General features: G+C 68.4%; 46 protein-coding genes (1 of these 46 running past the window's edge). 28 read left to right on the top strand and 18 right to left on the bottom strand.

All coding sequences use genetic code 11. The features are described from left to right. Positions 1–844: 13E12 repeat family protein (locus AC1DZQ_RS04720; protein WP_476962418.1), on the bottom strand; the 844-nt coding region annotated here is incomplete at its 3' end. Positions 845–1,047: 203 nt separating this feature from the next. Here AC1DZQ_RS04720 and AC1DZQ_RS04725 point away from each other — a divergent pair. The 3 genes from AC1DZQ_RS04725 to AC1DZQ_RS04735 all read left to right on the top strand — a co-directional run bounded on the left by AC1DZQ_RS04725 (position 1,048) and on the right by AC1DZQ_RS04735 (position 4,603). Further along, positions 1,048–1,767, top strand: coding sequence for a Maf family protein (locus tag AC1DZQ_RS04725; RefSeq protein ID WP_476962419.1), 720 nt, complete (start codon positions 1,048–1,050; stop codon positions 1,765–1,767). 202 nt (positions 1,768–1,969) lie between these two features. Next, the gene (locus AC1DZQ_RS04730) at positions 1,970–3,790 is read left to right on the top strand and encodes an acetyl/propionyl/methylcrotonyl-CoA carboxylase subunit alpha (RefSeq protein WP_476962606.1); all 1,821 of its coding nucleotides are present in this window, start codon (positions 1,970–1,972) and stop codon (positions 3,788–3,790) included. Between the two features lie 81 nt (positions 3,791–3,871). Next, complete coding sequence (locus AC1DZQ_RS04735; RefSeq protein WP_476962420.1) at positions 3,872–4,603, top strand: glutamine amidotransferase; 732 nt, start codon at positions 3,872–3,874, stop codon at positions 4,601–4,603. A gap of 87 nt (positions 4,604–4,690) precedes the next feature. Here AC1DZQ_RS04735 and AC1DZQ_RS04740 read toward each other — a convergent pair whose 3' ends face one another. Further along, positions 4,691–6,103 (bottom strand): MFS transporter, encoded by a 1,413-nt coding sequence (locus AC1DZQ_RS04740; RefSeq protein WP_476962421.1) that lies wholly within the window; start codon positions 6,101–6,103, stop codon positions 4,691–4,693. 317 nt (positions 6,104–6,420) lie between these two features. On the opposite strand from AC1DZQ_RS04740, the gene AC1DZQ_RS04745 reads away from it, so the two are divergent. The 3 genes from AC1DZQ_RS04745 to AC1DZQ_RS04755 are packed head-to-tail and all read left to right on the top strand — an operon-like array spanning position 6,421 to position 11,664. Continuing rightward, positions 6,421–7,809, top strand: a complete 1,389-nt coding sequence (locus AC1DZQ_RS04745) for an MFS transporter (RefSeq protein ID WP_476962607.1) — start codon at positions 6,421–6,423, stop codon at positions 7,807–7,809. Position 7,810: 1 nt separating this feature from the next. Continuing rightward, on the top strand, positions 7,811–10,108 hold the full coding sequence (locus tag AC1DZQ_RS04750; protein ID WP_476962422.1) for a molybdopterin oxidoreductase family protein: 2,298 nt from the start codon (positions 7,811–7,813) through the stop codon (positions 10,106–10,108). Beyond that, positions 10,105–11,664, top strand: a complete 1,560-nt coding sequence (locus AC1DZQ_RS04755) for an FAD-dependent oxidoreductase (protein WP_476962423.1) — start codon at positions 10,105–10,107, stop codon at positions 11,662–11,664. The genes AC1DZQ_RS04750 and AC1DZQ_RS04755 overlap by 4 nt, the downstream gene beginning before the upstream one ends. Positions 11,665–11,917: 253 nt before the next feature. Here the strand turns inward: AC1DZQ_RS04755 and AC1DZQ_RS04760 are convergent, their stop codons facing one another. Then, entirely contained in the window at positions 11,918–12,271 is a 354-nt protein-coding gene (locus AC1DZQ_RS04760) for a hypothetical protein (RefSeq protein WP_476962424.1), read from the bottom strand. A 924-nt stretch (positions 12,272–13,195) separates the two neighbouring features. On the opposite strand from AC1DZQ_RS04760, the gene AC1DZQ_RS04765 reads away from it, so the two are divergent. The 3 genes from AC1DZQ_RS04765 (at position 13,196) to AC1DZQ_RS04775 (ending at position 15,175) form a co-directional block, all read left to right on the top strand. Further along, entirely contained in the window at positions 13,196–13,417 is a 222-nt protein-coding gene (locus AC1DZQ_RS04765) for a hypothetical protein (RefSeq protein WP_476962425.1), read from the top strand. Positions 13,418–13,767: 350 nt separating this feature from the next. Next, positions 13,768–14,406, top strand: a complete 639-nt coding sequence (locus tag AC1DZQ_RS04770) for a hypothetical protein (RefSeq protein WP_476962426.1) — start codon at positions 13,768–13,770, stop codon at positions 14,404–14,406. Positions 14,407–14,482: 76 nt separating this feature from the next. Next, positions 14,483–15,175, top strand: coding sequence for a hypothetical protein (locus AC1DZQ_RS04775; protein WP_476962427.1), 693 nt, complete (start codon positions 14,483–14,485; stop codon positions 15,173–15,175). Between the two features lie 22 nt (positions 15,176–15,197). Here the strand turns inward: AC1DZQ_RS04775 and AC1DZQ_RS04780 are convergent, their stop codons facing one another. After that, positions 15,198–15,743, bottom strand: coding sequence for a flavodoxin domain-containing protein (locus AC1DZQ_RS04780; RefSeq protein ID WP_476962428.1), 546 nt, complete (start codon positions 15,741–15,743; stop codon positions 15,198–15,200). A 227-nt stretch (positions 15,744–15,970) separates the two neighbouring features. Here AC1DZQ_RS04780 and AC1DZQ_RS04785 point away from each other — a divergent pair, with 227 nt between their 5' ends. Then, positions 15,971–16,519 (top strand): hypothetical protein, encoded by a 549-nt coding sequence (locus AC1DZQ_RS04785; protein ID WP_476962429.1) that lies wholly within the window; start codon positions 15,971–15,973, stop codon positions 16,517–16,519. Between the two features lie 117 nt (positions 16,520–16,636). On the opposite strand, the gene AC1DZQ_RS04790 is transcribed toward AC1DZQ_RS04785, so the two are convergent. Continuing rightward, positions 16,637–17,329, bottom strand: coding sequence for a hypothetical protein (locus AC1DZQ_RS04790; protein ID WP_476962430.1), 693 nt, complete (start codon positions 17,327–17,329; stop codon positions 16,637–16,639). A 47-nt stretch (positions 17,330–17,376) separates the two neighbouring features. Beyond that, on the bottom strand, positions 17,377–18,792 hold the full coding sequence (locus AC1DZQ_RS04795; protein WP_476962431.1) for an NAD(P)H-quinone dehydrogenase: 1,416 nt from the start codon (positions 18,790–18,792) through the stop codon (positions 17,377–17,379). Between the two features lie 108 nt (positions 18,793–18,900). Here AC1DZQ_RS04795 and AC1DZQ_RS04800 point away from each other — a divergent pair, with 108 nt between their 5' ends. After that, positions 18,901–19,719, top strand: a complete 819-nt coding sequence (locus tag AC1DZQ_RS04800) for a purine-nucleoside phosphorylase (RefSeq protein WP_476962432.1) — start codon at positions 18,901–18,903, stop codon at positions 19,717–19,719. Between the two features lie 33 nt (positions 19,720–19,752). On the opposite strand, the gene AC1DZQ_RS04805 is transcribed toward AC1DZQ_RS04800, so the two are convergent. Beyond that, on the bottom strand, positions 19,753–20,232 hold the full coding sequence (locus AC1DZQ_RS04805; protein WP_476962433.1) for an RrF2 family transcriptional regulator: 480 nt from the start codon (positions 20,230–20,232) through the stop codon (positions 19,753–19,755). A gap of 128 nt (positions 20,233–20,360) precedes the next feature. Between AC1DZQ_RS04805 and AC1DZQ_RS04810 the strand changes: the two genes are divergently transcribed. Then, complete coding sequence (locus AC1DZQ_RS04810; protein ID WP_476962434.1) at positions 20,361–22,100, top strand: phospho-sugar mutase; 1,740 nt, start codon at positions 20,361–20,363, stop codon at positions 22,098–22,100. On the opposite strand, the gene nirD is transcribed toward AC1DZQ_RS04810, so the two are convergent. After that, entirely contained in the window at positions 22,097–22,501 is a 405-nt protein-coding gene (gene nirD / locus AC1DZQ_RS04815; RefSeq protein WP_476962435.1) for a nitrite reductase small subunit NirD, read from the bottom strand. The genes AC1DZQ_RS04810 and nirD overlap by 4 nt on opposite strands. 256 nt (positions 22,502–22,757) lie before the next feature. Between nirD and nirB the strand changes: the two genes are divergently transcribed. The 6 genes from nirB to AC1DZQ_RS04845 all read left to right on the top strand — a co-directional run bounded on the left by nirB (position 22,758) and on the right by AC1DZQ_RS04845 (position 29,943). After that, on the top strand, positions 22,758–25,439 hold the full coding sequence (gene nirB / locus AC1DZQ_RS04820; protein WP_476962436.1) for a nitrite reductase large subunit NirB: 2,682 nt from the start codon (positions 22,758–22,760) through the stop codon (positions 25,437–25,439). Between the two features lie 2 nt (positions 25,440–25,441). Continuing rightward, positions 25,442–26,476 (top strand): uroporphyrinogen-III C-methyltransferase, encoded by a 1,035-nt coding sequence (gene cobA, locus AC1DZQ_RS04825; RefSeq protein ID WP_476962437.1) that lies wholly within the window; start codon positions 25,442–25,444, stop codon positions 26,474–26,476. A 59-nt stretch (positions 26,477–26,535) separates the two neighbouring features. Next, the gene (locus tag AC1DZQ_RS04830) at positions 26,536–27,708 is read left to right on the top strand and encodes a uroporphyrinogen-III synthase (protein ID WP_476962608.1); all 1,173 of its coding nucleotides are present in this window, start codon (positions 26,536–26,538) and stop codon (positions 27,706–27,708) included. Between the two features lie 196 nt (positions 27,709–27,904). Beyond that, positions 27,905–28,804, top strand: a complete 900-nt coding sequence (locus AC1DZQ_RS04835; RefSeq protein ID WP_476962609.1) for an FAD-dependent oxidoreductase — start codon at positions 27,905–27,907, stop codon at positions 28,802–28,804. A gap of 160 nt (positions 28,805–28,964) precedes the next feature. Continuing rightward, on the top strand, positions 28,965–29,663 hold the full coding sequence (deoC, locus tag AC1DZQ_RS04840) for a deoxyribose-phosphate aldolase (protein WP_476962438.1): 699 nt from the start codon (positions 28,965–28,967) through the stop codon (positions 29,661–29,663). Between the two features lie 55 nt (positions 29,664–29,718). Then, positions 29,719–29,943, top strand: coding sequence for a hypothetical protein (locus AC1DZQ_RS04845; RefSeq protein ID WP_476962439.1), 225 nt, complete (start codon positions 29,719–29,721; stop codon positions 29,941–29,943). Positions 29,944–30,030: 87 nt separating this feature from the next. Here AC1DZQ_RS04845 and AC1DZQ_RS04850 read toward each other — a convergent pair whose 3' ends face one another. Beyond that, entirely contained in the window at positions 30,031–30,861 is an 831-nt protein-coding gene (locus AC1DZQ_RS04850) for a metal-dependent hydrolase (RefSeq protein WP_476962440.1), read from the bottom strand. Positions 30,862–30,865: 4 nt separating this feature from the next. Continuing rightward, positions 30,866–34,540, bottom strand: coding sequence for a transcription-repair coupling factor (gene mfd / locus AC1DZQ_RS04855; protein ID WP_476962441.1), 3,675 nt, complete (start codon positions 34,538–34,540; stop codon positions 30,866–30,868). Between the two features lie 258 nt (positions 34,541–34,798). Here mfd and AC1DZQ_RS04860 point away from each other — a divergent pair, with 258 nt between their 5' ends. From AC1DZQ_RS04860 to AC1DZQ_RS04885, 6 genes are all read left to right on the top strand, one after another. Beyond that, positions 34,799–36,364 (top strand): SDR family oxidoreductase, encoded by a 1,566-nt coding sequence (locus AC1DZQ_RS04860; RefSeq protein WP_476962442.1) that lies wholly within the window; start codon positions 34,799–34,801, stop codon positions 36,362–36,364. A 47-nt stretch (positions 36,365–36,411) separates the two neighbouring features. Then, positions 36,412–36,909 (top strand): DUF2505 domain-containing protein, encoded by a 498-nt coding sequence (locus AC1DZQ_RS04865; RefSeq protein ID WP_476962443.1) that lies wholly within the window; start codon positions 36,412–36,414, stop codon positions 36,907–36,909. A 4-nt stretch (positions 36,910–36,913) separates the two neighbouring features. Then, the gene (locus tag AC1DZQ_RS04870) at positions 36,914–37,135 is read left to right on the top strand and encodes an SCO4848 family membrane protein (RefSeq protein ID WP_476962444.1); all 222 of its coding nucleotides are present in this window, start codon (positions 36,914–36,916) and stop codon (positions 37,133–37,135) included. A gap of 147 nt (positions 37,136–37,282) precedes the next feature. Further along, positions 37,283–38,272 (top strand): acyltransferase family protein, encoded by a 990-nt coding sequence (locus AC1DZQ_RS04875; RefSeq protein ID WP_476962445.1) that lies wholly within the window; start codon positions 37,283–37,285, stop codon positions 38,270–38,272. Positions 38,273–38,284: 12 nt separating this feature from the next. After that, entirely contained in the window at positions 38,285–38,728 is a 444-nt protein-coding gene (locus AC1DZQ_RS04880) for a VanZ family protein (protein ID WP_476962446.1), read from the top strand. A 29-nt stretch (positions 38,729–38,757) separates the two neighbouring features. Next, on the top strand, positions 38,758–40,071 hold the full coding sequence (locus AC1DZQ_RS04885; RefSeq protein WP_476962447.1) for a UDP-glucose dehydrogenase family protein: 1,314 nt from the start codon (positions 38,758–38,760) through the stop codon (positions 40,069–40,071). A 10-nt stretch (positions 40,072–40,081) separates the two neighbouring features. Here the strand turns inward: AC1DZQ_RS04885 and sufU are convergent, their stop codons facing one another. From sufU to AC1DZQ_RS04910, 5 genes are all read right to left on the bottom strand, one after another. Then, the gene (sufU, locus tag AC1DZQ_RS04890; RefSeq protein ID WP_476962448.1) at positions 40,082–40,537 is read right to left on the bottom strand and encodes a Fe-S cluster assembly sulfur transfer protein SufU; all 456 of its coding nucleotides are present in this window, start codon (positions 40,535–40,537) and stop codon (positions 40,082–40,084) included. A gap of 11 nt (positions 40,538–40,548) precedes the next feature. Then, entirely contained in the window at positions 40,549–41,856 is a 1,308-nt protein-coding gene (locus tag AC1DZQ_RS04895; RefSeq protein ID WP_476962449.1) for an aminotransferase class V-fold PLP-dependent enzyme, read from the bottom strand. Between the two features lie 92 nt (positions 41,857–41,948). Beyond that, the gene (locus tag AC1DZQ_RS04900; protein WP_476962450.1) at positions 41,949–43,505 is read right to left on the bottom strand and encodes a glycerophosphodiester phosphodiesterase; all 1,557 of its coding nucleotides are present in this window, start codon (positions 43,503–43,505) and stop codon (positions 41,949–41,951) included. Continuing rightward, positions 43,502–44,812, bottom strand: coding sequence for a hypothetical protein (locus AC1DZQ_RS04905; protein ID WP_476962451.1), 1,311 nt, complete (start codon positions 44,810–44,812; stop codon positions 43,502–43,504). Before AC1DZQ_RS04905 ends, AC1DZQ_RS04900 begins: the two co-directional genes overlap by 4 nt. A gap of 122 nt (positions 44,813–44,934) precedes the next feature. Next, positions 44,935–46,458, bottom strand: a complete 1,524-nt coding sequence (locus AC1DZQ_RS04910; protein ID WP_476962452.1) for a tyrosine-protein kinase domain-containing protein — start codon at positions 46,456–46,458, stop codon at positions 44,935–44,937. 379 nt (positions 46,459–46,837) lie between these two features. On the opposite strand from AC1DZQ_RS04910, the gene AC1DZQ_RS04915 reads away from it, so the two are divergent. The 4 genes from AC1DZQ_RS04915 to AC1DZQ_RS04930 all read left to right on the top strand — a co-directional run bounded on the left by AC1DZQ_RS04915 (position 46,838) and on the right by AC1DZQ_RS04930 (position 52,015). After that, complete coding sequence (locus tag AC1DZQ_RS04915; protein WP_476962453.1) at positions 46,838–47,998, top strand: glycosyltransferase family 4 protein; 1,161 nt, start codon at positions 46,838–46,840, stop codon at positions 47,996–47,998. Beyond that, positions 47,995–49,509, top strand: a complete 1,515-nt coding sequence (locus tag AC1DZQ_RS04920) for a lipopolysaccharide biosynthesis protein (protein ID WP_476962454.1) — start codon at positions 47,995–47,997, stop codon at positions 49,507–49,509. The genes AC1DZQ_RS04915 and AC1DZQ_RS04920 overlap by 4 nt, the downstream gene beginning before the upstream one ends. After that, positions 49,502–50,548: a glycosyltransferase family 2 protein gene (locus tag AC1DZQ_RS04925; protein ID WP_476962455.1), complete on the top strand. Its 1,047-nt coding sequence runs from the start codon at positions 49,502–49,504 to the stop codon at positions 50,546–50,548. Before AC1DZQ_RS04920 ends, AC1DZQ_RS04925 begins: the two co-directional genes overlap by 8 nt. A gap of 414 nt (positions 50,549–50,962) precedes the next feature. Beyond that, positions 50,963–52,015 carry a right-handed parallel beta-helix repeat-containing protein gene (locus tag AC1DZQ_RS04930; RefSeq protein ID WP_476962456.1) on the top strand — a complete coding sequence of 351 codons (1,053 nt, stop codon included), beginning with the start codon at positions 50,963–50,965 and terminating at the stop codon, positions 52,013–52,015. Between the two features lie 60 nt (positions 52,016–52,075). Here AC1DZQ_RS04930 and AC1DZQ_RS04935 read toward each other — a convergent pair whose 3' ends face one another. From AC1DZQ_RS04935 to AC1DZQ_RS04945, 3 genes are all read right to left on the bottom strand, one after another. Continuing rightward, complete coding sequence (locus tag AC1DZQ_RS04935) at positions 52,076–53,722, bottom strand: hypothetical protein (RefSeq protein WP_476962457.1); 1,647 nt, start codon at positions 53,720–53,722, stop codon at positions 52,076–52,078. A gap of 188 nt (positions 53,723–53,910) precedes the next feature. Further along, positions 53,911–56,532, bottom strand: coding sequence for a PKD domain-containing protein (locus tag AC1DZQ_RS04940; protein WP_476962458.1), 2,622 nt, complete (start codon positions 56,530–56,532; stop codon positions 53,911–53,913). A gap of 84 nt (positions 56,533–56,616) precedes the next feature. Further along, positions 56,617–57,671 carry the end of a PKD domain-containing protein gene (locus AC1DZQ_RS04945; protein ID WP_476962459.1) on the bottom strand. 2,773 nt of this gene lie beyond the right edge of the window, so 1,055 of the gene's 3,828 nt are visible here — the last part of the coding sequence; its start codon lies off the right edge, out of view — the gene reads right to left on this strand; it ends in the stop codon at positions 56,617–56,619.

A 57,671-nucleotide genomic window follows, 5' to 3' on the forward strand; every position in this document is an offset into this window, starting at 1 on the left:
GGGTGCGGTGGGTGCGGTCGGTGATGACGAGCTGGATCTCGACCCCGCTGATCCCGCCCGGGGTGCCGGTGGTGCGTTCGACCAGCGTGTCGGCCATCAGCTGCCCGCGGGAGCGGGGGTCCCCGCTGTTCCTGAGGGTGTCGGCGTGCCGGGTCAGGGCGGTGTGCACGGCGACGCCGGCGGCCACGGGGAGCAGGGCGGTCAGGTGGCACATGGTGTCGGGGGCCGGGCGGAGGCTGACGTGCCGCTCGGTGGCGGCGTGCGCGGCACGGTCGGTGACGGTGCGGGGGTCACGCCGGTACGCGGCGGTCCGGGCCGCGGCGACCAGGGAACGGTCACCCACGCCGGCGAACGTCCCGGTGTCGGGTGCGAGTTCCGCGTCGACGGCGGCCCGGTCGGCGGCGGCCAGGCAGGCGGTTTCGCGCACGAGCAGGGTGGCGCGCCATTCGTTGAGCTGCCCGGTTTCCAGGGCGGTAAGGGTGTGCGGCATCTCGGTCACGAGGGCCTTGGCCAGGCCCAGGAGCCGGCCGCCCCTGGCCGGGGACTCGCGCCGGGCCAGGGCGATCTGCGCGCCGATCCCGGCGCCGAGCCGGTCCGCGGGGATCCCGGCGGCGGCCTGGTCGCGGCGCTGGAGCAGGTCGAAGTCCACGGCGAGCCGGGCCTGTTCCGCGGACGCGGCGGATTTCCAGTCTTCCAGTTCCCGGATCCGGTCAATGATCCCGGCACTTTCCGTGGCCAGGCGCACGGAACCCAGCGGTCCGGCGGCCGCACGGCTCCCGGCGCGGCTGAAGCCGCCGTCGCCGTGTCCTGCCGGAGCCACTTCGGGCCCGTGATTGCCGTCCATGAATCCAGTGTTTCAGGCACCCCTGACATTTAACAGAGAGCGAGGGCGACCAGTGTCGGTGACGATCCTGTCGGTGGCCGCACCTGACACCCCCGGCGACAAAGCCTTCAACGCCATCGTCCCCGGGGCCAGCCGGCTCGCGGCGCCACGAGTGAACCCAACGCAACGGTCCCCCTCCGGACCGCGTCAATTAGGCTGGAACGGTGACCCGCCTCATTCTTGCCTCCCAGTCCCCCGCCCGCACCAAGCTGCTGCACAACGCCGGCATCGCCCACGAGGTCCTCGTCTCGGACGTCGACGAGGACGCCGTCCAGGCCCGCTATGGCGTAACGGATCCGCATGACACCGCCCTGCTGCTTGCCCGGGCCAAGGCCGAGGCCGTCGCTTCCCTGCCCGAGGCGGACGGCGCAATCGTGATCGGCTGCGACTCGGTCTTCGAGTTCGACGGCGAGGCCCACGGCAAGCCCTACACGGCCGACGTCGCCCGGGAACGCATGCTGCGCATGAGCGGCGGCATGGGCGTCCTGCACACCGGCCACTGGCTCGTGGACTGCCGCGACACAGAGGGCGACACGGACGCAGAAGACGACGCCGACGGCGCCACCGACGGCGAAGGCGGCGTCACCGCGCGCGGCACCGGCGCCACCCTGGGCTCGGTGTCCTCGGCCGAGGTGCACTTCATGGAGATGAGCGCCGACGAAATCGAAACCTACATCGCCACCGGCGAGCCTCTCCAGTGCGCTGGCTCCTTCACAATCGACGGCTACGGCGGGGCGTTCATCCGCAAGGTCGACGGCGATCCCCACACCGTCGTCGGGCTCTCCATCTCCACCCTGCGCGCACTGCTCGGCCAGGCAAATGTGGGGATCACCGAGCTCTGGACCGGCGGGGCCGCGGACCCTGCGGACATCCGTTCGGAGTGAAGACCGAGGGAACACGGAGTAAGAGCGCGAGTGAGCGCGGAGTGAACCAATTTGCCCCTCTTTGTGGCAACCCTACAAAGGACGGGCCGTTTACGGGCGGAATCCGCAAGTAATATCGGCGGAACCCTCAAAACCGCGCTAGGCTCCCTGAAGGAAAGAAGGAGACGCCTTGTCAGCAAATTCGGAGCAGTCCGCACCCACCGTGTCGGGATCATCGCAGTCATCTACAGCCGCGGGCACCCGCCAGCTGACCAAGGTGCTGATCGCCAACCGCGGAGAAATTGCCGTGCGCATCATCCGCGCCGCCCGCGATGAAGGCATCGCCTCGGTGGCTGTCTACGCGGACCCCGACCGCGACGCGCTGCACGCCCGGCTCGCCGACGAGGCCTACGCGCTCGGTGGCAACACCGCCGCGGAGTCCTACCTCGTGATGGACAAGATCATCGACGTCGCCCGCCAGTCCGGCGCCGACGCCATCCACCCCGGGTACGGGTTCCTGGCCGAGAACGCCGAGTTCGCCGCCAAGGTGATCGATGCCGGCATCACGTGGATCGGGCCCTCCCCCGAGGCGATCTCTGCCCTGGGCGACAAGGTCCAGGCCCGCCACATCGCCGAAAAAGTCGGCGCCCCGCAGGTCCCCGGCACCGCCGACCCGGTCGAATCCGCCGAGGAAATCCTCGACTTCGTGGACAAGTTCGGCCTGCCCGTCGCCATCAAGGCGGCCTTCGGCGGCGGCGGACGCGGAATCAAGGTAGCCCGCACCCGCGAAGAAATCCCCGAACTCTTCGAATCCGCCGTGCGCGAGGCCACCGCAGCCTTCGGCCGCGGCGAGTGCTTCATTGAGCGGTTCCTGGACGCCCCGCGGCACGTCGAGACCCAGTGCCTCGCCGACGCCTACGGCAACGTCGTGGTGGTCTCCACCCGCGACTGCTCGCTCCAGCGCCGGAACCAGAAGCTGGTCGAAGAAGCCCCGGCCCCGTTCCTGACCGAGGAACAGAACCGCCGGCTCTACGAATCCTCCAAGGCCATCCTCAAGGAGGCCGGTTACCTCGGCGCCGGGACCTGCGAATTCCTCGTCGGCCAGGACGGCACCATCTCCTTCCTCGAGGTCAACACCCGCCTGCAGGTGGAGCACTGCGTCTCCGAGGAGGTCACCGGGATCGACCTGGTCCGCGAACAGTTCCGGCTGGCCCGCGGCGAGGAGCTCGGCTACGGCGACCCGGAAGTCCGCGGCCACTCGATCGAATTCCGCATCACCGGCGAGGACCCGGGCCGGAACTTCATGCCCGCCCCCGGCACCATCGCGGTGCTGAAGAACCCCACCGGCCCCGGCGTCCGCGTCGATTCCGGCGTGGAGCAGGGCGATGTCATCAGCGGCAACTTCGACTCCATGCTCTCCAAGCTGATCGTCACCGGCGCCACCCGCGCCCAGGCCCTGCAGCGCTCCCGGCGGGCGCTCGAGGAAATGGTGGTGGAAGGCATCCCCACCGTTATCCCGTTCGACCTCGCGGTGGTTTCCAATCCCGATTTCGCACCGGCCGACGGCCCCTTCAGGGTGCACACCCGCTGGATCGAGACGGCGTTCGTCAACGACATTCCGGCCTGGACCCCGACCGGCACCGAGGCTGAAGCGGCCGACGCCGGCGACCGCCAGCGCGTCGTCGTCGAGGTCGGCGGCAAGCGCCTGGAAGTCGTGCTGCCGGCGTCGCTGGGCTCGGTCAGCAACACGGCTGGCGCCAAGCCGGCCAAGGCCAAGAAGCGCTCCCGCAGTGGCGGCGCACCCGCGGCCGCGAGCGGCAACGCCCTCACCTCCCCCATGCAGGGGACCATCGTGAAGGTGGCCGTCGCCGAAGGTGACACGGTCGCCGAGGGCGATCTCGTCGTCGTGCTCGAGGCGATGAAGATGGAACAGCCGCTCACCGCCCACCGTGCCGGGATCGTGATCGGCCTCTCCGCAGCCGCCGGCGAGACTGTGTCCGCCGGCGCCGTGATCGCCATGATCGAGGACGGCGACGCACAGTAGTCGACGGCGGACAGTAGTCGACGCCGCCGGTCGCGGGCGCGCCTCTGGCGCCCCCGTGACCGGCCAGTAGAGACTTGGAGTGTGAAGCCATTCCTGCTCCTCGCCTCGCGCGCGGAAGACACCGCCGCCGAGGACGAATACCACGCCTATCTTCGCTACTGCGGGCTCGAGCCGGAGCAGCTGCACCGCATCCGAATGGAAGCCGCCCCGCTGCCCGAGCTGGAGCTGTCCGACTATTCGGGCGTCATTGTGGGCGGCAGTCCCTTCACCTCCAGCGACCCGGCCGAGCACAAGAGCGCCACCCAGCACCGGGTGGAGCGCGAACTCGCCGGGCTGCTGGACAGGATCGTGGCCGAGGACTTCCCGTTCCTCGGCGCCTGCTACGGCGTCGGCACCCTCGGGCTGCACCAGGGCGCCGTGATCGACCGGACGTACGGTGAAGGGCTCGGCGGCGTCACCATCAAATTGACGGCGGACGGGCTGCAGGATCCTCTCCTGCGCGGACTGCCGGAGAGCTTCACGGCGTTCACCGGCCACAAAGAAGCCTGCACAGTCCTGCCCTCCCACGCGGTGCTCCTGGCGAGCTCGGCCGCCTGCCCGGTGCACATGTTCCGGATCAAAACCAACCTGTACGCCACCCAGTTCCACCCCGAGCTCGATGCCGAAGGGCTCGTCACCAGGATCGATATCTACCGCCACGCCGGCTACTTCCCGCCGGAATCGGCCGAAATGCTCATGGACGACGCCCGGCGGTTCACCGCGACCGAACCGATGAAAATCCTGCGGAACTTCGTGCAGCGCTACGCGAGCTGACAGCCCCGCCCACGCAGGCCCCGCCAGCAAAGAAGCCCGGCGTGTTCACTGAACACACCGGGCTTCTCCTGTCAGGAGGAACGGACGCTACGCCACATTGTTGGTGTAGTCGATGTCCCGTGTTTCCTTGCTCACGAATAGGGCGATCAGCGTCAGCACCGCCATGGAGGCGAGGTAGACGCCCACCAGCACGGTGCTGCCCCCGGCCAGTTCCCAGAGCCAGACGGCGATGAACGGAGCCACGGCGGCGCCCAGGATGCTGGAGACGTTGTAGCTGATGGCGGAGCCGGTGTACCGGACATTGCCCGGGAACAACTCCGGCAGCAGCGCACCCATGGGACCGAACGTCAGGCCCATCAGCGAGAAGCCGATGACCAGCAGCGCCATGGCACCGGCGAACCCGGCGCTGAACAGCGGAACGAACAGCAGGCCGAAGGCCAGGATGCCGAAAGTGACAACAATCAGCATCTTGCGGCGGCCGAATTTCTCGGCCAGCGGGCCGGAGACCAGCGTGAAGATGCCAAAGAAGACGACGCCGGCGATCAGCATCCAGAGGAAGTCGTTCCGGCTGTAGCCCAGGCCCGGGACGAACGCTGCGGCAGCGGCCTCGGTCATCGGCTTGCCGGCCTTTTCCGCAGCGGCCTTCGCGGTGTCCAGGCTGGACGCCCGGGTGCCGTAGGTCAGCGTGAACGTGGTCATCAGGTAGAAGAGCACGTAGGTGGCGAGCATGATGAACGTGCCCAGGATCAGCGGACGCCAGCTGGTCTTGAAGACCCGTGCCAGCGGCAGCTTGGCGACCTCGTTGGATTCGAGGACCTTGGTGAAGGCGGGGGTTTCGATCAGCTTGAGCCGGACGTAGAGGCCGATGATGACCATGACGGCGCTGAGCAGGAACGGCACGCGCCAGCCCCATTCCATGAAGGCCTCCGGGGTCAGGGTGTAGCTGAAGACCAGGAAGATCACGTTGGCGATGATGAAGCCGATCGGGGCCCCCAACTGCGGGAACGTGCCGTAGATGGCGCGCTTGTTCGACGGGGCGTTTTCGGTGGCCAGCAGGGCCGCACCGCTCCATTCGCCGCCGAGGGCCAGGCCCTGGCAGAAGCGCAGGACCACGAGGAGCGCCGGGGCCAGGAAGGTCCAGCCCGGGACGGTCGCCGTCGGCAGGCAGCCGATCAGGAAGGTGGCAACGCCCATGGTCAGCAACGAGGCCACGAGCGTGCCCTTGCGGCCGAACTTGTCACCGAAGTGGCCGAAGATGACCGAGCCGAGCGGGCGGGCGATGAACGCGACGCCGAACACAGCGAAGGATGCCAGCAGCTGGGTGGTCTCGTTCTGCCCGGGGAAGAAGAGCTTCGGGAAAACCAGCACGGCGGCGGTGGCGTAAACGTAGAAGTCATAGAACTCGACGGTGGTGCCGATCAGGCTGGCGACAATCACGCGGCCGCGCGAATTCACCTGCTTGGTGGACCCATGCTCCGCGGAGGTTGCAGTGGATGACATGTAGTAACGCTTTCATGAAGACCGGTCGGATTTTCCCCAAGAGCTCGATGCCCGGGTCCGCCGGCTAGGGATTCGAATACGTCTGATAATAGTTCCCGCAGTCCAATCAATGGACAAACAGTCCGCTACTCGGACATCGTGTCGTGGATCACGCGGTGGTCGTCACACCTATTCTCACACCGTCATAAAAGCCCCGATAGGCAAAAGTCACAGCGCGTTAATAAACCGCGACTGTCCCGGAAACGCGGCATCCCTACCTTTGAAGGACAACACCCCCCAAGGAGGTCTCCCAAGTGACTGCTGAACGCACCGCCGAAATCGGCACCGCAGATGCCAGTGCTGCCCGCACTGACACCCTTACCCTCGATCACCGGCCCGGCCGCTGGATCGCCAACTGGGATGCAGAAAACAAGGAGCAGTGGGAGTCGGCAGGCCGCTCCATCGCCCGGCGCAACCTGAACTGGTCCATCTTCGCCGAGTTCCTCGGTTTCGTGGTCTGGCAGCTCTGGTCGATTGTGGTGGTCCAGCTTCCTGCCGCCGGCTTCAAGTTCTCCACCAACGAGATCTTCTGGCTGATCTCCATGCCCAGCCTCATCGGCGCCACGCTGCGGATCCCCTACACGTTCATGGTGCCGCGCTTCGGCGGCCGCAACTGGACGATCGTCTCCGCCCTGCTGCTGCTGATCCCCACGATCGGCCTGGGGCTGTGCGTCGCGAACCCGGCCACCCCCTTCGGCGTCATGCTGTTCGTGGCCGCCCTTGCCGGATTCGGCGGCGGCAACTTCGCCAGCTCGATGGCGAACATCACCTTCTTCTACCCCGCCCGGGAAAAGGGCTGGGCGCTGGGCCTGAACGCCGCCGGCGGCAACCTCGGTGCCGCCGTCGCCCAGCTGGCCGTTCCGATCGCCATCACCCTGCTGGCAGCCGGCAGCGTGAACCTGCCCGTCGCCGGCTTCATGTGGGTTCCGCTGATCCTGCTCGCGGCCTTCGGTGCCTGGAAGTACATGGACAACCTCACCAGCGCCAAGGGTGATGTCGCAGGCTCACTGGCCGCCCTAAAGGAACCGCACCTGTGGATCATGGCGCTGCTGTACATCGGCACCTTCGGATCTTTCATCGGCTTCGCCGGCGTGTTCCCCAAGCTCATCAAGGACTACTTCCCGGCCTTCTCCTCCATCTCCGTCGGCACAGTGGCCCTGTCCCTGGCCTTCCTCGGCCCGCTGGTCGGATCCCTGGCCCGCCCCTACGGCGGACGCATGGCGGACCGGATGGGAGGGGCCCGCATGACCGTCGCGGCGTTCGCGGCGATGGCCGTGATCACCCTGACCATGCTCTGGACCCTACCGGTGAAGAACTTCTGGCTCTTCCTGTTCCTGTTCCTGCTCCTTTTCACCGCCAGCGGCTTCGGAAACGGCGCCACCTACCGCATGATCCCGATCATCTTCGCCACCTCCAGCCGGGCCGCCCGCGCCGGGGCCAGCACGCACACCACCCAGCGGCTCGCGTCCTCGGCCCTCGGCCTAATCTCGGCCATCGGCGCCTACGGCGGATTCATCATCCCCCAGGTCCTCAACGCCTCCAACACGGCCAGCGGTTCCTACAGTTCGGCGTTCTACGGATTCGTGGGGGCCTACGTCCTGATGCTGGTGGTCTGCTGGTTCTTCTACATCCGCAACGCCAACCGAAACGCGATGGGACACGTCTAACATGACCACCGGCGCCGACACGCACTGCCCCTACTGCGCCCTGCAGTGCGCCATGACGCTCACCTCTCCAGCGGCTCTGACCCCGGCTGTCCAGCCGGGGTCAGAGCCCGTACCGGCCACGCCGGCGTCCGACCCCCCCATCGCCGTGCCGCTCCTGACAGTGGCCGGACGGGACTTCCCCACAAACCGCGGCGGCCTGTGCCGCAAGGGGTGGACCTCCGCGTCGCTGCTGGACCACCCGGGCCGCGTCACGGAGCCGCTGCTGAAGGGCGCCGACGGCGTCCACCGCCCGGTCAGCTGGGACGAGGCCCTCGGCCGGATCGTGTCCGCCGTGAGGCGGGCCCGCGCTGAGCACGGGGCGGACGCCGTGGGCGTGTTCGGCGGCGGCGGCCTCACCAATGAGAAGGCCTACCAGCTGGGCAAGTTCGCCAGGCTGGCCCTGGGTACCTCGCGGATCGACTACAACGGACGGTTCTGCATGTCCTCGGCCGCCGCGGCGGGCATGCGCGCGTTCGGCCTGGACCGCGGGCTCCCGTTCCCGCTCGCGGACCTCGACGCCGCCAGCACCATCCTGATGCTCGGCTCCAACGTTGCCGAGACCATGCCGCCCTTCGTCCAGCACCTCCAGGGGGCGCGCGACGCCGGCGGGCTGATCGTCGTCGACCCGCGGCGCTCCGCCACCGCCGCGTTCACCGCCGACGGCGGCGGGCTGCACCTGCAGCCGCTGCCCGGCACGGACCTCGCCCTGCTCCTGGGCATCTCCCACGCGGTGATCCACGAGGGCCTCGCCGACGCCGGGTACATCGCGGACCGGACCAGCGGTTACGACGCCGTGGCTCGCAGCGTCGGAAGTTTCTGGCCGGAACGTGTCCAGTCGATCACCGGCGTCCCCGCCGGGCTGATCCGTGAAACCGCCCGGCGGCTAGCCGACGGCGCTGGCAAGGGCGGCAGCTACATCCTCACCGGCCGCGGCGTCGAACAGCACGTCGACGGCACTGACACGGCCACGGCCGCTATCAATCTTTCCCTCTTGCTGGGCCTGCCGGGCTCCGCGCGCAGCGGCTACGGCACGCTCACCGGCCAGGGCAACGGCCAGGGCGGCCGCGAACACGGCCAGAAGGCGGACCAGCTCCCTGGCTACCGGAAGATCACCGATCCCGCCGCCCGCGCCCACATGGCAAAGGTCTGGGGCGTGCCCGAAACCCTGATTCCGGGCCCCGGCCTCCCCGCCGTCGAACTCCTTAAGTCCCTCGGACAGCCCGACGGCGTCCGCTGCCTCTTCGTGCACGGCGCCAACGTGGCGGTGTCCGCCCCGGATGCGAACGCCGTGATCGCGGGCCTACGCAGCTTGGACTTCCTGGTGGTGTGCGACTTCTTCCTCTCCGAGACCGCCGCCGAGGCGGACCTGGTCCTGCCGGTCACCCAGTGGGCCGAGGAAGAAGGAACCCTCACCAACCTCGAGGGCCGTGTGCTCCGCCGCCGCCGGGCCCTCACTCCACCGCCCGGTGTCCGCAGCGAGCTGTGGATCATGACCCGGCTGGCCGAAATGTTGCACGCGCCGTCCACCTTCAGCGAGGACCCGGAAACCGTGTTCGAGGAACTCCGGCTCGCGTCCTCCGGCGGCCTGGCCGACTACTCCGGGATCGACTACGCCATGCTGGACCGCGGCGAGGCCGCCTACTGGCCCTACCCCGCCGGGAGCGCGGGAACGCCGCGGCTCTTCCTGGACGCCTTTGCCCACGCCGGCGGCCGGGCGGCGTTCACAGCGGTGACGCCCCGGCGTCGTACACCTTCTGCCACGGCGGACCGCGCCGGCGCTGGACGTGTCGGAGCGGACCGCGCCGGAACGCCGATGACCCTCATTACCGGGCGCCTGATGGAGCACTACCAGTCCGGCGCGCAGACCCGCCGGGTGGCCGCCCTGGCGGAAGCCCAGCCGGAGGCGCGGCTGCAGCTGCACCCCGCCGCGGCCGCCGCGCAGGGCATCGCCGACGGCGATTACGTTTCGATTTCCAACGAACGCGGCGTGGTCAGCTGCCGTGCCGAGCTGAGCACGGACATCCGTCCTGAGACGGTGTTCCTGCCGTTCCACTTCCCGGAGCTCGGGAGCGCCAACCGGCTCACCGAGGCGGCCACGGACCCCATTTCCGGGATGCCCGAGTTCAAGACCAGCAAGGTGTGGATCCGCCCGGCAGTTTCCTTGGACGGGATTTGCGGGGACGCGGCGTCGGGGGCTGTCCCGGCCGGTGATTCCGCCGGCGTTCCAGGCCGCGTTCTTCAAGCAGAGGAGACCTCATGACTGAGCGGATTGTGGTGGTGGGCTTCGGGCCCGTCGCCGCGCGGCTGATCGACGAGCTGCTGCCGGCCGTGCGCAGCGGCATCGCACACCTGACCGTGATCGGTGAAGAGTCCGAGGCCGCGTACAACCGCGTGCTGGTGGCAGATCTTGGCGTCGGCCGGACGACGCCGGCCGCCCTGGCCCTCGCGGACGCGGCGGCGCTGGTGGCCGACGGCGTCGATGTCCGGCTGGGCGCCCGCGTCCGCCGCGTGGACCGCGCCCGGCAGCGGGTCTTGTTGAGCGACGGCACCTCCCCCGGCTACGAGCGGCTCGTCTTCGCCACCGGTTCGCGGCCGGTCATCCCCAACCTCACCGGACTCAACCCGGACCCGGCCGCGCCGGTGCTGCCGCCGGGCGTGACGGCCCTGCGGGATCTCCGCGACGCGTCCGTGCTCCACTCTGCCGTGGCGGGCGGCAAGCGCGTGGTGGTCCTGGGCGGCGGCGTGCTGGGCCTGGAGACGGCCCTCGCCGCGGCCGAGGAGGGCGCCACTGTGACCGTGGTGCACAACGGCCCGCATCCCCTGGGCCGGAACATCGACCGCGGTGGCGGCGCCGTGCTCGCGGCTTCCCTGCGGAACTGCGGCGTGCGGGTGGCCGGCAACGCCCGCTCGGTGGGCGTGGAACACAACGCGCCCGACGGCGGCTTCTCGGCCCTGCTGCTCGATGACGGTTCCGCAATCGACGGCGACCTCCTGGTGCTCTCCTGCGGGGTCCGGCCGCGGACCGAACTGGCGGAAGGCTGTGGGCTCTCCACCGCCGCCGGGATCCTGGTGGACCACAAGCTCCGTGCCCACCACGAGCCCCACATTTTCGCGATCGGCGACTGCGCCGAGGTCCGCTGCCCGGACCCCGAGTGYGTGGAGTGCCGGACCGCGCGGGGACCGTCCGGGCTGGTGGGCCCGGGCTGGCGGCAGGCCGAATGGCTCGCCGACTATCTGACCCTGTTGGCGTCCGGGGCTCCTGCCGAGGCGGAAGCCTTGCCGGCGCTTCCGGCGGAACTGCCGGGCGTGATCGTGCTCAAGGCCCGCGGCATGAACCTGGCCGTGGCCGGGGATGTGTCCGCGGAACCGTGGGACGAGGAAGCCCTGACCGCCGGGGCCGTGAACGGCCGGGCCCGGCTGCAGATTGCCCAGTGGGCCGATCCCGAGCACGGCCGCTACGTCAAGATGACCACCCGCGCCGGCGTGCTCGAGGGCCTCGTGTCCGTGGGCATGCCCCGCACCTCGGCCGAGCTGGTGCAGCTCTTCGAACGCGGCGCGGAACTCCCCGCCGACAGGTCGCTGTTGCTGCGCCTGGACGGGCCGGATCAGGCGGCCGCTGCGGGGGCCGTGGATCCTTCCCGGACGGTCTGCCGGTGCGCGGGCGTCAGCGGCACGGCCATTGCTTCTGCAGTGTCCGAGGGCTGCGGGACGGTGCCCGACGTCTCCGCGGCCACCCGCGCCGGCACCGGCTGCGGCGGCTGCCACGACGACATCAAGGGAATCATCGAGGCCCACTTTCAGGGGGCGGCTGCCTGACAGTGGGGTGTCCTGAAGCCGGAGAGGCCGAACAAGCCTGAGGCACAGTTCAGAAACGTTGCCCGCGTATCAGTGAACGGGCAGCCGTGTTGGGCATGGCGGCGAACTATATCCGCTGGGATTCCGCCATCGGTGCCCGCGAGGCACCGCTGTACCGGGCCATGGTCTCCCAAGCCCCGGAGGCGGAATAATCTTCTCCGCCTGATACCGGCGCGGCCCCGCTGCCCCTTTTAGACCCCGGCCCGGCGGAGTTTTACTGCGCTGCGTTGTCGAACTTCTTCTGCCACTGGGCATGCTCGCGGCCGGCATCCAGCCGGCGGTCCGCAGTCCACCTGGGCAGATAGTCGGGCGCGGGCAGCTCGCGGGCAGGCCTGGCCTTGGGCTCAGGCCGGGTCTGGACCGGCTTGGGTTTAGGACCGGTCTGGACAGGCTTGGCCACAGGCCGGGTCTGGACAGGCTTCCGGGGGTAGCTCGGCCTAGTGTCGGCCACCGTCCAGTTGATCACGGCGCGCATGATGAGCACGAGCACCCACAGGCCGATCCCAGCCAGGATGTATTGCCAAAACACGACCAGTAACAAGATGGCTACTAGCACGAAAATAAACATGGCGACATTATGCATATGCGACACGGCCGGCGGTAGGGGACTTAATCCCTGATCGCCCGCACGGAAGTGGTCGTCCGTAGGGTCCCTCCCCGCCCTTACGGATGATGAGCAGAAACTGCGTCATGCCGGTCCGTCCACGGGCGGCAGAACACCCGCCGCAGCAGGGCCGTAGACCAACATCTCCAGCCGCAAACACAATTGGGATTCCCAGACATGGTTTACGCACGGCACAGCGCTCAAGAAAAAACCGCGCACCCGAAGAGAACTCCGGGGCTGCGCTGGCCATCGTCCAGGAGAGCCCCGACAACACATACAGGGAAGCCCGGACATTGTTCAGACACACTGCAGTTGTACCGGCGCAACGATGCGCTCGCTCTGAAAGGCTCACGCGCTGAGCGTCCGGCCAAAAGACGACTCTCCTTTCACAGAATCCGACACGGGCGGTATTTCGTTCCGCGTAGGGAGACGCCGGTAGCGGCGCTTCGTCATTCCGAGTACACAGGGACGCGCGAGCACCACTACGAAGAGGACATGTTTGTCGAGAAGTCTCAGCAAACGGAGATCTTCCTTCAGGCCGCAGGTGCCAGATCAACACGGCTGGCAAAGGGTTCGCTAGCCGTGGTCCTGATGAGCAAAGCGGTGGAGTTGCTTAGCTGACTGCGGCTGGAACCGTCGCGGGTGAACCCGAACGGTTGCGTGACGGTCTTCGACAGCCAGTCCCAAATCTGGGTCCGTGAGCTCTAACCATCCGCTTACAAGCCCCTGCCCCTAAGGGCGGGGGCTTCCCTACCGATGAACAGAACTCCTGTTCGTGCGACAGCGGCACGGGCAGTGGCACTGCCCGTGGGAAGGGGGCACGCTTCGTTATCCGGCGCTAGTTGGATTAAACTGGAGGCACTAAATCCCTTCGAGGACTGGTTGCCCGTGGAGACGATATTCTTCCTGGTCGTAATTCTCATCACAGTGTGGATCCTTCTCGGCCTCTTGCTGAGACTCAAGAAGAGAACCCGCCGCAAGGGCTCCAATTACTACGTGCCCACCTTCAAGGCCAACTTCGACACATGGGAGAGTAAATGGACCATGGACCGAAAGCTGCAGGAGAGGTGGGATAAGGCACGGTGGCAGCAGGAGTTTAACCGTCCGTAGAGCTGGCCGGCCTACTTGGAGCTGGCGGTCACCATTCCCCCGAAGAGGAACATCAAAGCCGCGCGGATGCTGTGAAGCGCATTCATGAACGCACGGGTCACCCTGCGGACGAGGTGCATCCCATTCCACTCTCGGTATAGTGCGTCCGGCCACCCCGGGCTGCGGGGCAGGCCAAGCTGCCACATACGGTTCGGCTGTCCCATGCCGCTTGGGTTGAACAATAATCGGGAAGCCCGACTTCAGTGCGCTCAGCACCCCCATCAACCCCGAAGCGGGCCTTTCTCCCCTTGGCACCGCCGAGGGGCGGGGATGCAATGGACTGAGGTCCGTTCGTCCGCAGGAGGCATCCCATGAACGTCCCGGTTTTTTTGGCGCTCGGCGCGATTGTTGTGTTCGCCGTCGTGATGGGTGTGGTCATGTCGCGCGAAAAGGATCCGCAGCGGCGGGCCGCCGCGCTGACGCGCACGGGAGCGGCCGTCATGGCGGCGTTCACTGTCATCGGGGGATTCTTCATTGGCGGGTTCGCGATGCAGGAGCCGGGCGGAACAACCGGAACGCTGATCACGCTCGCCTGGGTGGTGCCGATGCTCATCCTCGGGGTCTCGGCCTGGTTCTGGCCGGCCGCGACCGCTCCCCTGCTGCTCGCCCTCTCTTCTGCCTTCATTGCCGCGTGCGTGTGGCTCGCCTTCGACCCCGCTGCCCTGAGCACCTTCCTCAGTGACAACGGCCCCCTCATAGCCGTCAGCGTGCTCGCGTTGGCTCTCCCGGTCGCAATCCTCGGGCTGAAAGTTACCGCACTGGCCGGCTGGCTGCTGGTGGCCCTGGGGGTGTTGCCGCTGTTGATTACGATCATCGGAAGGTCGGGCGCGGTCGGATCGCTGATCGCGGCCAGCCTGGTCCCCCTGGCCTGCGGGATCGCCTACCTACTGTCCGTGCGGATGGCCCGGGCCGGTTCGACGTCGGGAACCATTCACCCGGCGGCCGCGTAAGAATGCCGCGCCGCCGTCAAACACAGCCGCGTAACGCAAATCGGGCCACGGACAAACGACGGGTAGCATCGGGGCCATGAGCGCCGACGACGACGACATCACCGAAGAACTGCTGGCCGACGCCGGGAAGCTGACCGGGCTGAGCCTGGAACTGCTCGGGCTCGACCCCCACCCGGACGACATGACGGCCGAGCAACGGCTCCAGTTTGATCCCGAAGACCTGGCCGAGATGGCCGACGTCTCACCCGAAGACCGTCACAAAGCCGTGGGCCAGACCCGCCTGCTGGCCGGACTCCTGTGGAACTCGTCCAGCATTCTGATCGACCAGTTGTTCCGCGATCTCGGAACGCTCAGCACGCTGGATGTTCTCACGCCGGCCGACATCGCCGGCACCTCCGTCCTGTCCTCGCTGCCGCCACAGTTCGCCGTCAGCTACGACGTGAAGTTCACCCAGAAGTTCATCGTGGTCGCGGCCGACGTCACCGCGTCCCTGATCCGGGGCTGGACTGCCCCCGGCTGCCTTGCAGCGGAACTAGCCGTCCGCTGCCTGCTCGATCAGGCGGAAATCACCGAGGACATCTACGAACTGGACCTGCCGGAGGACTGGCGGGCCGACGTCGAGGAAGTCCTGCTGGAGGATGCCGACAGTGACGCGCTGTACTCCGACAACCTCGACGTTCTCGAGGACGACGCCGCAAGTCTGGATTTCGAGCAGTGGTTCAAGCCCTTCACCCCCGGCGACACGGTTCCGCCCTACGCCTACTCGTGATCCCTACGCTTGCTCCTGATCCCTACTTCTGACTGGCCGGCTTGGCCAACCACGCCAGGTAGTCTTCAGTGAAACGCTGGACGCCGTCCCACTCGGTGTAGACGTAGTCACGGGTGGTGTCCGTGTCCAGGGAGCCCTTGTCCTTGGCGATCTTCTTCATCAGCCGCTTCTTGATGAAGCCGTAGTGGGTATAGAGCAGGGCGCCGGCGAACAACCCGACGTGCCCGGGCCGCCAGCCCGTGTCCGCCTTAAACTTCTCCACGTAGCCCTCCGCTTCCGCCTCGTCTCCGTGGGCGGCCAGGCTGACGGAAACCAGGGCGGAGGGCAAACGCTCGAGCTCGCCGCGGTTCTTCTTCACAAAATCCGTGACGTGCCCCTCGTGTTTGCCCACATGAACTGAAGCGGCGACGATTACGCCGTCATAGCCCGTCGGGAGGGTATCTCCGGCATGTTTGAGGTCCGCCGTCTCCGCCTGGTGCCCGTGGGAGCGGATCAGCTCGGCCATGTAATCCGCAATCTGGGCTGTCTGTCCTTCAACGGTCCCGTAGGGGATATAGATTTTGGCCATGTGCCATGGTGCCTCGCACGGCTGGCACGCGATACGGCCGAAGGACCCGCAGGCACATTCTCAGCCCCTCGGCGTTGCGAGCCAAGGAATTCCCAAGGGCCCGATGGTTACTGTTGACCCCGCGGTGAAGCCCGCCGTATCGCAATCCGTAAAGAGCGCTTGCATCTRCCGCTCATCTTGGCCTTAGCCATCCGCGGCCGGAACCGGCCGCCGATCCCTGGAGAACCATGAAACGCCTCACCGCTCGCCGACTTTTGCCCTCCGCCCTACTTGCCGCCGCGCTGCTCGCCGTATCGCCGGCAGCCATCGCTGCTCCTCCCGTGAAGGGCGGCAATCCTCCGGACTTCCCGCCCGGAACCGTTGTGCCGGCCGGCGAGGGATGCAGTTTCCCTCTCCTCCTTGAAGCGACCGGTTCGAACGCCAACATCAAGACTTTCAACGACAGGAACGGCGCCGTCGCCCGCGTGATCACGGCAGGCCGGGGATACACGCTCACATATACCCGCCTCGATACAAACGGGAACCGTGTGAAGTCACTGGGTATCCGGCCGACCGGCTCGGTTCAGCAGGTAGCAGTAGCCGCCGATGGCACCCAAACCGTCACGGCCACCGGAAGCAACGGGCTCATCCTGTTCTCGACGGACCTTCCAAGCAGCGCAGCGCCGTCAGCAGTCCAATACACGGGCCGCATCGTCTACACGATCGCGCCCAACGGCATCTTCACCCTTCTCAGCACGTCCGGAACGAGGACAGATATCTGCGCGGCCCTGGCGTAGTCGCTGACTTCGCGTAGACCAGCAAAGGGTCCACGGACCCTTCGAACTGCATCCCGAAGGTTGGATTCGAATTTGAGAATCTGACCTTCGGGGTGCAGTTCCTCTGCAGCCCAATATTTAGGGCTCGAACAAGACCGAGCCGGTCATGAAGATGCCGCGCTGCGGGACCCAGAATTCCCCGAGCCGGTCCTGGACCGGGAGTGCCGACGTCTGTCCCAGGCTGTGCCCCTGCAGCTGCGCTTTGCTTTCGCGGACAAACCACATCTGCCGCGGGCGCGCCAAGAACGTTTGGCCGTTGGGCGCCGCGCCCGTCAGCCCAAGGTGCCCCGCCCCCAGCACCGGGCCGGCAACGGCCCCCATGGCGCGCAGGAACGTCCGGCTGCGCCACAGCCGCTCCGGAACGGCGCCGGACACCGCGGACATAAGCCGGGTTACCGGCGCCGCCGCCAGCGTCAAATCCCAGCTCAGGTCCACGCCGGCTCCGACTTCCACGCTAAAGGAATAGCCGTCACGCCACCGGATGGAGACCCGGCGAGTGGACGCCGAGCCGATGGCGCTGCCGAAGTAGCGGGGGCAGGAGGTCCCGGGGTCGGTGGTGCTGTGAATCGTCCAGACGCCGGCAGAGTCGCGGATCCAGACCGAGATGTAGCCCGGGCCGACGGAAGATGCCGGAAAATGCCGAAAGGCCAGGACGTAGCCGGAGCTGAACGGAACGCCCATGACGGCGTAGCCGGCAAAGCGCTCCTCCGAACCGGAGGGCAGCGCACAGTTCTGTTCCATCGGCTCAACAAGCGAGCGGGGACTCTGCATGGCTCCGGCCTCCGGTTTGCTACATGTGAACTGTCACATGTGAACTGTTACATATGAACGTGGAGCCGCCGGGCTGCTTCGGAGATGGAGCCGCTCAGCGACGGGTACACGGTGAAGGTGCTGGCAATGTCGTCGACATGCAGCTTCTGGGTCACGGCGATCGAGATCGCGAAGATCAGCTCGGAGGCGTTCGGGCCCACCACCACCCCACCGATCACGGTGCCGGAACCCTTGCGGGCGAAGATCTTGATGAAACCGTCGCGGTGGTTGCGCATCTTGGCGCGCGCGTTGCTGCGCAGGGACAGCTTGATGATGTCGCCCTGGTACTTGCCGGAGTCGATCTCGGCCTCGGACACGCCCACGGAGGCGATCTCGGGTGAGGTGAAGATGTTGGACGCCACCTGGTGCAGCTTGATGGGCATGACGGCGTCGCCCAGGAAGTGGGCCACAGCAATCCGGCCCTGCATCGCGGCCACAGAGGCCAGGGCCAGGACGCCGGTGCAGTCGCCCGCGGCGTAGATGTTCGGCGCCGTGGTGCGCGAGACGCCGTCGACCTTGATGTGGCCGCTCTCGGTGAGCGCGACGCCGGCTTCCTCCAGGCCGATTCCGGCCGTGTTGGGGATGGAGCCGACGCAGACGAGGCAGTGGCTGCCGGTCACCTTGGAGCCGTCACCGAGGGTGACCACGACGCCGTCCTCCGTGCGCTCCACGGTCTCGGCGCGGGCCCGGGAGAGGACCTTGAGCCCGCGGCGTTCGAAGACGCCCTCGAGGACCTCGGCGGCGTCGGTGTCCGAGCCCGGCAGCACGCGGTCGCGGCTGGAAATCAGGGTGACTTTGGAGCCCAGGCCGTTGTAGGCCGAGGCGAATTCTGCGCCCGTGACACCGGAACCCACCACGATCAGCTCTTCGGGGAGTTCGTCCATGTTGTAGATCTGGGCCCAGTTCAGGATGCGCTCACCGTCCGGCCGCGCGGTGGGCAGCTCGCGCGGGTGGGCGCCGACCGCCAGCAGGATGGTGTCGGCCTCCACCGTTTCGGTGCCCTCGGAAGTCAGGACCTCGATGGTGTGGTTGTCCAGCAGCTTGCCGGAGCCGATCAGGATGCGGACGTTCTGGTGTTCCAGCCCGGCCTGGATGTCCTCCGACTGCTTCCGCGCCAGGCGGAGCAGCCGGTCGTTGATGTGCTTGAGGTCCGCGCGCATCGCCGGGGCAAAGTCGCCGCCGTCGACGTCGAACTTGACGCCCAGCTCCCCCGCCTCAGCCATGCGGGTCATCAGATCTGCCGTCGCGATGAGGGTTTTGGAGGGAACGACGTCGGTCAGTACCGCCGAGCCACCGAGTCCCGCACGCTCGATAATGGTGACCTGCGCCCCCAGCGAGGCGGCGACCATGGCGGCCTCGTAGCCGCCAGGCCCTCCGCCGAGAATTGCGATGCGGGGTGAGCTGAAGTCAGGATGCGTAGTCACAATCAATCATTGTCCACCATCCGAACCGGAGCCACCAAGAATCCGGGCCGCGCGCGGGTCCAGCGGTGCATGCTGGGCAGCAGGCCCGGCGCACGATAACTTGTACCAGTGAGCTATAAAGAATTCCTGAATGCAGACCCCTTCGACGCCGCCCGCGACGCCGCCGCCTACATCGCCGAAGAGACGGGCGTCGACTCCCACGACGTCGCGCTGGTCCTCGGATCAGGCTGGGGCGACGCCGCCGAGCTGATCGGCGAGACCACCGCCACCTTGTCCGCCGCCGAAATCCCCGGCTTCTCCGCACCGTCCGTGGTGGGGCACGTGGGCACCATCCGCTCGGTCCTGACCAAAGAGGGCAAGCGGGCCCTCGTCCTGGGCGCACGCACCCACTACTACGAGGGCAAAGGCGTCCGCTCCGTGGTTCACGGCGTGCGCACCGCCGCCGCCGCCGGCTGCAAGACCCTCGTGCTGACCAACGGCTGCGGCGGGCTCAACGAGAACTGGACGCCCGGCACGCCGGTGCTCATCAGCGACCACATCAACCTCACGGCCATCTCTCCGCTGGAAGGCGCCACGTTCGTGGACCTGACGGACCTGTACTCCTCACGGATCCGCGGGCTGGCCCGCGAGGTGGACCCGTCGCTGGACGAGGGCGTCTACGCCCAGTTCACCGGCCCGCACTACGAGACACCCGCCGAGGTGCAGTACGCCAAGCGGATCGGCGCCGACCTGGTGGGCATGTCCACGGCCCTTGAGGCGATCGCCGGCCGCCACGCCGGCATGGAGGTCTTCGGCATCTCGCTGGTGACCAACCTCGCAGCCGGGATCAGCCCCGTGCCGCTCAGCCACGGCGAAGTTCTCGAGGCCGGCGAGGCCGCCGGACCGCGGATTTCCAAGCTGCTCGCAGCGATCATCGCCAAGCTCTGATCACTGCTTAGGTCCTGGACAACCCGGCTGCGGCTATTCCGCGGCCAGGTAGTCCAGGACCTTTGCCTTGTCCGCCGGGAACCGCCGCTCGATCGAGTCCGCGATCCCGGCGATGCTCTGGCGCGCCAGAGCCTGCCGCCAGGCCAGTTCGGCCTGGCGCATGGTCTGGGAAATGAGGCACGTCCGCGCGAAGTTCTCCTGCCGATCCGGCTCCGGGACATTTCCGAGGATCGCCTCGCACCGGAAAGCCGAGTCCTGGCCCTCGAGCGCCAGCACAATGTCCAGCACGGTGATGTTTTCCGGCCGGCGCGCCAAAAGAAAACCGCCGCGGGGCCCCGAGACCGAGTCCAGGACACCGGCCCGGACCAGCGACTGAAACTGCTTGTTGAGATAGGCGGCCGGGAGTTTGTAGAACTCGGCCAGCCGGGCGCTGTTCACCGGCTCGCCGGGCGGTGTCCAGGCCATGTTGACGCAACTGTGCACGGCCCATTCGATGCCACGGCCCATCTTCATATTCCAGACGCTACGTGTCCGGAAATTTGGGTGTCAAGGTCCCCGCGAAAGGCCTCGAGATGGAACTGAAACCCGAACTCTCGATTATCTGGGCAGGAATCGCCCACGATTGGCGATAGTTTGGTTCCATGACGTCTTCTGATGCCGAACTCGCCCGACTCCTGAGCGATGCCCGCGATTGGGCAAGCCAGGACCCGGACCCCGCCACCGCCGCCGCCCTCTCCGAGCTGGTCCGCCTCACTGATGGGGGCGTCGCCGCGGCCCGCCAGGAGCTGGCCGACAGCTTCAGCGGTACCCTCGAGTTCGGCACCGCCGGACTGCGGGCCGCCCTCGGCCCGGGACCGAACCGGATGAACCGCGTAGTGGTCCGCCGCGCCGCCGCCGGCTTCACCGCCTTCCTCACCAACGCCGTCGGGCAGGCCTCCCCCGGCACCCGGCCGCGCGCCGTCGTCGGCTACGACGCCCGCTACAACTCCGACATTTTCGCCGAGGAAACCGCCGCGATCCTCACCGCGGCCGGTGTTGAGACCTTCCTGATGCCGGCTGCGCTGCCCACCCCGTTGCTCGCGTACGCCGTGCGGGCGCTGGACTGCGACGGCGGCGTCATGGTCACCGCCAGCCACAACCCGCCGCAGGACAACGGCTACAAGGTGTACCTCGGCCGTCACGCGGTTGAGGAAAGCGGCCGCGGCGCCCAGATCGTGGCACCCTACGATGCCCTGATAGCGGCGAAGATCGACGCCGTCGGCGCCCTGGACTCAATCGTTCTGGCCGCGGACGGGTGGACCGTGCTGGAGCCCTCGATCGCGACCGACTACCAGGGCGCCGTCGCGGCCCTGGCGGTTCCGGAGCACTTCCCGGCCCGCGGGCTGAAGATCGTCCTGACCCCCATGCACGGCGTGGGCGGGGAAACGGCCGTGGCGGTGCTGAACGCCGCCGGATTCGACGACGTCACGCTCGTCACGGAACAGGCGCAGCCGGATCCGGACTTCCCCACGGTGAACTTCCCCAACCCGGAGGAGCCCGGGGCACTGGACCTGGCCCTCGAGGCGGCGACGCGCGAGGACGCCGACATCGTGATCGCCAACGATCCCGACGCCGACCGGGCAGCCGTGGCGGCGAAAGACCCGGCCACCGGCGCGTGGCGTATGCTGCGCGGCGACGAGGTAGGCGCCCTGCTCGGCGCCCACGTCGTGGCGCGGCAGGCCGCCGGTGGCGAAGCGCCGGCCGGCGTGTTCGCCAACTCGATCGTGTCGTCCCGGCTGCTGGCGCGGATCGCGGCCGCGGCAGGCTATGCGCACGAGGAAACCCTGACCGGCTTCAAGTGGATTGCCCGGGTGCCTGGGCTGGTCTACGGCTACGAGGAGGCGCTGGGCTATTGCGTTGCCCCGTCGCTGGTGCGCGACAAGGACGGCATTTCGGCCGCGGTCCTCATCGCCGAACTCGCGGCGGCCGCAAAAGCCGAGGGCAAGACCATCTTTGACACCCTGGACGAGCTCTACTTGGTGCACGGGCTGCATGCGGGCGACCAGCTCAGCATCCGGGTGGCGGACCTCGGCCTGCTCGACGCGATGATGAACCGGCTACGCGTGAGCCCGCCGGATTCGTTCGGCGGCTCCGGCGTCGAGGCCGTCACGGACCTGGCCGAGGGCAGCGAACTCCTCCCGCCCACCGAAGGCCTGCTGTACCTGACCCGGGACCTCAGCCGCGTCATCATCCGTCCCAGCGGCACGGAACCGAAGCTCAAGTGCTACCTGGAAGTCATCCGCAGCGTCGGCTCGGCCGCCGAGCTTCCGGCAGCCCGGGACGAAGCCCGCGCGGCTCTGGACGGCGTCCTGGCGGACGTCCGCGAGGCTCTGGGCCTCTAGAGCTGCACCTCAATGTACCCGCCCACAATCCGGGTACCGAAGGTGGCGAGGCGGAGTTCCGGGTTGCCGAGGCATTCCCCGGTGGCGAGGTCGTAGACCTCCTTGTGCAACGGTGATGCCACGGTGGCCCGGTCCCCGCGCGACCCGGTGATGCCGCGGGCCATGACATTTGCCCCGGTGGCCGGGTCTTCCTGCGCGACGGCGAAAACCTCACCGGAGACGGTGCGGAACAGGGCCACCTGGCGGCCGGCAATCAGTGCCGCCTCGCCCCAGGCGGGTTCCAGGTCGGCCACGGCGCACACCCGGTGCCAGCCGGCTGCGGATCCAACAGCCTGCCCCGCGGCCTGAGCCTCAATGTCGTGCAGTGCGTCGTCTACGGCGGTTTCAAGTACGGCGGTCATCCCGGCCCCTCTCTGATACATCCCTTACGGGCTCAACCGCTGCTGCGGCCACATATTCAAGCTAGGCCCGCGGTGTTTCATCCGGACGCGCCGGATGTGTCCGGCGCGTAAAAGGGAGCTCACACGCCAGGAAATGCATTCGTGATGCAGAAGTTAAGATCACGAAACATAAGGGAAACTGAAGCGAAATTCCGGTTGCCTAGTCTGGGACGACAAGCTGCAGAGCACCGTCTGTGGCCCATGCGAAAGGCCCACCGTGACCGGACACCCCTCAAGCCACCCGAACCAGGACGCAGCCAGCGCCGCCCCGCGCCGTATTGTGGTGGCCGGCGGCGGCCCCGCAGCGCACCGTTTCGCCGATGCCATGCATGCCCGCGGCCTCGATGGCTGGCACGTTACAGTCCTCACCGAGGAAGCCCACCTCCCCTACGACCGCGTCGCGCTGAGCAAGGCACTCACCGACAGCGACGTCGACCTCACCCTGGGCAGCGCCTCCATGTGGGACCACACGGCCCTGAATCTTCAGACCGGCGAGCGCGTCATCAGCATCGACGCCGCCGGCAAGACGGTCCGGACCGCGGCGGGAACCGTCTATCCCTATGACGAGCTTGTAGTCGCGACGGGCTCGGACGCGGCCCGTTTGCCCATCCCGGGCGCCGAACTCACCCACGTGTACCGCACCCTTGAGGACGTCTGGTCCATCAACAAGGCGATCGCGGACCTCACCGCGAAGCTGGGCCGCAAGGTCACCGCAGTCACCATCGGCGGCGGTCTGCTGGGCCTGGAATCAGCCGCCGGCACCGAACAGCTCGGCGCCACCCCGATCGTCATCAACGGCTCGCCGTGGCTCATGAACACCCAGCTGGACGAGGGTGCCGGACAGGCGCTCGGCCGGCTGATCGAGGCCAAGGGCTTCACCGTCCACGGCGGGGTGTTCCCCTCCGAGGTCCTCTCCGACGACGACGGTCAGGTCACCGGCGTCCTCATGGCCGACGGCCGGATCATCGACGCCGACCTCGTGATCGTCGCGATCGGTGTGCGGCCCCGCGACGAGCTGTTCCGGGCTGCGGAGGGCGAGGAGCCGAAGTTCCAGCTCGGCCAGCGCGGCGGCGTCGTCATCTCCGACGACTGCTCCACGGAGGTTCCCGGCATCTGGGCGATCGGCGAGGTCGCCAACTTCGGCGGCATGTGCCTGGGCCTCGTGGCCCCGGCCAACACGATGGCCGAAATCGTCGCGGACCGGCTGCACGGCGGCGACGCAACGTTCCCCGGCTTCGACACGGCCACCAAGCTCAAGCTCTCCGGCGTCGACGTCGCCAGCTTCGGTGACGCCTTCGCCCGCACGGAACACGCGCTCGAGATCGTCTACGCCGATCCCGCCCGCGGCGTCTACCAGAAGATCGTCACCACGGACGATGCCAAGACCCTGCTGGGCGGCATCTTCGTCGGCGACGCCTCCCCCTACACGTCCCTGCGCCCCATGCTGGGCCGCGAACTGGCAGCCGAGCCCGGCGCCTACCTCACTGCGGCCGGCGGCGGCGACGCCCCGGAGACCGAACTGCCGGACGACGCCATTCTGTGTTCCTGCAACAACGTCTCTGCCGGAACCATCCGCGACACCGTCAACGGCTGCGGGGCCTGCGACGGCAACGCGCCCGTCCAGGAACTCGGCGAGCTCAAGGGCTGCACCCGCGCCGGGACCAGCTGCGGTTCCTGCGTGCCGATGCTCAAGAAGCTGCTCGAGACCGAACTGACCAAGTCCGGCGTCGAGGTCTCCAAGGCCCTGTGCGAGCACATCGAGCTGTCCCGCCAGGAACTCTTCGACGCCATCCGTGTCCTGGAACTGACTTCCTTCGAGGAGATCATGGCCAAGTACGGCACCGGGGCCGGCTGCGATATCTGCAAGCCGACCATCGCCAACATCCTGGCCAGCCAGAACAGCGCGTACGTCCTGGACGCCGGCCGCGGCACCCTCCAGGACACTAACGACCGCGCCCTGGCCAACATGCAGAAGGACGGCACCTACTCGGTGGTTCCGCGGATCGCCGGCGGCGAGATCACCCCGAAGAAACTCGGCGTGATCGCCGCGGTCGCCGAGCAATACGGCCTCTACACCAAGATCACCGGCGGGCAGCGGATCGACATGTTCGGTGCCCGGCTGGAGCAGCTGCCGGAAATCTGGAAGGTGCTGGTGGACGCCGGCTTCGAATCCGGCCAGGCCTACGGCAAGAGCCTGCGCACGGTGAAGTCCTGCGTCGGCTCCACGTGGTGCCGCTTCGGCGTCCAGGACTCGGTGGCCATGGCCATCGCGCTGGAGCTGCGCTACCGCGGCCTCCGCAGCCCGCACAAGCTGAAGATGGGTGTTTCCGGCTGCGCCCGCGAATGTGCGGAGGCCCGGGGCAAGGACGTCGGCGTCATCGCCACTGCGGACGGCTGGAACCTGTATGTCGGCGGCAATGGCGGGGCCACCCCGGCGCACGCCGAGCTGCTGGCCAAGGACCTCGACGACGAAACCCTGATCAAGTACATCGACCGGTACTTCATGTACTACATCCGTACGGCCGACCGCCTGCAGCGCACCGCGCGCTGGCAAGAAGAGCTCGACGGCGGCATCAAGCACGTCGAGGACGTGGTGGTGCACGACACCCTGGGCATTGCCGAGGACCTGGAAGCCGCCATGGCCAAGCACGTTGACACCTACGTCGACGAGTGGGCCGACACCCTGAAGGATCCCGAGCGCCTCCGCCGCTTCCGCTCCTTCGTCAACGCCCCGGACCAAAAGGACGATTCGATCACCTTCGTCTCCGACGAGCGCGGCCAGATGCGCCCCGCCACGGCGGAGGAGAAGGCGCTGGCCGGTCAGCAGCCAGTCCTGATCGGGGCGTCCATTCCGGTCCGTGCCGCCACCCCGGAACTGCCTGACGAGAACGAGGTATAGCCATGCAGCTCACCATTGACCTCACCGGACGCGAAGTACTGGTCACGGGCGCGGACCACGCCGCGCGCCAGGCCGTGCGGCGCTATGAAGCGGCCGGCGCCGTCGTGTTCCGCCTCAGCACCCCGCAGGGCGCAGGCATGGACGGCCCGCTGCCCGAGCGCCCGTTCCTGGTGGCGGCGGTCGACGACGGCCAGCCCGGCTGGGAGGCCCTCCTGGGCCGGTGCCATGCCACCGGCATTCCGGTGGCGGCCGAGCCCGCTGCCGGCCCGGCGGGCCACGTCACGCTGGTCGGCGGCGGCCCCGGGACCACCGAGCTGCTCACCGTCGCGGCCGTGGCGGCGCTGCGGGACGCCGACGTCGTCTTCTACGACCGGCTCGCACCGTACCAGGACCTGCCGTCCCTGACCTCCGCAGAGCTCGTGGATGTGGGCAAAAAGCCCGGCCACCACAAGGTCAGCCAGGCTGACATTGAAAGGCTCATGGTGGAAAGCGCGCAGGCCGGCAACAACGTGGTCCGCCTCAAGGGCGGGGACCCCTATGTGTTCGGGCGGGGAGGAGAGGAAGTCGCTTCGTGCGTCGCGGCCGGGGTTCCGGTCCGCGTCATCTCCGGAGTCACCAGCGCCATCTCGGTTCCTGCCGCCGCCGGCATCCCGGTCACGCACCGCGAAGTCAGCCATATGTTCACCGTGGTCTCCGGGCATGCCCCGCTGACCGAAAACGAATTAACGCACCTGGCCGGGCTCGGCGGAACCATTGTGGTCCTGATGGGCATCGGCACCCTGCACCACCTCGCAGCCGGGCTCCGCCGGGCCGGGATGCGGGCCGACATGCCGATGGCGGTCGTCGAACGCGGCTACCGCCCGGGCCAGCGCACCACGATCGCCGAGCTGGGCACCATCACCTCCGCGGCCGCGGGCTGCAGCAACCCCGCCGTCCTGGTGATCGGGGATGTTGTCCGGGTGGCCGAGGCAAACCGGGGCTGTGTCGAGGCCACGGCAGAACTCGACCGCCTGGCCGCATCACTGATGGAGGCGTAAGGATTCCCATGAGCGCATTGAACGCCGTCGCCGCAGCCTTCCCGGAGCCCGGCGCACCCCTGTCCCCCTTAGCTCCCCTATTGACCCCCGGAACGCCCGGCGCGCCCGCGCCGGAACCTGCCGACGACGCGACCGAACGGGACCTTCCGTTGGACGGCTTCCGGATCGGCGTCACCTCGCACCGCCGCTCTCAGGACCTCATCGAGGCCCTTGAGCGCCGCGGTGCCGAGGTGCTTCACGCCCCGGCACTGAAGATCGCCCCGGTCCAGGAGGACCTGAGCCTGATCGAGGACACCCGGGCGGTCATCGCCGCCCGGCCAGATCTGTGCATCGCCACCACCGCCTACGGCATGCGCCGCTGGTGCGAGGCCGCGGACACGTTTGGCATTGGCGAGCAGCTGCTGGAGACCCTCTCCGCCACCCGGATGTTCGTCCGCGGGCCCAAGGCCCGCGGCGCCGTGCGTGCCGCCGGGCTCGCCGACGTCGGAATCAGCAGCGACGAAACCACGGCCACACTTGTGGACATGCTCCTGGCCGAGGGCGTGCGGGGCAAGACAGTCGCGGTGCAGCTGCACGGCTACACCGATGTTCGCCAGCTTGAGCGCCTGCGCATGTCCGGCGCCACCGTCCTGACGGTCACCCCGTACCGCTGGGTCAAGCCCGACGGCGCCGACCGGCTGCCCAAGCTCATCGAAGCCGCGTGCAGCGGGAACCTCGATGTCCTGACCTTCACCAGCGCTCCCGCCGTGGACGCCATGTGGAGCACGGCGCACGAGATGGGCGTCTACAAACAGCTCGTGGAGAGTCTGAAGACCACCGTGGCCACCGCCGTCGTCGGGCCCATCACCGCGCAGCCGCTGCTCGATGCCGGGCTGCACCCGCTGCTCCCGGAACGGTTCCGGATGGGCGCCCTGATCCGGCTGGTCTGCGAGCACCTGGCGCTCAACCACGTCCGCCGGCTCGACACCGTTTCCGGCAGCGTGGAGCTGCGCGGCCGCTCGCTGCGGATCAACGGCGAGCCGGTCGAGATGGCACCGGCCCCCCTGTTGCTGCTGCGCGCGCTGATCGGCGCCGGCGGGGCCGTGCTGTCCCGCGAGGCGCTCTCGGACCTGCTGGAGCTGCGCGGTTCCGTACACGCCCTGGACATGACCGTCAGCCGGCTGCGGTCCGCGCTGCCGGACTCCCGGCTGGTGGAAACCGTGGTGAAGCGCGGCTACCGGATCCGGGTGTAACGGAGGTGTCTGAGCTGTCTCCACGGAGGGTCCGCCGCCGGGTGTGACGCACGGCATTACCGGCCGGTAAATACTGGCGAACGGGCAGGGCAAAAGCGGCAACACCGGGGAAACACCCCGGAAAAATCGGACGCCTACGCTGGGGTTCATCAAGCACACCGGCCACACGATGGCCACCCAGCGAAAGGGCCTGCACATGTCCGCTCCGGCATTGTCTCCCACCTCCACGTCCTCCTCGACAGGCGCTTCGACAGCCGCTGCCGAAACGGCCGCCCGGCCCAGGATCGTCGTCGCCGGCGCCGGCCGGGCCGCCCAGGCGCTCGTCCGGCAGCTCACCCGGACCCCGTTTGCCGGCGCCATCACGGTCCTCAGCAACCGGGACGACGCCCCCGAGGAATTGCTGGAGCTCGCCGTCCTGCCCCAGGTGTCCGTCCGCTTCGGCCAGCCGGCCAGCTATATCGACGCGGAACACCGCCGTGTGACCACCGCCGACGGCATGGAGTTCACCTACGACGAGCTCGTTATCGCCACCGGTTCCGCCCCCGCCGAGGTGCCGGTGGAAGGTGCCGCCCGGTGCCTGAGCTATTCCACGATCGACGACGCCGCCCGGCTGGGCGAGGCCGTCAAGGACGTCACCCGGGTCCTGGGCCGCCGCCCCCTGGGCATCCTGGTCGGCACGGGCTCGGCCGCCGGCCAGGCCGAGGCCGTCCTCCGGGCCCGCGGCGTCCGCCCGGTCCGCACCACCGTCCGTCCCGCCGCCGTCGTTCCCTCCGTCGCCGGGTCCGTCCTGCCGGCGTCCGGCATCGTCTTCGAGGACGGCTCCAGCATGAACGGTGACCTCGTGATCCTCGCCGAGGAGCGCATTGCCCGCGACGAGCTGGCCGCCACGGCCGGGCTTGCCACCGCTGCTGGCGGCGGGATTGTCATCGGCCAGGACTTCCGGACCTCCGTGCCGGGCATCTGGGCGATCGGTGACGCGGCAGCCTACGACGGCGTCCGGCTGGGGCTGCTCGTGGCCTCCGGTTCCGCGGCCTCGGTGTGTGCTTCCCAGCTGCTTCAGGCCACCATGGCCCGGCCCCTGGCGGCCGCCGCCTGAACGTGCGGGGGCGGCCCGGCTGGGGCATCCGCCGGGCACGGTCCTATGGCAAGATGGTTCCCTGATAAGCCGCGCACCGTGCGGCGCCGCCAGGGCCCGCAGGCCCACAAGGCCCGGGAAGGGACCGCCGCGTCCCAGGCCCGCCACGAAAGGGACCACCATGAGCCACGAAGCCGCCACCGCGGGCACGCCCAATATCGCCTCCTACATCGACCACACCCTGCTCAAGCCGGAGGCCAGCGAGGCGGAGATCCTCAAGGTCTGCGCCGAGGCGGCCGAGTACCACTTCAAGTCGGTCTGCGTGAACCCGGTCTGGGTCAAGACCGTCAAGAAAGCGCTCAAGGGCTCCGGCGTCCTGACGTGCTCCGTGGTGGGATTCCCGCTGGGCGCCACGCCGAGCGACGTCAAGGCCTTCGAGGCCCGCGGCGCGGTCCTGGACGGTGCCGAAGAAGTGGACATGGTCATCAACATCGCCGCGGCCCGTGCGAATGACAAGGGCACGCTGGTGGACGACATCGCCGCCGTCGCCGCCGCCGTGCACGAGGGCGGAGCCATCCTGAAGGTCATCATCGAAACGGCACTGCTGGGCGATGACCAGAAGGTGCTCGCCTGCGAGGCCGCGGTGGAGGCAGGGGCCGACTTCGTGAAGACCTCCACGGGCTTCAACGGCGGCGGGGCCACGGCCGAGGACGTTGCTCTCATGCGCCGCACCGTCGGCCCGGACCTGGGCGTCAAGGCCTCCGGTGGCGTGCGTTCCCTGGCCGATGCTCAGGCTATGATTGCTGCAGGTGCAACACGTATTGGCGCCAGCTCCGGCATCGCGATCGTCAAGGGTGAACAGGGTTCGTCCGCGTACTGATCCGCGCCGGGAGCGCCCACAGTTTTGAGAGCCCCCCGGGGCCGAGGAGGAACGAATGTCCAGCAACACCACCCCGTCCCGGCGCGTCGAGAACAGCCTCGGATCCAGCATCGCCCTGTTCGTGCCGATGATGGTCCTGTTCCTCGGTGCGATCTACTCGCTGGCCTTCCTGACGCTGGAGAACGTCTGGCCGATGGCGGTCTGCCTGGTCCTCTTCGCTGCCTCGTTCTGGATCCCGCAGACCCTGCTGGGCCGTTCGGATTCGGCTGGCGAAAACTAGGCTCTGCCTTTTCTTAAATGACTGAAGCTCCGGATCTTCCGGAGCTTCAGTCATTTAACGGGCTTTCGGTCATTGGACCGGCGCGGCCTAGCCGGGCAGCAGCGCGAAGAGGCCCTTGACCAGCCCTGTGCCCAGTGCCAGGGCTGCCGGGAAGTGCGCTTTGGCCACGGCCAGGGCGGCGCCAAACATCCCCACCATGGCGTAGCCGCTCACCGGGATCAGGACGAACCATTCGCGCCGCGAGCCCGCCCGGCCCAGCAGCGGGATGGAGAACGCCCCGTTGGCCCTCCAGATGTTTTTCAGCAGCGGCAGTTTCCGCAGGACCTTCGGCGGCTTGATCACCAGTGGCCAGAGCAGCGGCACTCCCCCGGTGGTGATCATGTCCCCCACGATGTGCACCAGCACCCCGGTGAGCATCGAAACCGGCAACCAGGTCCACTGGTGCGGCGCAAACCACGTCACGAGGCCTGCCATGAGCAGCCCGACGATCCAGTTGCTGATCCAGCCGTATTTCGGAAAGAGTTTCAGGGCCTTCGCGGCGATGTTGATCATGAACATGCACAGCAGGCCGGCCCCGACGGACAGCAGCCCCCACTGGGTCTGCACCTGCCACTGCCCGGCGATCGTGGCCAACAGCACGAAGAACGCCGCGCCCAGCACCGAATGCGTGCCCTGCCGGTGGCCCCCGCTGGCGCTCTCAATGCCGCGCGCTACCAGGTTGGACAGTGGCGGCAGCGCGTGCGCCACCGTGCTGGCGCGGTGGTCCCAGTCGCAGACCAGCGCGGTCCCCGCCGTCGCCATGGCGCCGATCACGATTCCGGCGGGATCCAGGGGGTACCAGCCAAGCGTGTACGGGCCGGTCGAGGCAATGGCTACCCACGCCGCGGCTCCTGACGCGGCGTGATGTCCTCCCATCATTCTTTTATTTCACCGCTAACGGGGCGTCGGAGAAGATGTTGCGGATCACGCCGTTCGCCCACTCCAGGATCTCGGCGTCCTGCAGGTCCCGGCCGCCGATCCTGGCGGTCTTGGGCTTCGGGACGAGCACCGCGTCCAGGGCCGGCTTCGCCTGCGCGCCGGGGTACATCCGGGTCAGGCGCATGAGCTTGGACTCGGGCAGTTGCGCCGGGGAGAACTTGATGAAGTTGCCCTGCAGCGCGACGTCGGACAATCCGGCCTCGCGGGCGCCCACCCGGAACCGGGCGACGTCGATCAGGTTGGTGGCCGGCAGCGGCAGTTCGCCGTAGCGGTCCACGAGTTCCGCGAGGACCTCGTCGATCGCCTCGTAGGTGATGGCGCTGGCGAGTTTGCGGTAGGCCTCCAGGCGCAGCCGTTCGCCCGGCACGTAATCGTGTGGCAGGTGCGCGTTGACCGGCAGTTCGATCTTCATTTCGGCGGCCTTCTCCTCGGCCTCGCCGCGGTATTCGGCGACGGCCTCGCCGACCAGCCGGATGTAGAGGTCGAATCCGACGCCCTGGATGTGGCCGGACTGCTCGCCGCCGAGCAGGTTGCCGGCGCCGCGGATCTCCAGGTCCTTCATGGCCAGCTGCATGCCGGCGCCGAGCTCGTTGTGCGTCGCGACGRCCTTGAGCCGTTCCAGCGCCACCTCGCCGAGCGGCTTTTCCGAGGGGTAGAGGAAGTAGGCGTAGGCGCGTTCCCGGCCGCGGCCCACCCGTCCGCGCAGCTGGTGCAGCTGGGAGAGGCCGTACTTGTCCGCGCCGTCCACGATCAGGGTGTTGGCGTTGGAGATGTCCAGGCCGGTCTCGATGATGGTGGTGCAGACCAGGACGTCGAAGCGCTTTTCCCAGAAGTCCACGATGATCTGTTCCAGCCGGCTCTCGGACATCTGTCCGTGTGCCACTTCCACCCGGGCCTCCGGGACCAGTTCGCGGATCTTTGCCGCGGTGCGGTCGATCGTGGACACCCGGTTGTGGACGAAGAACACCTGTCCTTCGCGCATCAGCTCACGGCGGATCGCGGCGGAGGTCTGCTTGTCCGTGTACGGGCCCACGTACGTGAGTACGGGGTGCCGTTCCTCCGGCGGGGTGGCCAGGGTGGAGGTTTCGCGGATGCCGGTCAGGGACATTTCCAGCGTGCGCGGAATCGGGGTGGCGCTCATGGCCAGGACGTCCACGTTGGTGCGCATCTTTTTCAGCGCCTCCTTGTGTTCGACGCCGAAGCGCTGCTCCTCGTCCACGATCACCAGGCCGAGGTCCTTGAAGCCGAAGTCCTTGGACAGCAGCCGGTGGGTGCCGATCACGACGTCCACGGAACCGCTTTTGACGCCGTCGGCGGTTTCCTTGGCCTCCTTGCCGCTCTGGAAGCGGGACAGCGGCTTGACGACGAGCGGGAAGCCGGAAAACCGCTCGGTGAACGTCTCGTAGTGCTGCTGGGCGAGCAGCGTGGTGGGCACCAGCACGGCGACCTGCTTGCCGTCCTGGACGGCCTTGAACGCGGCCCGGACCGCGATCTCGGTCTTGCCGTAGCCGACGTCGCCGGAGATCAGCCGGTCCATCGGGATCTCGCGCTCCATGTCGGCCTTGACCTCGTTGATGGTGGTCAGCTGGTCCGGGGTCTCCACGTACGGGAAGGCCTCCTCCAGTTCCCGCTGCCACGGGGTGTCCGGGCCGAAGGCATAGCCGCGGGAGGCCATCCGGGCCGAGTACAGCCGGATCAGCTCGCCGGCGATCTCCTTGACCGCCTTGCGGGCCCTGGACTTGGTGCTGGCCCAGTCCGCGCCGCCCATCTTGCTCAGCGCCGGAGTGTCGCCGCCGACGTACCGGGTGACCTGGTCCAGCTGGTCGGTGGGCACGAAGAGCCGGTCGCCCGGGGCTCCGCGCTTGGACGGGGCATATTCCAGGACCAGGTATTCGCGCACTCCTTCGCCGCCACCGGCAACCTTGCGCTGGATCAGCTCCACAAAACGGCCGATGCCGTGCTGTTCGTGCACCACGGAGTCCCCGGCCACGAGCTGGAGCGGATCCACGGCGTTCCGCCGCTTGGACGGCATCCGGCGCATGTCCTTCGTGGAACCGGCGGAGGTCCGGCCCAGCAGGTCGGCCTCGGTCAGCAGCGCCAGCTTGAGCGGATCCAGGACAAAACCGCGGCCGACGGCGGCGGTGGTCACCTCGATCAGCCCGGCCTGCGGGTCCGCCTCGAGGGTGTCGACCCGGGCGCACGGGATGTCGTTGTCGTGGAAGAGTTCGGCGAGGCGCTGCGCCGGGCCGGGGCCCTCGGTGACCACGACGATCCGCCACTGGTCCCGGACGCGGGAGCCGATGAAGTCCATCATTTCCGCCACGTCGCCCTGGTAGCCGCGGGGTTCCCGGGCGTGCAGGTTCAGGACGTCGACGTCGGGCAGCAGCTCTTCGTCGCTGGCCAGCGAGGTAATGGACCACCAGGAGACGCCGTGTTCCAGGGCGGCGGTGCGGGTGTCGGTCAGCGACCGGAAGCTGGCCGAGTGCAGGGCTTCGGACGCCGCGGAACTGAGGTCGAGCGGTGCCGTGCCGCCGTCGGACGCCGTGGACCAGGCCGCCTCGAGGAATTCCTCGTTGGTGGCGGCGAGGTCGTGGGCCCGGGTGCGGACCTTCTCCGGCTCGATCACCACCGCGATGGAACCCGCCGGGAGCTGGTCCAGGAACGGCACCATGGCGTCCACCAGCACGGGGGCCAGCGATTCCATGCCTTCGACGGCGATGCCGCCGGCGATCTTCTCCAGCATGTCCGCGGCGGCCGGGAGCTGGGACTTCAGGGTGGCCGCGCGGGACATGACGGAGGGCGTGATCAGGATTTCGCGGCACGGCGGGGCGTGGAGTTCGGTGGGATGGTGCAGGCCGGGCCCGGTCAGCGAGCGCTGGTCGGCGACGGCGAACCAGCGCATCTGGTCCACCTCGTCGCCAAAGAACTCGACCCGGATGGGGTGGTCCTCGGTGGGCGGGAAGACGTCCAGCATGCCGCCACGGACGGCGAACTCGCCGCGGCGGGTCACCATGTCCACCCGGGCGTAGGCGGCGTCGGCGAGGCTCTTGACGACACCGCTGAAGGGGGCCTCCTGGCCGACCTTCAGGGTGACCGGCACCAGTTCGCCCAGGCCGGCGACGATCGGCTGCACGACGGCGCGGACGGGGGCCACCACGACCCGCAGCGCGCCGGCGGTGGACGATTCGGGGTGCGCGAGCCGCCGGAGCACGGACAGCCGCCGGCCCACGGTGTCCGAGCGCGGGGAGAGCCGCTCATGCGGCAGCGTCTCCCAGCTGGGGAACTCCGCGACGGCGTCGGCCGGCAAGAAGGCGCGCAGGGCCTCGGTCAGGTCCTCGGCCTCGCGGCCGGTCGCGGTGACGGCCAGGACCACGGGCACTCCTGTGCCCGCCCCGACGGGGCCGGTTTCGGCGGAGCCGGCTTCGTTCCCCGCGAGCGTCGCGAGTCCGTCCGCCATTTCCGCGAGCAACGTGGACCGCATTCCGGCCGGGGCGCTGATCTGGTAGTCCTCGCTGCGGGCGGCGAACCCGCGGGCGGCCTCGGCCTGGATCCGGGCGTAATTCCGGTCTTCGGCGAGGACACGGCGCAAACCGGTGAGAGAGGGGCCGTTGAGGCTCATAGCTGTTGCTCCTGATGGGATCACGGGGTGCAGGCAACACGAATAGCCGAAATTCGTGAGAATCCCGGGCCCTCCAAGCCTACCGCGGAGCCCCGCGGCCCGCCGACGGGCCCGGCCGGCGGGACCTGTCCGGGGCGCCGCCGGCGGGGCTAGGCTGGCGGGAGGAGAGGGCGGCCCATCCAACGCGGGCCGCGCACCGAATCGCTTGGTAGGCCACCCGCCAACTGCTGGCTGACTGCTGGCCGACAAGGAGTCACCATGAACGGCACAACCGCAACCCCTGAACCCGCTGAAACTCCTGCTCCAGCCCCGCAGGCAGCCACCGCAAAGGCCGCCGCCCCGAAAACCGTGCTCGTCACCGGGGCCACCGGCTACATCGGCGGCCGGCTCGTCCCCCGGCTTCTGGAAGCCGGACACAGGGTCAAAGTCGTGGTCCGCACCCCGGCCAAGATCGCCGGCGTGCCGTGGCTGGACGACGTCGAGGTGGTCCACAGCAGCCTCGACGAYGGCGGCGCCCTGCAGGACGCGCTCGACGGCGTCGACGTCCTGTACTACCTGGTCCATTCCATGGCGGCCGGGGCCGGCTTCGAGGCCAAGGAAAAGGCGATGGCCGGGACGGCTGCCCGGGCCGCGGCCGCTGCCGGAGTGGACCGGATTGTCTACCTCGGCGGCCTGCACCCGACCGGGGCCGAACTGTCCACCCACATGCGTTCACGCGAGGCGGTGGGGAAGGTGTTCCTGGACAGCCCGGTGGACGCGGTGGTCTTCCAGGCCGGCGTCGTGATCGGCTCAGGCTCGGCGTCCTTCGAAATGATCCGGCATTTGTCCGAAGCGCTCCCGCTGATGCCGGCCCCGAGCTGGGTGCGCAACAAGATCGAAGCGATCGCCGTCCGCGATGTCCTGTACTACCTCGTGGCGGCGGCGTCTCTGGATGGAACCATCAACCGGACCTTCGACATCGGCTGCCGCCAGGTGCTCAGCTACGCCGGAATGATGCAGGAATACGCCGCCGAGGCGGGCCTGCCGCACCGGGTGGTGCTGGCGCTGCCGGTGCCGGCGCCCAAACTGGCCGGCGTGTGGGTGGCGCTGACCACCCCGATCCCGCTCTCCATGTCCCTGCCGCTCGTGGAATCGCTCCAGCACGACGCCGTCGCGGGCGAGCACGACATCGATGCATACATCCCCGTGCCGGAGGGCGGCCTGACCCCGTACCGCCGGGCCGTGGCCCTCGCTCTGGGCAAGGAACGTGACGGCCAGGTGGAGACCACGTGGGCCAGCGCCGGCGTCGACGCCGATCCCCTGCCGAGCGACCCGGACTGGTCCGGCCACGCGGTGTACGTGGACGAGCGCAGCTTCCCAAGCGACGTGGACCCCAAGTATGTGTGGACAGTCATTGAAGGAATCGGCGGCCGGAACGGCTGGTACTCCTTGCCGCTGGCCTGGCAGGTTCGCGGCTGGCTGGACAAGCTGACCGGCGGGGCGGGGCTGCTGCGCGGCCGGCGGCACCCGCACCTGCTGGCGGAGGGCGAGGTGGTGGACTGGTGGCGGGTCGAGCGGATCGACCGCGGCCGGCTGCTGCGGCTGCGGGCCGAAATGCGGGCCCCGGGCCGGGCCTGGCTCGAACTGTCCGTGGAGCCGGAGGGGTCGGGCAGCCGCTACCGCCAGCGCGCCATCTTCTTCCCCAAGGGCCTCAGCGGCCGTCTTTACTGGCTCGCCGTGCTGCCGTTTCACAGCGTCATCTTTCCCGCCATGTCGCGGAACATCACTGCCGCCGCCCGGGATCTGGAAAACCTCGAATCGGAGCCTGCCGGGCACACCACGTAGGATGTTGGAGCCCGAAACGTCCATTTACACATCACGGAGGACCCCCCATGGCCCTGAGTGCATCCACCACCGTTCCGCACAGCGTTGACCGCGTTACCGCGGTTTTCGTCAATGAAGACTTCCTGCGCCACACGAGCGAACTCGTCGGCGGCACCCTGGAATCCTTCGCCATTGACGGAGACCCCGCCGGCGCCTTCAGCACCACCAGCGTGCGGACCATCCCCACCACCCGGATGCCCGACATCGCCCGGAAATTTGTCGGCGCAAGCCTGAAGGTGACACAGCTGGAGGCTTGGGAGGCCCCCGCAGCCGACGGCTCCCGACAGAGCAAGATCTCCCTCAAGGTCTCCGGCGCCCCGCTGGACGTGAACGCTGTCCAGCGTCTCGTGTCCGAAGGCGGCAGCACTCGGATCGAGCTCGAGGGCGACGTAACCTCCTCGGTGCCGTTCCTTGGCGGCAAGATCGCCGACGCCGCAGAGCCGATGGTCGGCAAGGCCCTGAACCTGCAGTCCCAGCAGGCCCAGGCCTGGCTCGAAAGCCACTGACCCTGTGGAACTGCCCGCGGTCCTCGCCGTCGTCCTGATCGTCGCCGGCGTCTGGTCCCTGGTTGTCTGGCCGCAGTTCCTGCGCCGGGTCATGAAGGATCCGCGTGCCCGCGATGCCAACGGCAAGGCCACGCGCTTCCTGACCGTCCATGTGGTCCTGGTCAGCATCTCCATGCTGCTGGGGGCGGCGACGGCGGCGATTGGCGTGGCCGGGCTGGTCAGCTAGCATCCGGCACACCGGCGGTCATATGCCCGCCGGTGTGCCGGACTTCCTTCCCTAGTGACGTGGCGGCGCTACTGCTAATATTCCCAATCAAGGTGCCGGTCCAAGAGACCATCTGGCGCCCGTTCCCCAGGGGAAAACAGGGTACCAGTGACAGAGCAATTGACGTCAGCAGTACTGCGGCAGAAGCGTTCGGTACGGATCGACATTGTGCGCCTTTTGGGTCTGGTGGTCGTCGTTGCCGGCCATGTCTGGACGCAGTACCCGATCGGCGGGTACGTGGCCATTTTCTTTGTCCTGTCGGGGTACCTGTGGTCCTCGAAACGGACCGTTGCCGAAGATCTCCGGTATCAGTCGTGGAAGCTGCTCGTACCCTACGTCGGTTGGCTGGTAATTCTGGCTGTTCCGTATTTCGCCCGGTTGATGCTGGGAGGCCAGCGAGGTGGCGATCTGGGAAGGCGGGCCCTGGACTTGCTCTGGGGTGGGGAACGGGCCACCACACCATTCACGGCCTTCTGGTTCATGACCGCGATTTTCGTTGCGGCCATCCTCTTTCGAATCCTCATGAAGGCCCCCTGGCCCGTGTTCGTCGGCGCCCTGGCGATCGCCCTCGCGGCCACGGTCTTTGATGGGCAGTTACTCGGGGACAAGCCAGGCGCGGTCGACGTCGGCGCCGTGTCAGTCCTCTTCATGGCGGCCGGGTACGCCTACCGGCAGAGCGAAACACGCATCCGCCGGCTGCCTTTGGTAGCCGCAGTGATCGTCGCGGCGTGCGCAGTGCTGGTCGTGACGGGGATCAGTGCCAGGATGACGCTCAAGTCCGCGGACTTCGGGACGCCCGTGCTCAGCATTGCCGTCGCCACACTCATCGCGTTGGCGGCCCTGGCACTCGCGCGGCCGTTGGCTGATGCTCTCCCCGAAACGGTCGGACGGAATATTTCCCGGGTCGTCCAGATGGGGACACCGCTGATCCTGCTTCACGCGGTTCCACTCTGGCTATTGCCTGACAGCGTCCCGCAGATCGTTGAATTTGTGGCCGCCTGGGTCCTTCCGGTCTCGGTCGCATTGCTGTTGCTCAAGTTTCCTGATTCCTTGGCCAGGCGCACTTTGATGCCCGACAAGGACCACCACCTGTTGTAAAGGGGACGCCGTTTGCTACCCCGACGTGCGGCCATGTGGGCACTGGGCGCCTATGTGCTTGGCCTAGGCCTCATTGCGCTCTGGCCCGTTCCCGTGGACCAGGGCACCTCCGACCTGCTGATGCGGGCGCTGCGGAAGCTGCACCGCTGGGGCGTCCCCGCCTCCTTCGACTACGGGGTAGTGGAACTGGCCGCCAACGTGATCCTGTTCCTTCCCCTGGGCGCCCTGGTGGCCCGGATCCTGGGCGCGCGGCTGTGGTGGGGCGGGATTGCCGTCGGCTTCGTGGTCTCGGTCTTGATTGAGCTCGCCCAGCTTGCCTTCCTCCCGGCGCGCTTTCCCTCCGTCGCCGACGTCGCCGCGAACACGTTCGGCGCCATGATTGGCGCCATCGCGGCCCTGGTCCTCATGACATTCCATGACCGTGTACGAAACCCGGACCCGACACGTACGCTGTGAACTATCCACGGCGGGAGGACACGGCAGCTATGCGGATCTCGGTTATCGGTTGCGGTTATCTGGGCGCTGTTCATGCTGCTTGCATGGCAAAGCTGGGTCATGAAGTTGTCGGCATCGACGTCGACGAACATAAAGTGGCGCAACTGTCAGCAGGCCACGCCCCGTTCTATGAACCTGTTTTGGACGATCTCCTCTCTGAGCTGGAAGAATCCGGGCTCTTGAGATTCACCACCGACATGGCCGCCGCCCGCGGATCCGAGGTCCACTTCATCTGTGTCGGAACCCCACAAAAGCGCGGGGAAAACGGCGCCGATCTGCGCTACGTTGACGCCGCCGTCGCGGCCCTCGCCGCCCACCTCTCCCCCGGCGACGTCGTCGCCGGGAAATCCACCGTGCCCGTGGGAACCGCTGCACGGCTGGCCGACGTGCTGGCCGAAACAGAGCCCGGCGCCACGCTGGTCTGGAACCCTGAATTCCTGCGCGAAGGCCACGCGGTGGCGGACACCCTGAATCCGGACCGGTTCGTCTACGGGACACCGGACGGCAACGAAGAGCATCCCGCGGTGGCTGTCCTGGACCAGGTCTATGCCACGCCGCTCGCCGGGGGGACGCCCCGGCTCGTGCTTGACTACGCCACGGCGGAACTGGTGAAGGCGGCTGCCAACTCCTTCCTGGCCACCAAGATTTCCTTCATTAATGCCATGGCCGAGGTCTGTGAAGCCACGGGGGCCGACGTCACCAGGCTGGCCGATGCGATCGGGCTCGACGAGCGGATCGGCCGGAAATTCCTGAACGCAGGCATCGGCTTCGGCGGCGGCTGCCTGCCCAAGGACATTCGTGCCTTCATGGCCCGCGCGGGCGAACTGGGCGCCGACCAGGCGTTGACCTTCCTGCGGGAGGTTGACGCCATCAATATGCGGCGCCGGACCCGCGTCGTGGAACTCACACGGGAGCTCTGCGGCGGCACCCTGATGGGACAAAGGATCGCCGTCCTGGGTGCGGCCTTCAAGCCCGAAAGCGACGACGTCCGCGACTCCCCCGCACTGAGCGCCGCCGCGCAGCTGCAGTTGCAGGGCGCTGTGGTGACGGTCACCGACCCCCAAGCCCTGCCCAACGCCGCCAAGCGCTTCCCCGAGCTCCAGCTGGAGCCGGACCTTGAGACGACGCTGCAGAAGGCCGATGCCGTGCTGCTGCTGACCGAGTGGCAGGCGTACCGGGAGCTGGATCCGCACGCGGCCAAGGCGCTCGTGTCCGCGCCGCGCATCCTGGACGGCCGCAACGTCCTGGACCCGGCCAAGTGGCGGGCTGCCGGCTGGACCTACAAGGGCCTGGGCCGGCCCTAGAGTGCTGCGCTCAGGCTGCCAGCGCCTGACCGAGGGCGTCCTCCGCGGCCACCCATGAGAGCATGGCGCACTTGACCCGGGCGGCGTAACGGGACACGCCCTCAAACGCGGCGGCGTCGCCCAGCACCTCCGGGTCGGCCGGCACCTTGCCGCGCGAACGCAGCACCTCGCGGAAGCTGTCAATGACGGTGCGGAGTTCCTCGACGCTCRTGCCCTCGGCCAGGTCCGTCAGCACGGACGCCGAGGCCATCGAGATTGAGCAGCCGTCGCCGTCCCAGCGCAGCTCACTGACCTTCCCGGCGGCCACGGACACCCGGACCGTGATTTCGTCGCCGCAGGTGGGATTCAGCTGGTGGGACTGGCCGCTGCTGGCGTCCATGGGTGCGGCCGCGGCGGCCAGGCCGCTGCCGTGCCGGGCCTTGGCGTGTTCCAGGATGATCTGCTGGTAGAGCTGGTCAAGACTCATGGATGTCCGTCCTAGGCTTGGAAGTAGGCACGGACATCGGCGACCGCGTTCAGGAACGCGTCCACATCGTCCGTGGTGTTGTAAAGATACGTGCTGGCGCGCGTCGTCGCCGTCAGCCCGAGCCGGCGGTGCAGCGGCTGGGCGCAGTGGTGGCCGACCCGCACGGCGATGCCCCGGCTGTCCAGGAACTGGCCGACGTCGTGCGCGTGGACGCCCGCGACGTCGAACGCCGCCAGGCCAATCCGTTCCTGCCCCGCCGCGGGGCCCAGCACCCGGATTCCGGGGAGGGATTCCAGGCCGCGCACAAGGCGCTGGCCGAGTTCGGCTTCCCAGGCGTGGATGCGGTCCATCCCGGTTTCGCTGAGGTAGTTCACCGCCGCGGCCAGTGCCACCGCCTGCGAAATGCGCTGGGTGCCTGCCTCGAAGCGTTGCGGGCTCGGCAGGAAACCTGCCCGTTCCATCGTGACGGTGGTGATCATGGAGCCGCCGGTCAGGAACGGCGGCATCGCGTTGAGCAGCTCCGAGCGGCCATAGAGGGCGCCGATTCCGGTGGGGCCCAGCATCTTGTGGCCGGAGAACACGGCGAAGTCGACGTCGAGGGCCTTGACGTCCAGAGGCAGGTGCGGCGCGGACTGGCAGGCGTCGAGCACCACGAGGGCACCCGCGGACCGGGCCAGGGCCACCAGGGCGGCTACAGTGTTGATGGTGCCCAGGACATTGGACGCGTGGGTGAACGCCAGGACGCGGGTGCGCGGGCCGATGATGCCGGCGGCGGCCTCCAGGTCCAGGGCGCCGGCGTCGTCGATCGGGATGAATTTCACGACGGCGCCGGTCCGGGCCGCCAGCTCCTGCCAGGGGATCAGGTTGGCGTGGTGTTCCATCTCCGTGACGACGATTTCGTCGCCCGGGGCCAGGGCGAACCGGGCCGCCTCGGGTCCGGCGCCGGGCAGGGACGCGTTGAGGAAGGAGTAGGTGAGCAGGTTCAGGCCCTCCGTGGCGTTGGAGGTCCAGATCAGTTCATCCCACTCCGCCCCGACAAAATCCGCCACCGTTTCCCGGGCGTTTTCGAACGCCTCGGTGGCCTCGACGGCAAGGTGGTGGGCTCCGCGGTGGACCGCGGAGTTCCGCTGCTCATAGAATTCCTGCTCGGCCTCGAGCACGCTGAGCGGGTTCTGCGAGGTGGCCCCGGAGTCCAGGTAGACCAGCGGGCGGCCGTTGACGTGCTGCTGCAGGATCGGGAAGTCGTTGCGGATCCTCAGGACCTCCTCGTTTCCGAGCGCGGCGGCAGAGCGGCGGAGGTGGGCTGGGGTGGCAACCATGGCGGAGACTCCTGGATCGGCGTTCGCTGCGGCGCATCCCGTGCCGGCCGGGCAGCCGGCCGCGCGAAATACGTCACACAGATTAAACCTAATTATCCCACGTTCCCGCAGCCCTCCTGCGCGGCCACCGCGCGGACCCGCACACCGCGGAACTCGATGGGAGGTCCGGCGTCGTAATTCTTCAGCAGGGTCAGCCACGCCCCGCCGTAGCGGGTGTCCTCGGCCGAGACGGTTGCGCCGGAGGTGCCGCCGGCGTCCCGGCGGACGCTGATGCGCCATGGACCCACCGCAACCACGAACTTCAGCCACTCCCCCGGCCGCGGCGCCGGGCTGCCGGACTCGGCCAGCCGGACGGGCGCCTCGGTCCCGGCGTCGTGCCGGTAGAGCGCCAGCATGCCGTCCGCGGCGACGTCCAGGGAATAGCCGGGAACCTTCAGGGCGGACCCCGGACGGTAGGGCGAGTCTGCGTCCTGGCCGAAGGCCACCCCCGCGCCCGGGCCTGCCCCCGGGAGTCCGGACGGCCAGCGCAGCTCGAACTCGAATTCCCAGTCCGGGGAGTCGACCGCCCCTGCCAGGGAGCCCAGGACATAGCCGGACTGGTCCGGGCCGGAGATGCTGAGGGCTCCGTCGGCAAACGCCGGCTGCCCATCCCAAACAGCGTCGGCAGCCCACGGCAGATCGCCGGTTCCGCGGCGGCCGGTGGAGAAGCCGTCTTCCCGGAGCGGTTCCTCCTGGTGCAGGACATAGCGGATGTTGGAGCAAATGAAGCCCCGCACGCCCAGCTCCTGCAGGCGGGCGTGCTCGGTGCGCCGGTGCAGCTCCCAGGCGAGCACCGGCTTGCCGGAGGCAACCAACTGGCGGATCATGGCCTCCGGCGCGTTGTGGTGGATGCCGAGCAGGTCCGCCCGCGGGATGAGCCCGGCCGCCTTGTCCTGCTCCCGCGCGGTGAGGTAGCCGAACGTGGTGTAGCCCCTGGCCGCGGCGAGCTCGTGTCCCCGCGAGGCAGCCGGCTGCTTCCACACCACATGGTCCCGGGCCGCGGGATAGTTCTCCAGCAGGGCCAGGATTTCGTCGGCGTTGGTCCCGGGCTTGTCCTCAAGGAAGATCACATGGCTGGCGGCGAAGGTGTCCAGGACGTCGGTGAGGAGCGGGATGGGTTCCAGCGGGGTGTCCGGGCCCAGCCAGGCCCGGGCGTCATTGCGCAGCGGCTCCAGCGCGGCGTAAGGCGCCTGGGCGATGGTCAGGTCGATGCCGGTCAGCCGTTGGGTGTTCAAATCGTGGTGGCAGACGAGCACGCCGTCCTTCGTGGCGGAAACGGATACTTCGATCGCCTTCAGGCCGGCGGCCGCCGCTCCTTTGTAGGCCCGCATGGTGTGCTCCGGCCAGTTGTCCCCAGAGCCCCGGTGCGCGACGAAGAACGACGGCGCCTCCAGCAGGGTGGCGACCGTGAAGGGCCCTGTGGCCCCCGGCGCCGCGATGGCGCCGGTCGTGACGAATTCTTTGGCCGCGGTCGCCGCCGGGACGATCGCAGGCCGCGGCCGGGGCGTGGCCCCGGGCGCCGTGGAGTTTCCGGGACAGGAAGAGCATCCAGCCACGCCCAGCACCGCCCCGGCTGCGGCGAGGCCCAGGAACTGCCGCCGCGCGATCACGGCGATCCTGGGCCCGGCAAGTTTGCGGGGACTTGGGCCGGGGCATCGCCGGGAGCCCACGCGGACGTGAGGCCCGGCAGGTTCGCGGGGGTGAGGGCCGGGGCCCTCCCTGGTGCTGTGGCGGGGACGGGCGGGGTCGCCGCATGGCGCGCCTCGTCGGTTGCGATGACCACCATGGCCAACACCGTCCAGACGACGATGCCGCCGGCGGAACGGGTGGCCAGGGAGCTGTAGGTCTGTGGAATGACCAGCGCCATGATCGCGGCCAGCGCCAGGCCCGGGTAGCCGGTCCTCATGCCGCGGAGCACCAATACGGTCATGGCACCGAAGTAGAGCACGGCGAACAGGAGGCCGAAGTCGATGCCGTACATCAGGATCGGATTCTCGAAGCTCGTTTGCAGCCCGGCCTGGACCGCCACCCGATAGCTGGAGCCGATCCCCTGTCCGGCCACGGCATAGTCGTGCCAGCGGCTGATGAAGTAATCGAGGGCAATGCCGCGCGCCTCGCTGGACCCGGTGTCGTTGGCAACGCGCGCCGCCACGCCCGCCACCAGCGGGGAGACCATGATGGCTGCGCCCACTCCCGTCATCACTAGGAGCATCGCCGTCTTGACCCAGACAGGCCGCCGGACAAAAAGCACCACCACCACGGTTGCCACGGCCAAGGCCACGAGTCCCACGCGGGATTGCGAAATCAGCACCGCTACGGCCATGAGTCCCAACAGCCCGGCCTGCAGCCACTGACGTGTCAGCCCCGCCACCAGCGGCGCCGCAACACTGACAACGAGGGACAGGGCGAGCGGCTGGTCCAGCGTCCCCATCCAGCGCCCGGAGTTCCGGGCGAACCAGTACTGGGTCTTGAATCCTGCCTCGTAGAACAGGACATTGCCGCTTAGCCACTGCGCGACAGCCACGGCACATGCGAGCGCAACGAGGACCAGCAGCACGGCGCGCAGCAGCACCACAAGTCCCCCGCCACGAACGGCTTCGGCAAGCAGCAGCAGGAAGAACAGCACGGGCAACATAATCTGGTCCACCAACAGCACCATGCCGCCGCCACTATCGGACGTCGACGTGGCCAGGTACGCCGCCACGATGACCAGGCCGAGGACCAGGAACAGCAGGAAATGACGGCCCAGGACAATCCGAACACTGGCCGGATCGTGAAACAGCCTCACCAGGAAGATGCAGAGCACCAGCCAGGTCGCGGGATGGACGGACAGGGGGCCGGAGGACACTCCCGTGAGCGTCGCGGCTCCGATCGCCGGCACCAGCAGCCACAGGCCCAGGACCGCAGCCAATGGCACCCTGGCCCGTTTACGGAAGAGGAAGGCCGCCGCGAGACACACCCCGGCCCAGGCCGCCAGCTGCATTTAGGCCACCCGGCCGGGATTCACGATCCGGCCGGGAACAACGACGCCGCCCATGCTCACCTCCGGCTGGCAGAGTGCTTGACCGGCATCGGTTCCGCGGGCACCACCGGGGGCGTCACCTTGGCGCGTTGGCCCCGCTTGCGAAGCTTTGCCCGAGGCTGCTTGCGCCCTTCGGACAGGCGCAGCGGAAGGGCGTTCAGCACTGCCCCTGCCACCGTGGCTTTGACCAGTTCCAGGTTCCGCAAGGACGCGCCCAGCAGTTCGCGCGTCACGCTCTGGTACCTGACCACCAGCACCGTTGAGTCCGCCTGCACCGCCAGCAAGGCGGCGTCGCTGAACGGCTGCATGGCCGGCGCGTCGAGGATCACGCGGCTGTAGCTGCCCCGCATCTCGCCGAGCGCGGCCGTCATGGCTTGGCTTGCCAGCAGTTCGGTGGGGTTCTCGGGAACCGCGCCGGCGGCCACAATGTGGAGGCGGTCGCTCGCCGTTTTCTGGATGACACCGGACAGTCCCGACCGGCCGGCGAGGACTGCGGCCAGGCCCATGGAGTTGCCGAGTTTGAGTTCTGAAGCCAGCCGCGGGCGGCGCAGGTCCGTCTCCACCAGCAGGACCTTCTCCCCCGCCTCTGCCCAGGACCGGGCCAGCATGAGTGCCACGGTGGTCTTGCCCTCCCCTGCCCGCGCCGAGGTAATGAGCACGACGCCGGAGGCCGGCAGTGCGGGGATATGGTCCATGTTGGTGCGGAGCCGGCGTGCCGCCTCATCGAGCAGCGAGGACGCCCGGCGTTCGAGGACGCCGGAGAACTTGCGCGCCTCCGCACTGACCGGAACGCGGGCCAGCAGCGGCAGCCCGGACGCGTCTTCGACCTCGTCCGGGGTCCGCAGCGTGTGGTCGGTCATCCGGCGGGTGACGGCGATGGCGATGCCGGCGCCGAGGCCAAGCAGCGCGCCAAGGCCAAGGTTCAACGAAAGCCGGGGGGACACCGGTTCCGTCTCGTCAGTGGGTCCGGCCACCACATTCAGGACGGTCTGCCCGCCGCCGCTCTGCGTCCGGCCGGCTTCGACGTCATCCAGTGCCGAGTTGAGGCCGGAGACGATCTCGCGGGCAATCTCGTGGGCTTTTGTCTGGTCCGGAAGGCTTACGACGACCGTCAACATCAGAGTGTCCTGGTCCGCCGAGGCGCTGACACTCTGCGTGATGTCCGTTGCCGACAGGCCGGTGGAACTGCTGCTGACCAGTTTTTCCACAAACTTGTCGCTCTTCACCAGGCTTGCGTAGGAGGCAATGCGTCCCCGCGACAGTTCGAGGGACTGCAGGGACGACTGTCCGGTTGCCGGCGGTGACACCACATAGAACTTGACGGTGCTTTGGTACACCGGCGTTGTCCTCTCCGTCACGCCCCAGGCAACGGCTACGCCCGCCAGCACGCACACGAGCACTATCAGCCAGCCCCGCGCAATTGCACGCCCATACTCAGACAGTTCCAAACGAAACCCCCCATGCGGCCACCACGCCATGCCTGCAGCGGCACGGTCCTTCATGGTCCCTTGACGCACCATTATTGACCGCGGCCGTGCCATGCGGAAGCTTTTTGCTTCTATGTCTTTGGGGCAGGTCCCGGCCCTCACACCTCCCGGTGCCGCGGCGGAGGGTGCCCTGCCTGCGGCCGGCGCTGCCTGCAGGGCCTGAATCCTAGCCAAATTCCGGCACCGGCCGTAGTCTTTCCCTAAGCCAGGTCGGACCGTCAGGTCCGGCAACGGTTTTTGGGTGTCACGGCCGGGAAACAGGTCATGGACTCAGGCCCTGGCAGCAGGTCTCAGCAGCAGGTCTCAGTGGCGGGGTCCCAGCAACGGGTCCCGGGGCCAGGCCCCGGTGGCCGGACCGGTGTTCCTGCGTCAGCAGCGGCCCCGGTCCTGTTCAGGGTTGCCTTCCGCCGCGGTACCGGATCGAGGGGGCACGATGAAGACTGACGGGGAGCAATTCTCGGTACTGGTGGCGCACCCCAGCGCAGATCTCTACGGCTCCGACCGGGTGCTGCTGGAAACGATTGAGGGGCTGCACCGCAGCGGTGCGCGCGTCCTGGTGGCATTGCCGTCGTCAGGGCCGCTCGTGGCGGAACTCAAGCGCCGGGGCGCCGCGGTCATTCTGTCGCCCACTCCGGTGCTGCGCAAGAGCCTGCTCACTCCAGCGGGCCTGGCGAAGCTCGGGGCCACGTCCGTGCACGGGTTGCTCCGGAGCGTAGGGGTGATCCGGGGAGCGCGCCCCGACGTCATTCTGGCGAACACCATCACCGTCCCGCTGTGGACGGCCGCGGGACGGCTGACAGGGATTCCGGTGGTCACCCACGTCCATGAGGCGGAGGCCAACGCCCCGCGGGCCCTCCGCGCGGCCCTGGCCCTGCCGCTCCTGCTCTCCCGCGGCATCCTGACGAACAGCCAGTTCAGCTCCGACACCTTGGCCTCTGCGCTGCCGGCGCTCCAGGGCCGCTCACGAGTGCTCTACAACGGTGTCCCCGGGCCTGCCGAGCCGGTCCCGCCCCGGCCGGATCTCCAAGGGGGACTCCGGATCCTGTACGTCGGGCGGCTGTCCCACCGCAAGGGCGTGGACGTGGCCATCGACGCCCTGCTGCAGCTCCGAAACGACGGCGTGCCGGCCCGCCTCTCCGTGGTCGGGGCGGTCTTCCCCGGCTATGAGGACTACGAGGCGGGCCTCCGCAACCAGGTTCAAGCCCACGGCGCTGAAGACCACGTCACGTTCCATGGATTCCAGAACGTGGTCTGGCCGTTCCTTGCCGACGCCGACGTCGTCGTGGTGCCCTCCCGGCTCGACGAGCCGTTCGGTAACACGGCCGTCGAGGCTGTCCTGGCTTCCCGGCCTGTCATCGTCAGCAACACTTCGGGCCTGCGGGAGGCCGCGGCCGGTTACCGTTCGGCGCAGTTCGTCGAACCCGGTGACGCGGGCGAGCTAGCCGACGCACTCGCCCGCGTCGCCGGCCGGTGGCAGCACTACGAGTCCAGCGCCAGGCTCGACGCCGCCGAGGCGGGCCGCAGGCACAGTCCTGAACGCTACGGGACCCTCATGACCGGGCATCTGGCGCAGGCTGCGGGCAGGTTGCTGTGAAGGGCAGCCCTGCCCCCCATGCGGCCACGGTACCGGCCGCGCCAGCCAAAACGGCTCGAGGCGTCCGGTGGAGCTTCGGGGCAGTGCTGGCCCGGCAGGGATTCCAGATGCTTTGCGCCGTGGTTCTGGCCCGGATCCTGGGGCCGCAAAGCTATGGAGTCATCGCGGCGGCCACCGTGTACATCAGCCTTGTGGCCCTGCTCCTGGACCAGGGCCTCTCCGCGGCGCTCGTCCAGCGGCCGGACGTAACCCGCCGCATGGCAGGTGCCACCGCCACGCTGAACATCCTGGTGGCGGTCCTGCTCGGGGTGGTGACCTGGTGCGCCGCTCCCTGGATCGCGCAGTTCTTCGGCGTAGCTGAGCTTGAGCCGATCCTGCGGCTGCTGGCCTTGGCGATTCCCGTCAAAGCACTGGCCATCGCGCCGCGGGCCATGCTGTCCCGGAACCTGGCCCTCCACAGGATCGGCGCGGCGGACATTGCGGCGGCCGCCGCGGGCAGCGCGGCCGGGATCAGCGCAGCACTGGCCGGCGCCGGCCCGTGGTCCATGGTGTACCAAGTGGTCGCCACCGACATCGTCTGCAGCACGCTGTTGCTGGCAGCCAGCCGGGGTCCAGTCCCCAATCTTGCCTTCCGGACCGTGGCGCCCCTGTTCCGGTTCAGCTTCAGCGTCTTTACCACCGATTGCCTGGCCTACTTCTCCCGGAACCTGGACAACATCCTGGTGGGCCGGGTGCTCGGCGTCGCCGCCCTCTCCCTGTACGGGATGGCCTACCGTATCCTCGTCATCCCGGTCCAGTTGATTGGCCAGACGGTCAACCGGGTCATGTTTCCGGCTTTTTCCCGTGCGGCCGGCAACCCGGAAAAGGTGGCCGCAAGCCTCGTCTCCGCGACCCGGCTGCTGGCGATCTCCGCGGTCCCGCTGATGGTCTTCGTGGCCTGCGCCGCCCCCGAGCTCGTGGGCCTGGTCCTGGGCCCCGAGTGGCTGCCCGCAGCCGGGCTGGTCAGCGTGCTCGCCATCGGGGGCGCACGCGAAACCGTTTTCTATGTCACCCCCTCCCTGATGAAGGGCCTGGGGCAGAGCGGGTTGATAGTCAGGTACGAGATTCTGGCCGCCGTCGTGCAGGTGGGCGGTATCGTGATCGGCCTCCAGTTCGGCGTCCTGGGCGTCGCCGTCGGATACTCCGCTGCCGGCTTCGTCCTCACCCCCGTGCTCCTGCGCATCCAGTCTCGGTTGACGGGCGTGACGGCGATGACGCAACTGGCGGCCATCTTCCCTGCAGTCCACGCCGCGGCCTGGGGGGCGGCCGGATACTGGGCGTTGTCCCTGGTCACCGTGCACGGCCCATGGCACCTGTTCGGCGGGTTGGCGCTCTTTGCAGCCCTCGCCCTCGCCGCGCTGCGGGTTTTCCACCGGCGCACGCTCTCCGGCTATGTCGAGCAGGCGCGGGCACTCATTGGACGGCCCGCCCCGCGGCAAGCCGCCACCACAACGAGAGGTCAGAATGACTGACATCACCCACCCCAGCGTCCGCCCCTCCGGCGGCGAACCCGCCGTCGGGATCCCGGCGGGCGGCCTCGTTATTGCGGTGCTGACCTACCGCCGGCCGGAGGACATCGCCCTGGCGCTGCCCCGGCTGGCGGCCCAGGCCAGAACAGTTCCGCTCGCACCGGGACAGGCCGGACCGGGACAAGGAGTCCCAGACGGGATCGAAGTTCCGCAGGCCACCGTGCTCGTGATCGACAATGACCCCGAGGCGAGCGCCCGCCCCAATGTGGAACGGCTCGCCGGCACGCTCCGGCCGGGGCTGGTCCGGTACGTCCACGAGCCGAAGCCCGGCATCGCGGCGGCGCGGAACCGCGCCCTGCGCGAGGCGGGGTCGAGTGCGCTGCTCGTCTTCATCGACGACGACGAAGTACCGTCGGAGCGGTGGCTGGAGCAGCTCGTGGACTTACAGCGTTCCAGCGGCGCCGCCGCCGTCGTGGGTCCGGTTATCAGCGAATATGAACACGAGCCGGAGCCCTGGATCGAAGCCGGAAAGTTCTTCAACCGCCGCAGGCTCGCCACCGGGACCCGGCTGGGCGTGGCTGCGACGAACAACCTGCTCCTGGACCTGCAGCAGGTCCGGGCGCTGCGGCTCGCGTTTGACGAACGCTTCGGCCTCAGCGGCGGCTCGGACACGCTCTTCACCCGGCAACTCATCCAGCGCGGCGGATTCATGCTGTGGTGCGACGAGGCCGTGGTGGTGGACCGCGTTCCGTCCTCGCGACTCACCCGCAGCTGGGTTTTGCGCCGCGCCCTTCGCAGTGGCAACTCCGCGGCCCGTGTCGACCTGGAACTTGCCGCCGGCACGGCCGCCCAGCTGCGCTCCAGGGGCGTGTCCCTCGGTTCCGGTTCAGTCCGGCTCGTCGGCGGAACGGCACGCCTGGCGGCGGGCCTCATCAGCGGCTCGGTGCAGCAACAGGCCCAAGGACTGCGGACCGCCGCCCGGGGCCTGGGCATGGCATCCGGCGCCTTTGGCTACGTTTACAGCGAATACCGCAGAAAATAGTTTTTGCTGGTGTTTCATCGTTTCCGGCACCGCGCACGACGGCCAGATTCGCGGGGAATTTTGCGGCCTGTCGCAAGCGACGCGCCCGGGCGTGATCAAGTTGGGATTCGCCACGCCACGCCGTTACCAATTTGCAACCTGCTTGGGCCTCGGCTAGCGTGTCTGCACAGAAGCCGGGGTCGGGGAGCGCCTTCCGGGAAGTCAGTCGCGAGTACCACGGGTCCGCCCACACATCGCCCGGGTTTAGTCACCTGGGCCCTCAAGAACACAACTTGCGCTGACCATGCACCAAGCAACATACCGGCGCGGTCTCCACGCCGCCGGCAGACAGGCCCCGCGCGGGCCTCCCGCCAGTTCCGCTATGTCCTTGTGATTCCCCGTGCCCGGAGAGCCAGACAAAAGAGGTTTGACACTATGGCCATTGGCACGAAGAAAGTCCAGCGCAAGAACGTCCGCGCAACGTATGCTGCGGGCGCTGCGGCAGTGACCATCACTGCCCTCGCCCTGTCCGCGGCACCGGCCGTCCAGGCCGCGCCCGCAATGGCGCCCGCCGCGCTGACGGTCGGGTCCTACAAGCCGAGCGCGTCAACCACCGGCGTTCCGGCCGGAACGGCCCTGAAGCCTTACAACACCTCGGGCGCGGACCTCGTCATCATCAAGGACGGCACGGTCCTGGACGGGCTGGACATTTACGGCGACATCAAGGTCCGGGCCAAGAACGTGGTCATCAAGAACAGCCGGCTGCACGGCGGCAAGGCGACTCCGAAGTCCAACACCGGCGTCGTCGACGCCAACAGCGCCGCCGTTGTCAACCTTCTGGTCCAGGACAGCACGATCGTCCCTGACCGGCCGTCCTACTACCGCGACGGCATCGTCGGCCACGATTACACCGCGCGGCGGAACCACATCCAGGGCTCCAACGATGGCTTGGGCATCTTCAACCGTCCGGGCGGCCCGGTGACGGCCAACGTGACGGCCGAGGGCAACTACATCCACGGTCTGACTTACTGGTCCTATGACCCCGCCCACAGCGACGGCACGCACAATGACGGCATCCAGGTCCAGGGCGGCCAGAACATCCGCATCGTCGGCAACAACATCGTGGCCAACTCCACCCCGGGCGCCGGCAGCGCGCCGAACCCGCGCGGTACTCACGCGGGCATTGGCATCATGCTGCAACAGAACGTTGCCAAACTCGCCAACGTCGTGGTCGACAAGAACTGGGTGGATGACGGCCAGACGTCCATCAACATCGACAACGGCAAGTACTCGAACATCACGGTCACGGTCTCGAACAACAAGCTCGGCCGCAACCAGTTCGATTTCGGCAGCGGCTCGAAGTACCCCGTCCGGGTTGTCAGCCGCGCCGCAAGCACCGTGGCCGGCCTGACCACGAGCAACCGCTGGGCCGACACCCAGGCCCTGCTGGTGGAAGGCAAGACCGGCGGCATCCGCTACAACTACTAGGAACCGTGAGCGGGTCCTAAGACGGGGCCGGATCCGAAAGGATCCGGCCCGTCTTGTGTGTCATTTGGCTTTCAAGCTCACAACCGGGGACGTCTTGGCATTGCCGAATGAATCGCTGGCCACCACCTTGTATTCATGGGTGGTCCCGGGCGGCACCGAGTCGAGCTGCGCCATGGTGGGCCGGTACCAGAACCGGGACGAGACCGTCCGGGTGTTGACGACCTTCCCGTCCCGGTACAGCTTGTACGTCAGCCTGGAGGTATCGCGGTCCCAGTTGGCCTGCCAGGTGATGCTGATCGTGCCGGCCGACGGCGATGACAGCACCGGGTTCGTGGACGCGGCCGAGGACCTGGGGCCTTCCTTGTTCGGGGCGATGCTGCTGACAGCGAAACGCGCCAGTCCCTGCTGTCCGCGCAGGTTGACGTTGCGGAATTCGCCGCCCATCACCACGTACTGATCGTTTCCGGCAACGGTCCACGGGCCCTGGTTCTGGCCGGTGGCCGTCCCGGTGTCCATATCCGGGAACCACACCAGCAGCGTCGGCATGGGCTGGCCGACGAAGCTCGGCAGCCTGGAACTGGGCCTGGTTAGGGTCCCGGTCGCTGCCTTGCTGTAGGCGAGCGCCCGGTGCCAGGACCGGGGATCGGATTCCGGGAAGCCATCGATCTTCCCGCAGTCATGGGAGTGCCCCGCCTTGTAGACGGCTGTGCTGCTGGCAAAGGTGCTGTAAGAATCGCCACGGCAGTCATCGATCCACTTGATGGCGAGGTTGGACCAGTTCGCGGCAAAGGATCCCTCAAGGTTTCCGGTGCCGCCGCTGTCAATGAGGATGAATGCCGTCCCGTACCAGCTTGTCCCGTCGCTCGAGAGCGAGGTGATGGCCGCGTAGGTGCCGGCGTTGCGCACGACATTGTTGGCCGGCGTGGGCAGGTTCTTTCCGCCCACCGGGTCCACGGCGCCCAGGCCAAAGCCCGGATCGCTGCTGCCATTGAGCGTGGTGAAGGCCCCGCCGACCACCACCTTGCTGCGGTCAGGAGCGAGGGCCAGGGCATTGACCCGTCCGCCGCCGGCCGCGGGCTTCCATGCCAGCAGGCTGCCGTCAGAAGCGCGGACCGCCGCCAGCCTCGATCTCGCGGCGGAGCCTACTGCCGTGAACGAGCCCCCCACATAGACCGTGTCCGGCGTGGCCACGATTGCCCGGACCGATCCCGACATCGGCGGGGCCCAGCCTGGAATGACGGCCCCGGTCCCCGGGTCGAGGGCCACAACCTTCCGCACTGCCTGGCCGTTGGCCTGGGTGAAGTCGCCGCCCACATAGAGCCGTTTGTGGTCCGGGGACGCCGTCACCGCCAGGGCCTGGGCGTTGAGGGACGCAGTAAAGCTGGTGATGAGCTTTCCCGTACTCAGGCTGAACGCCAGGATGTTTTTCCGGGGCGTCGTTTGGGTTCCGGCCGCGGCGCCGGCGGGGCGGGCGGTATTGAATTTCCCCACCGCGAAGACGCGGTCTCCGATGACGGTCTGCTGCCACACCACCCCGTCCACCTGGACCGTCGGCAGCGAATCCGCCGTCACCGTCACAGGGCTCGAGGGCAGGCTCGGGTCGGCGGGCGCGGAGTCCGCGGTTGCGCCCGGGGCGGCCGCAAGGGCCAGGGCTGTGACCAGCGCAGCACTGGCACCGGCCCTCCAGGCCCGGGCATCGGCCGGCAATCCGTGCCGCCATCGACGGAAACGGGGACCGTTCCGGGGCGATATTCCGTGGGCATGATGCGCGGACGCGCCCCCAGACTTCCAGGACATCAGAGTCCTCCTTCGGTCAGTATCGCCATTCCTTGGGTGACTTGCCCGGTTGCGGCTGCCCGTTCCCGGCCTTTCTGGTCTTACCTTTCAATCGCCCGTCAGTTGGGCCGCGCATCGAGGTTGTCGAACCGTGCCAGCACCGGCGCGTTGGTCGCGGAACTGGACAGGTAGGCCAGCAGCCCCACCGCTCCCCCGCCCTGCAGGCCGGCGGCAGAGTCGGTGGCTGTGGCGTTCCACGGCCCCGGCTCCGCCGTTCCCGTCCGCCAGGTCTTCGCCCGGAGCGTGGTGGGCGAGGCTCCGGTGACTTCCACCCTCAGTTGCAGCTGCTGGCCGGCCGCAAGCGTGATTCCCGGCGTGAACTGCCCGAGCACGGTCTCAGCGCCGCCGGCGAGCCGGGTCAGCTGGAGGGTTGTGGCTCCGTTGGCCGCCACCTTGACCTTGCCGCGGTATTCGGCCGTGCCCACGCGCCGCCCTATCACCCCGAGGTAGGAGCCTCCTCCGTTGCCGATCTTGTCCAGCGATACCGTCACGAGCGCGTTGCTGGCAGCAGTGGAGACCGACGGCAGGAATGCTGACGGGCCCCGGCCTGCGGCCAGGTTCATGGTTCCCTGCCCTCCGGCGACCGAGAAAAACGACGCCGAGCCGTTCAGCGACCACGCTCCGCCGGTGTCCGCCGTTCCCCAGCCGGACGCCAGCGTCCGGCCGAAGGCGTCCTGCGCCAGGACCCCGCCGGAGCTGACGGTGACGTCGTGGCTGACGGTACCGGTGGCGCCRCTGTTGTCCGTCACGGTCAGTGTCACGGTGTAGGTGCCGGCGGCCGCGTAGCTGTGCGACGCCGTGACACCGGTGCCGGTGCCGCCGTCGCCGAACGCCCACGAGTAGCCGACGATGGTGCCGTCGGGATCCGAGGACGCGGCGGCGTCGACGTTCACCGTCAGCCCCGTGGTGCCGGCCGTGAAGGCGGCCGCCGGTGGAGTGCCGGAGGAGCCGGCGATAGTGATGCTGCGGCTGTCTCCCGTGACGGTGTTTCCCAGCGGATCCCGGACGGCGATCCTGTAGCTGTGCGCACCGGCCGCTAGTCCGGAGTCGGTGAACTCCAGGGCCGGGCGCTGCCAGAACGTGGACTGCGCGGAGATTGTGTGCACCGGGACCGGGTTTCCGTCGCGCAGGACGCTGTAGCTCAGGTTCGAATTGTCGCGGTCCCAATTGGCCTGCCACTGCACGCGGACCTGCCCGGCTCCCGGGCTGGCCAGGGTGGGCACGAACGCGGCCCCGGTGACGCGCGGGCCCTGCAGGTTGGGCGCCGCGTCCCTGCGCGCGAAACGGGCCAAGCCCTGTTGCGGCTGCTGGTTGACGTTGCGGAATTCCCCCACCATCACCACATAGGTGTTGTTGCCGGTCACGGCCCAGGGGCCCTGGCTTTGGCCGCTGGCAGTTCCGTTGTCCATGTCCGGGAACCAGTTCAGCAGCGACGGTGCGGGCTGCCCCGTGAAGGACGGGTACCCGAGGGTATCCCGCACGAGGGTCCCCGTGGCGGCCTTGCCGAAGGCGACCGCCCGGTGCCAGACGCGCGGGGTGACCTCGGGGAATCCGCCCAGGTTGCCGCAGTAGTGCGGGTGTCCGGCGACATAGACCGCGGTGTCGGTGGCGAAGGCACCGTAGGAATCGCCGTGGCAGTCCTCCACCCATTTGATCCTGCCGTCGGACCAGTTGGCCGCGAAGGCGCCCTCCAGGTTGCCGCCCGTGCCGAAAATGTAACCGGTGCCATAGAAGCTCGTGCCGTCCGTGGACAGTGACAGCACCGCCGAGTCCGTTCCGGCGTCGCGGACCACGTCGTTGGCCTGCAGGGGCAGGTTGGCGCCGCTGAGTGCGTCCACCATGCCGAGCCCGTAGCCTGGGCGGGAGGAGTTGTTCAGCGTGGTGAACGCGCCGCCGACCACCACGCGTCCTCCCTCGGGAGAGAGGGCCAGGGCGTTGACCCTGCCGCTCGTGGCAACCGGCGCCCACGGCAGCAGCGCTCCGTTCGCGGCGCTGACGGCCGCGAGCCGGGTGCGGGCCGCGGTTCCGACGCCCGTGAAGGTGCCGCCCATCCACACGGTCCCGCCCGATGCCGCGATGGCCCGGACGGCGGCGTTCATCCGCGGCGCAAACGAACCGATCAGTGCTCCCGTCACGGGGTCCAGCGCCGCGACCCGCAAGCGCTGCACGCCGTTGACGGACGTGAAATCCCCGCCGATGTACAGCCGCGATCCGTCCGGCGACGGCGCGACGGCGAGCGCCTGGGCGTTCAGGACGGGCGCGAAGCCGGTGATGAGCCGCCCCGTCGTGATGTCGAAGGCCAGGATGTTGGCCCGGGCGCTCAGCTGCGTCCCGGGAGCGGCGCCGAAGGGCCGGGCGTTGCCGAACTTGCCGACCACGTAGACGGTGTTGCCGATCACGGCCGATTGCCACGCCACGCCATCGTGCTGGGCGGTGGGGAGGCTGTCCGCCGTGACGGTTACCGGGGTCTTGGGGTCGTTCGGGTCAAGGGGAGCGGAATCGGTGACGCCGCCGGGTGCCCACACGAGCGTCGCGGCAATGAACACGAGCAACGCGGCGGCCAAGGCACCCGCCACCGCAGCGGCGCGGCGGACTTGCGGACGGGCCCGTGGCTGGGCGCCCGGGCCGCCAGTGCCGGTCCCCGCCGTGGTTCCGGATCCGGCTTCTGTTCGCCACGTCATGGAATGATCCCCCTTCATCTCGTTGCGGGTCTCCCCTCCTCAGCCCGTCCCTCCTCGCGGTCAACTCCCCCCGCAGTCAACTACTCAGTTAAGCCGCACATCGAAATCGTCAAACCTTGCCTGCACCGGCGCGTTGCCCGCGGTGCTCCACAGGAAGGACATCAGCCCGACCGAACCGGCGCCCTGGAGCGAAGCCGAGGCGTCCCCGGCTGTTACGAGCCACGCTGCCGGTTCGGTGGCGCCGTCCCGCCAGACCTTCGCCTGGAGGGCAGCCGGCGCCGCACCGGTGACCGTCATCCGGAGCCGGAGCTGGTCTCCGGCGGCCACCGTCAGGCCGGGCACCGTGACGGACTGCAGCGTGGTTTCCGTGCCGCCCACGAGCTTGGTCAGGTACAGGCTCGTGCTCCCCGTCGAGGAGATCTTGAGTTTGGCCCGGTACTCGTCTGCCCCGGCCTTCCGCCCGATGATGCCGAGGAACATGCCGCCGCCGCTGGCGACCTTGTCCGTCGAGGTTTTGACCCGGACGTCCGCGGCCGGGGCCGAGATTCCGGACAGGTAGGCCAGGCGCTGGACGCCGGCAGTTCCCAGCGTCATGGAACCCACCCCCGAGCCCACGGCGTAGTTGCCCGCCGTGCCGGCGGCCGTCCAGACCCCGCCGGTGTCCGCCGTGCCCCAGCCTGGGCCCGCCGTCCGCCCGAAGGCGTCGGCGGCGATGGGCGAGTTCGGCGGCGGGTCTGTGACCGTGACCGTCGTCGTGGCGGTACCGGCGGCGCCGTCGTTGTCCAGCACTGTCAGGACGACGACGTAGCTGCCGGACGCTGCGTAGGTGTGCGATGGTGCGGAGCCGGCTCCCGTGGAGGAGTCGCCGAAGTCCCAGGCGTAGGAGGCAACCGTGCCGTCAGGGTCTAGTGTCCCGGCGGCGTCGAAGGCTGCGGTGCGGTTGGTGACCTTGGCCGTGAACTGGGCGGCCGGGGGCTGGTTCGGCTGCACCGAGACCTGCGCGGTGCTTGTGCTGGCGGCGCCGTTGTTGTCCGTGACGGTCAAGGTGACCTGGTAGGTTCCGCCGCTTGCGTAGCTGTGGGATGCTGTTTTCCCCGTTCCTGTGGCCGAGTCGCCGAAGTCCCAGGCGTAGGTGCCGA

It is taken from the genome of Arthrobacter sp. P1_C12_2 (assembly GCF_056406415.1).

What these genes read in the sequence shown, in the direction of transcription:
- AC1DZQ_RS04740 (WP_476962421.1), bottom strand. Translation starts at nt 6,103, where the DNA reads ATGTCATCCACTGCAACCTCCGCGGAGCATGGGTCCACCAAGCAGGTG.
- AC1DZQ_RS04750 (WP_476962422.1), top strand. Translation starts at nt 7,811, where the DNA reads ATGACCACCGGCGCCGACACGCACTGCCCCTACTGCGCCCTGCAGTGC.
- AC1DZQ_RS04760 (WP_476962424.1), bottom strand. Translation starts at nt 12,271, where the DNA reads ATGTTTATTTTCGTGCTAGTAGCCATCTTGTTACTGGTCGTGTTTTGG.
- AC1DZQ_RS04770 (WP_476962426.1), top strand. Translation starts at nt 13,768, where the DNA reads ATGAACGTCCCGGTTTTTTTGGCGCTCGGCGCGATTGTTGTGTTCGCC.
- AC1DZQ_RS04775 (WP_476962427.1), top strand. Translation starts at nt 14,483, where the DNA reads ATGAGCGCCGACGACGACGACATCACCGAAGAACTGCTGGCCGACGCC.
- AC1DZQ_RS04780 (WP_476962428.1), bottom strand. Translation starts at nt 15,743, where the DNA reads ATGGCCAAAATCTATATCCCCTACGGGACCGTTGAAGGACAGACAGCC.
- AC1DZQ_RS04785 (WP_476962429.1), top strand. Translation starts at nt 15,971, where the DNA reads ATGAAACGCCTCACCGCTCGCCGACTTTTGCCCTCCGCCCTACTTGCC.
- AC1DZQ_RS04790 (WP_476962430.1), bottom strand. Translation starts at nt 17,329, where the DNA reads ATGCAGAGTCCCCGCTCGCTTGTTGAGCCGATGGAACAGAACTGTGCG.
- AC1DZQ_RS04805 (WP_476962433.1), bottom strand. Translation starts at nt 20,232, where the DNA reads ATGAAGATGGGCCGTGGCATCGAATGGGCCGTGCACAGTTGCGTCAAC.
- AC1DZQ_RS04810 (WP_476962434.1), top strand. Translation starts at nt 20,361, where the DNA reads ATGACGTCTTCTGATGCCGAACTCGCCCGACTCCTGAGCGATGCCCGC.
- nirD (WP_476962435.1), bottom strand. Translation starts at nt 22,501, where the DNA reads ATGACCGCCGTACTTGAAACCGCCGTAGACGACGCACTGCACGACATT.
- cobA (WP_476962437.1), top strand. Translation starts at nt 25,442, where the DNA reads ATGCAGCTCACCATTGACCTCACCGGACGCGAAGTACTGGTCACGGGC.
- AC1DZQ_RS04835 (WP_476962609.1), top strand. Translation starts at nt 27,905, where the DNA reads ATGTCCGCTCCGGCATTGTCTCCCACCTCCACGTCCTCCTCGACAGGC.
- deoC (WP_476962438.1), top strand. Translation starts at nt 28,965, where the DNA reads ATGAGCCACGAAGCCGCCACCGCGGGCACGCCCAATATCGCCTCCTAC.
- AC1DZQ_RS04845 (WP_476962439.1), top strand. Translation starts at nt 29,719, where the DNA reads ATGTCCAGCAACACCACCCCGTCCCGGCGCGTCGAGAACAGCCTCGGA.
- AC1DZQ_RS04850 (WP_476962440.1), bottom strand. Translation starts at nt 30,861, where the DNA reads ATGATGGGAGGACATCACGCCGCGTCAGGAGCCGCGGCGTGGGTAGCC.
- AC1DZQ_RS04865 (WP_476962443.1), top strand. Translation starts at nt 36,412, where the DNA reads ATGGCCCTGAGTGCATCCACCACCGTTCCGCACAGCGTTGACCGCGTT.
- AC1DZQ_RS04885 (WP_476962447.1), top strand. Translation starts at nt 38,758, where the DNA reads ATGCGGATCTCGGTTATCGGTTGCGGTTATCTGGGCGCTGTTCATGCT.
- AC1DZQ_RS04895 (WP_476962449.1), bottom strand. Translation starts at nt 41,856, where the DNA reads ATGGTTGCCACCCCAGCCCACCTCCGCCGCTCTGCCGCCGCGCTCGGA.
- AC1DZQ_RS04910 (WP_476962452.1), bottom strand. Translation starts at nt 46,458, where the DNA reads ATGGCACGGCCGCGGTCAATAATGGTGCGTCAAGGGACCATGAAGGAC.
- AC1DZQ_RS04915 (WP_476962453.1), top strand. Translation starts at nt 46,838, where the DNA reads ATGAAGACTGACGGGGAGCAATTCTCGGTACTGGTGGCGCACCCCAGC.
- AC1DZQ_RS04925 (WP_476962455.1), top strand. Translation starts at nt 49,502, where the DNA reads ATGACTGACATCACCCACCCCAGCGTCCGCCCCTCCGGCGGCGAACCC.
- AC1DZQ_RS04930 (WP_476962456.1), top strand. Translation starts at nt 50,963, where the DNA reads ATGGCCATTGGCACGAAGAAAGTCCAGCGCAAGAACGTCCGCGCAACG.